Origin of the sequence: Streptomyces sp. NPDC006368, assembly GCF_040612535.1 — a bacterium.
In the GTDB taxonomy this organism is placed as follows: domain Bacteria; phylum Actinomycetota; class Actinomycetes; order Streptomycetales; family Streptomycetaceae; genus Streptomyces.
Window position 1 is genome coordinate 55,780 of sequence record NZ_JBEXQK010000017.1, and the last position, 55,758, is coordinate 111,537.

A 55,758-nucleotide genomic window follows, 5' to 3' on the forward strand; every position below is an offset into this window, starting at 1 on the left:
GTACGAGGTGGTCTTCAGGCCCGTCAGGGCGCCGCGTTCGTTGCGGGTCCAGGGGACCGTGATCACGGCGGTGGTGTCCGGGCGGTGCGTGGTCTCGCCGAGGGCGACGATCAGGGTGGGGCCGGTGTCGCCCCGGTCGGAGCCGAGCGGGGAGAGCCCGCCGGTGTAGGTGATGCGCAGCCGGCCCAGGGGCATCGGGTTGGCGTCCAGGACGGCGGCGCACGCGCGGCGCACCTCGTCGAGGTCCGGGTCGGGCAGGCCCAGGCCGCGGGCGGACCGGGTGAGCCGGTCGAGGTGGAGGTCGAGCGCGAAGGGGCGCCCGTGCTCGGCCTTGAGCGTCTCGAAGATCCCGTCACCCACGGTCAGGCCGTGGTCCAGTACGGAGACCCGGGCGGTGTCCGCGTCGTGCAGCCCGCCGTCGACCCACAGCTTCATTGTTCGGTGATCCTTCCGCTTGCCTCGTACGCTCCCGACGCTACCGCGAGGAGCCGGGATGCCTTGAGCTCGGTCTCCTCCCACTCCCGGACGGGGTCCGATCCCCAGGTGATGCCGGCGCCGGTGCCGAAGCGCAGCACGCCGTCGGCGCGGTCGATCCAGAAGGTGCGGATGCCGACGGCCAGCTCTCCGGTGCGGCGGTCGGCGTCGACCCAGCCGATGCCTCCGCAGTACGGGCCGCGCGGTGCCGTCTCCAGCGCCTCGATGATCCTCAGGGCGCTCGACTTGGGCGCGCCGGTGACCGAGCCGGGCGGGAAGGTGGCCTGGAGGAGCTCCTGCCAGCCGGCTCCGGGGGCCAGCTCGCCGCGCACGGTGGAGACCAGGTGGACCAGGCCCGGGTGCTGTTCCACGGCGCACAGGGCGGGCACGGTGACGGAGCCGGTGGCGCAGACGCGTCCGAGGTCGTTGCGGACGAGGTCCACGATCATGACGTTCTCGGCGTGGTCCTTGTCGAGCAGGTCGTCGGGGGTCCTGCCGGTGCCCTTGATCGGTCCGGATTCGACGGTGGCGCCGTCGCGCCGCAGGTAGAGCTCGGGGGACGCGGTGGCTGTCTCCACGCCGTGCGCGGGCAGGCGGATCGTGCCGGCATACGGGGCGGGGTTGCCGCGCGCGAGGAGCGCGGTGAGGGCGTCCACGTCGGCGGCCGGGTCGGGCAGGGGCGCGGAGAGCACCCGGCACAGGTTCGCCTGGTAGACCTCGCCGGCCGCGATGTGCTCGCGGATCGTGCGCACGGCGGAGATGTACGCGTCGCGGTCGAGCGAGGACGTCCAGTCACCGGCGGCCGGGCCGCGCCAGGCGCCCAGGGCGGGCGCGGGCACCGGGGCGGGACGGACGTCACCGAAGCGGGCGCAGGTCAGGCGGCCCTCGAAGTCCGCGCTGACCGCCCAGAAGCCGGTCGAGTCGAGGGCCTCGGGGTCACTGGTGACATCCCGCAGGTCGGTCGCGAGGAGGCCGCCGAAGCGGGCCAGAGGGGCGAGGTCGTACACGGTTGCGAGTCTATGGCCGGGGCCGGTGGGACGGTGCGGACCGAGGTCAGCGCAGCACGCTGGGCAAACGCGTTTTTGTACTGGCCCGGGAATCCGCTAGAGTTCAACACGTCGCCGGGACGCGAAAGCGGGCCGGAAACGACAAGCGGACGTGGCTCAGTTGGTAGAGCATCACCTTGCCAAGGTGAGGGTCGCGAGTTCGAATCTCGTCGTCCGCTCGACGTGGGGGCTCTTCCCGGACCCCCGCACTCCGGGTGGAGTGGCCGAGAGGCGAGGCAACGGCCTGCAAAGCCGTCTACACGGGTTCAAATCCCGTCTCCACCTCCAAGGACGATTAGCTCAGCGGGAGAGCGCTTCCCTGACACGGAAGAGGTCACTGGTTCAATCCCAGTATCGTCCACTGATCCTTCGGGATCCGGTCCGCAAGGATCCCGCGCGATTAGCTCAGCGGGAGAGCGCTTCCCTGACACGGAAGAGGTCACTGGTTCAATCCCAGTATCGCGCACGCAGTGCCCATGATCTTCGATCTTCTGATCCTCGATCGTGGTCCCGAGGACGATTAGCTCAGCGGGAGAGCGCTTCCCTGACACGGAAGAGGTCACTGGTTCAATCCCAGTATCGTCCACACAGTCCGGAGCCCCGGCCGCGTGATGCGGCCGGGGCTCCGTCGTCGTTCCGGCGGTTCCCCGCCTTTCCCCCTCAGGAGGAGAAGAGCATCCGCCCGAAGCTGCGGTTGTGCCCCTGGTGTCCGTGATGGCCGTGGTGCGGCGCGCCCCACGCGGGAGCCGGTGCGGCCGGGTACGCCTGCGGGGCCGGCGGCGCGGGCGGCGCCTGCTGCACCCACTGCGACTCCAGGCGGGTCAGGGCCTCCAGCTCGCCGTAGTCGAGGAAGATCCCCCGGCAGCCGCTGCACTGCTCGATCTGGACGCCATTGCGGTTGTACGTGTGCATGGGCGCATGGCACTTGGGACACTGCATGGTCGGCTCAACTCCTCGCCGTTCGTAGGTGCCCCTCACCCTACGCCGACGCCTCAGCGGCCAAGTCGGGCGGGAGGGAGGCGATTCGGGCACAGGCGTCGATCACGGACAGCTCGACCTCATCCGGTTCGCGGAGCTCGGCAGCGCTCTTCGCGAGGGCGAGGGCGGCGGTCTGGACGGTCAGGGCGCGGGCCGGGACGTCGAGTTGGGGCCACGGGTCGCCGTCGGGGGGAACGGCGGGGCCGCCCGCCGCGCGGTACGCGCCCAGGAACCGCGCCCACACCGCGGGCGCCAGCAACCCGGCCGCGTACCAGGCGGCGGGCCTGGCCAGGTCCCAGGCGGGGTCGCCGAGGCCGAGGTCGTCGACGTCGATGAGGTGCCAGCGTCCGGTGGAGGCGGGGTGGCGGACGAGCTGACCGAGGTGGAGGTCGCCGTGGCAGACCGTGCCGGCGCGCGGCGGGGGCGCCTCGCCCCGCGCCCACGCGGGCAGCCGCGCCCACGCCGCCAGCACCGGCGCCGCCCCCGGATGAGGCGGGGCGGCCCGCATGCGCTCGACGGCTCGCGCCGCCTTGGCGGGGCCCCGCATGGGCGGCAGCGGGCCGGGCAGCTCGGCGGGCGGTACGGAGTGGAGGCGGGCCAGCAGCGTCGCCGTCTCCTCCCACGGCGCGGCGTCCGGATCGTCCGGGTCGACGGGCGTGCCGTACGGCCACGCCGACACCGGGCGCCCGTGCGCCTCGGCGGGCGCCACCGGGAGCGGCGGCAACAGGATGCCGTCGAGACGCGGATGGGCGGCGACCGCGAGCCGGACCCGGTGCGCGTCGGCGTCGGTGTCCGGGGCGTGCGCCTTGGCGACGGCTCGCCCGTGCCGTACGACGGTTGCGTCCGCGCGATCGGCGAGTACGGGGCCGCCGGGGCGTCCGCACGCGGCGCACGAATCACGCGTGCCGGCCGGATGCGCGGCCCCGCGCGCGATGCCGGCCAGCGCGCGGACGAGCGGTGCGGTTTCCGTGACCATGGGCCCGACCCTACGGGGAGGCGGGGACGCGGGGGGAGGCGGTGCGGATGGGCGGGGTCCACACGGCCGGGGCCCCGGGGCCGCGCCTGCCGGCAGGGGCCGGGAAGCGGTGAGGGGCACCCGCGTCCCGACAGGGAGCGGGCGGTCACGGAACCGGCTCGGGGCGCTCGGTGCCGAGCAGCGGGTCCCGGCGGGCGGGCGAACCGGTGCGCGGTCTCGTACCGGAGCGCCCGGGGAAGGACGGGCGCGGCCCATGGGAGGCACCGGGGTCCGTACGGGCCCGGGGAAAAGCAGTGGCCGGCAGCTCCCCAGCTGCCGGCCACCGATAGCCGTCCGCCGCACCCCCGTCCCCACGGGGTTGTTGGCCGGATGTTCCCGGCCCGGGCCGCTCTCCCGGGCCCGGGGCGCCGCTCAGCGCCCCAGCATCACGCCCACGGACGACGCTTGTGTGACCACTGCGTCCCAGCCGCCGAAGGCGACCACCAGCAGTGCGGCCAGGGGAAGAACCATCGCGGTCGCCACCAGCGGATGGCGCCTGCCGGACGGGCGGTCGCCGTACGAGGCGTGGACCTTCGGTCCCCGCGCGCGGATCACCGTCCGCGATGCCGTGTCCGCCATGGTCTTCTCCTGTCAGGTCCGGCAGCGGCGAGTGTCCGGCCTCGGGGGACGAGAGCCGCACCCGCCGCTTGACCTCAACATTAGGCACGCGACGGGACCGGGGCGTCATGCCCGCGTACCGATGCCGGGCCTCCCCGAGGATGAGCCACCGGCCCGCGGCGTACTCCCCTGGGTGGAGACGCGACCACACGTCTAGGGGTGATCCCCGGGTCGGCCGGGAAAGATCGCCCGGAAGGGTAGCTTCCGCGTGACTTCCCTCACGTCACCCACCCCCCTGCGCGGCGCCGTCGCGGTCCCCCGCCCGGCACGGCCCGCCGCCCCTTCTCACGTACGTGTCGCGCCGTCCCCGCCCCCGGCCGTCACCGCCCGGCCGCCCGTGATGGATCCAACGCCCCTGCCTGGAAAGATCATTGGGAGCTCACACCCCCTCACCTGGCCTCATGCGGACGGCCCCTGACCGCTCCTCACCTCCCGGCCACCACACCGGCAATCGATCGCGGAGCAAGGGCGCGGCCTATGAGCACACCGGGGCGCGGGTACGTAAGCTGTGGCACGTCAAACGGATAACCGCGGCTGCGGGGGTGGGGTCTCCCCACCGTAGGTAGGGGACGGACATGGCGATGATGCGGCTCCGGCGCGAGGACCCGCGTGTCGTCGGCTCGTTCAGGCTTCATCGGCGGCTGGGCGCGGGCGGCATGGGGGTCGTGTACCTCGGTTCCGACCGGCGCGGGCAGCGGGTGGCCCTGAAGGTGATCCGGCCGGATCTCGCCGAGGACCAGGAGTTCAGGTCGCGGTTCGCCCGCGAGGTGTCCGCCGCGCGGCGTATCCGCGGCGGCTGCACGGCGCGGCTCGTGGCCGCCGACCTGGAGGCGGAGCGCCCCTGGTTCGCCACGCAGTACGTACCCGGGCCCTCCCTGCACGACAAGGTCGCCGAGGAGGGGCCGCTGTCGGCGGCGGACGTGGCCGCCATCGGCGCCGCGCTCTCCGAAGGGCTGGTCGCCGTCCACGAGGCCGGGGTCGTGCACCGGGACCTCAAGCCGTCGAACATCCTGCTCTCCCCCAAGGGCCCCCGGATCATCGACTTCGGCATCGCCTGGGCGACCGGCGCGTCCACGCTCACCCACGTCGGTACGGCGGTGGGCTCGCCCGGCTTCCTCGCGCCCGAGCAGGTGCGGGGCGCGGCCGTCACACCCGCCACCGACGTCTTCTCGCTGGGCGCGACTCTCGCGTACGCGGCGATGGCCGACTCGCCGTTCGGGCACGGGAGTTCCGAGGTCATGCTCTACCGGGTGGTGCACGAGGAACCGCAGCTGCGCGGCGTACCGGACGCGCTGGCCCCGCTCGTACGGGCCTGTCTGGCGAAGGACCCGGAGGAACGTCCCAGCACCCTGCAACTGTCCATGCGGCTCAAGGAGATCGCCGCCCGGGAGGCACAGGGGCTACCCGAAGGGCGTCCCCTCGCGCAGCGCCTGCCGCGCCAGGCCGACGACCGGCTCACCGAGCGGTACACGGAGCGCGGCACGGACCGGGGCACCGGGCGGACGACCCAGGGCCGGTCGCAGCGGACACCGGCGCCTCATGCGTCACGCCCGGGCGCGCGCACCGGTGGCGGCCGGCCCACTCCCCGGCCCGGTGTGCGGACCACCTCCGGAGGGCGCCGGCCCGCGAACCCGCGCCTGCTGCGCCAGCGGCTCGTGGTCTTCGTCGTCGTGACGCTGATCGTGCTGCTGGGGATCGCGGCGGCGCAGGGCCTCCAGGGTTAGGGTCTGTCGTCCGGATCAGGTCCCGGGGGGCCGTGGGGCCGCGGGTCAGGGCTGCGGGCGGCCCGTGGCGACCGCGTAGAACGCGACCGCTGCCGCCGCGCCCACGTTGAGCGAGTCCACGCCGTGCGCCATGGGGATACGGACCCACTCGTCCGCCGCCATCAGCGCCTTGGTGGTCAGGCCGTCGCCCTCCGCGCCCAGCATCAGGGCCACGCGCTCCAGGCGGTGCGGGGCCGCCGCGTCGATGCTCGTGGCCTTCTCGTCGGGCGTGAGCGCGAGCAGCCTGAAGCCCGCCTCCCGTACCGCCTCCAGGCCTTTGGGCCAGGTCTCCAGGCGCGCGTACGGGACGGAGAAGACCGCGCCCATGGACACCTTCACCGAGCGGCGGTAGAGCGGGTCCGCGCAGTCCGGTGACAGCAGGACCGCGTCCATGCCGAGGGCGGCGGCGCTGCGGAAGATCGCGCCGATGTTGGTGTGGTCGTTCACGCCCTCCATGACGACCACCCGGCGGGCGGCGTCCCGGAGGAGTTCGTCCGCCGCCGGCAGCGGCTCGCGCCGCATCGAGGCGAGCGCGCCGCGGTGCACGTGATAGCCGGTCACCCGCTCGGCGAGGTCCGGGCTCACCACGTACACGGGAGCCGGGATCCCGTCGATGACGTCGCGCATGACGTCGACCCACTTGGCGGTGAGCAGCATCGAGCGCATCTCGTAACCCGCCTGCCGGGCACGGCGGATGACCTTCTCGCCCTCCGCGATGAACAGCCCCTCGGCCGGCTCGCGCCTGCGCCGCAGTTCGACGTCGGTCAGGCCCGTGTAGTCGCGCAGGCGCGGGTCGTCGGGGTCGTCGACGGTGATGAGATCAGCCACAGGTGCTACTGCCTTGTCGTGCGTACGTGCGCCGGACGGGCCGGCGGGAGGGAGCTGTCAGAGGTTCTTGTGCGGACCCTCGGTGACCACGTCACCGATGACGATGACCGCCGGCGGACGGACGTCCTCCGCCTTGACCCTCTCCGCCACCGTCGCGAGGGTCGCGTCCACCCGGCGCTGGGTGGCCGTGGTGCCCTCCTGGATCAGCGCGAGCGGCGTGTCCGCGGCCTTGCCGTACGCGACGAGCGCCTCCGCGATCGCGCCGATCTTGTCCACGCCCATGAGGATGACGAGCGTGCCGCGCAGCTTGGCCAGCGACTCCCAGTCGGCCAGCGAACGCGGGTCGTCCGGCGCCACGTGGCCGCTGACCACGGTGAACTCGTGCGCCACCCCGCGGTGCGTGACGGGGATGCCCGCCGCTCCGGGGACGCTGATCGAGCTGGAGATGCCCGGCACGACGGTGCACGCGATGCCCGCCTCGGCCAGCGCCTGCGCCTCCTCCATGCCCCGGCCGAACACGAACGGGTCGCCACCCTTGAGCCGGACGACGGACTTGCCCGCCTTCGCGTGCTCGATCAGGGCGTTGTTGATGGCCTCCTGGGCCATGAAGCGGCCGTACGGGATCTTCGCCGCGTCGATCACCTCGACGTGCGGCGGCAGCTCGTCGAGCAGGTCGCGGGGCCCGAGGCGGTCGGCGATGACCACGTCCGCCTCCGCGAGCAGGCGACGGCCGCGCACCGTGATCAGGTCCGGGTCGCCGGGGCCGCCGCCGACGAGGGCGACGAACGGCGTACGGGCGCGGTGGTGCGGTGCGCCGATCGAACCGTCGCGCAGCCCCTCGACGATCGCGTCCCGCACGGCCGCGGACCTGCGCGGGTCATGGCCGGTCAGCACGGCGACGGTGACGCCCTCGCTGCGGCCCGTCGCCGGCGTCCAGGCGGTGGCCGCCTCGGCGTCGTCCGACCGTACGCACCAGGTGCGGTTGCGTTCGGCCTCCGCCGACGCGCGGGCGTTGGCCTCCGGGTCGGTGGAGGCGATCAGGGCGTACCAGGCGTCGGCGAGGTCACCGTCCTCGTAGCGCCGCTTGATCCACGCGATCTCGCCCGACTCCGCCATGGCTTCGACGGACGGCGTCGCAGACGGCGAGACGAGGGTGATGTCCGCGCCGGCCGCGATGAGGGCGGGGAGACGGCGCTGGGCGACCTGGCCGCCGCCGATGACGACGACACGGCGCCCGGAGAGGCGAAGTCCGACGGGGTAGGCGGGCTGCTCGGCGTACTCGACCATGGCGGTGCGGCTCCTCGGCGGGGCGGTGGTGCGGTGTGCGGGGCCGCTGCGACGGTGAAGCGGCTGGTGGAGCGGGGGGTGGCGCGGTGGGCCCGAGGTGGGGGCCACGGTGGGCGACGGCGGTGGGGGCGCTTTTGACCACGATACGGTGCCGCTCTTCGGCGCCGCCGCGGGGCGGGCGGTGGGGGGGGCGGGTGCCTGGAGGGGTTCCGCCGGTGGGGAGCGGGCGGGGCGGGGCCGGGGGCTTCGGCGGGGGGTGCGGACTCCCGTTCGCCGCGCTTCGCGCGCGTCCGGTCGTGTCCGTCCGTACCCCCCCCCGCTCGCCCCCCTCTCCCGCACGTGGGTGTGAGCCCCGGGCGGCGTTACTTCTCGGTGACGCCCGCCGAGTCGAACGTCGCCACCTCGTGCATCGCGCGCGCCGCGCTCTGCACCACCGGCAGGGCCAGCAGCGCGCCCGTACCCTCGCCGAGGCGGAGGTCCAGGTCCACGAGCGGGCGCAGGCCCAGCTTGTTGAGGGCCGCCACGTGCCCCGGCTCCGCGCTGCGGTGGCCCGCGATGCAGGCCGCCAGGGACTCGGGCGCGATCGCCCGGGCCACCAGCGCCGCGGCGCCCGCGCTGACGCCGTCCAGGATCACCGGCGTACGCAGGGACGCGCCGCCCAGGATGAAGCCGACCAGCGCCGCGTGCTCCAGGCCGCCCACCGCGGCGAGGACGCCGATGGGATCGGCCGGGTCGGGCTGGTGGAGCTCCAGGGCGCGCCGGACGACGTCCACCTTGCGGGCGTGCATCTCGTCGTTGATGCCCGTGCCGCGCCCGGTGACCTCCGCCGGGTCCACGTCCGTGTAGACGGAGATCAGCGCGGCGGACGCGGTGGTGTTCGCGATGCCCATTTCACCGGTGAGGAGCGCCTTGTTGCCGGCCGCCACCAGGTCGCGGGCCGTCTCGATGCCGACCTCGATCGCGGCGAGGGCCTCCTCGCGGGTGAGGGCGAGGCCGACGGTGAAGTCCGACGTGCCGGGGCGCACCTTGCGCGGCAGGAGGCCCGGCGTGGCGGGCAGGTCACCGGCGACGCCGACGTCCACGACGCAGACCTCCGCGCCGACCTGGTTGGCGAACGCGTTGCAGACCGCGCCGCCGCCGAGGAAGTTGGCGACCATCTGCGCCGTCACCTCCTGCGGCCAGGCGGTGACGCCCTGGGCGTGCACCCCGTGGTCACCCGCGAAGATCGCGACGGCCGCGGGCTCCGGGATCGGCGGCGGGCACATCCGGGACAGGCCCGAGAGCTGGGCGGAGATGATCTCCAGCATGCCGAGCGCACCGGCGGGCTTGGTCATCCGCTTCTGCCGCTCCCACGCCTCGCCGAGCGCCTTGGCGTCCAGCGGGCGGATGTTGGCGACGGTCTCCTGGAGCAGGTCGTGCGGCTCCTCGCCGGGCAGGGCGCGGCGTCCGTACGTCTCCTCGTGGACGACCCAGGACAGCGGACGGCGCTTGGACCAGCCCGCCTGCATCAGCTCGGGCTCCTCGGGGAACTCGTCAACGTACCCCACGCAGAGGTACGCCACCACTTCGAGGTGCTCCGGCAGGCCGAGGGCGCGGACCATCTCGCGCTCGTCGAAGAAGCTGACCCAGCCCACACCGAGGCCCTCGGCGCGGGCGGCGAGCCAGAGGTTCTCGACGGCCAGGGCGGAGGAGTACGGCGCCATCTGGGGCTGGGTGTGGCGGCCCAGGGTGTGACGGCCGCCCCGCGTGGGGTCGGCGGTGACGACGATGTTGACCGGGGTGTCGAGGATCGCCTCGATCTTCAGTTCCTTGAACTGCTTGGCCCGGCCCTTGGGCAGCGACTTGGCGTACGCCTCGCGCTGGCGCGTCGCCAGTTCGTGCATGGTGCGGCGGGTCTCGGCCGAGCGGATGACGACGAAGTCCCAGGGCTGGGAGTGGCCGACCGAGGGCGCGGTGTGCGCCGCTTCGAGGACGCGCAGGAGCACCTCGTGCGGGATCGGGTCGCTGCGGAAGCCGTTGCGGATGTCGCGGCGCTCCCGCATGACGCGCAGCACCGCTTCGCGCTCGGCGTCGTCGTAGCCGGGGGCGGGCGGGGCGACGGTGGTGTCCGCTTCCCCGGCCGGTTCCGCCTCCGTCGGGGCGGCCTCGGCCGCAACCTCGGCTTGGGCTTCGGTCTCGGCTTCGGCTTCGGTCTCGGTGTCGGTGTCGGTCTCGGCTGCGGGCTCAGCCTCGGTTTCGGCGGGCTCCGTGGCGGCCGCGGCCGGGGCGGGCTCCGTGGCGGCCGTGGCCGGTTCCGCTACGTCCGGGACGGTCGCGGGCTGGGCGGCGGCCGGCTCGGCGACCGCCACCGCGAGGTCCGCGACGTCGACGAGGGCCGTGGCCTGGGCGGCCGGCTGCTCGACCGGGGCGGGCTCGGCGACCGCGGCGGGCTCGGGGGCCGGTTCCGGCGCCGGTTCGACGACCGGGGCGGGCTCCGGAGCCGGTTCGGCGACCGCGGGGGCCTGCGGGGCCTCGGTCACCACGGCCACCTCGGGGGCCTCCACCGGGGCCTGCGGTTCCTGCGGGGCCGCTTCGACGGGCTGCGGAGCCTCGGCGGCGGGTTCCGCGACGGGCTGCGGTTCGCCCTCGCGCGGGGCCGGTACGGCCACGACGGCCTGGGGCTCCGGCTGGGGTCCGGGTTCGGCGACCGGGGTCGGGGCCAGGTGCGGGGTGGTCGGGACGGAGCCCTCGACCGGGACGAACCGGGCGGCCGGCTCCTCCGGAACGACCGTTTCTGCTGAGGCAGGAGCGTACGTCTGAGGCTGCTGTGATTCCGGCGACGGCTGCGGCTGCAGCTGCGGCGACCACGGCTCCGCGCCCTGCGGCGGAATCTCACCGAGCTGCGGTGCGGGCACCACGGGCGCGGGTTCCTCGCGCGGCACGTCGATGTACTCGGACCCCGTCGCCGGCGGGCCCGGGTGGCGTACCGGCATCGGGGCGGAGGGCGCGCCGGCCGGACCGCGGTCGGCGAGCGAACGCACCACGCCGGTCGACGCGTCGGGCACCGGCGGACCCATGTGCAGCGGGCGCCGCGCGGGCTGCGGGGTCTGAGCGGCCGGCGCGGGAGCGGGAGCCGGCGCGGACGCGGGCGGCGGCATGCGTACGGCGCTGAGGTCCACCGCCCCCGAGTCACGGCCGCCCGTCTCGTGCGTGCCCATCTCGTGCCCGCCCGCTTCGTGCACGGCGGGCTCATGGGCAACGGGCTCGTGGGCAACGGGCTCCTGGACAGCCGGCTCGTGCTCGGGCGCGACGGGCTGCTCCTGGGCGACCGGCTGCTCGTAGGCCTCGTAGGCCTCGTAGACCGGCTGCGGCTGCTCCGGGGACTGAGGCGGGACCGCGGCCTGCGGCATCGCCGCCGGCATCGGGGCGGGCGACGCGACCGGCGCGGCCTGCGGGTCGCTGCCCCAGGCGCCCTGCGCCCCCGGCATCAACAGCAGGTCGTCGTCCTCGGCGGCGTTCTCGGTGGGATCGCCCATGGCGAAGCCCTGGGGAGCCTCGAGGAAGGTGTACGTGCCCGGAGCGGGGATGCCCGGCTGCTCCACCATGCCCGCGCTCTCGGGCTGCCCCTCGCCCGGGACCTGGCCGGTGTCAGTCATGCGTACCCCTCGCCCATCGGTTGTGCTCCTTCAGACCGTCGCCCGCACCAACAAGAACGAGCGTGCGCGCCGCGCGGCACGAAGGGCCCCGCGGACACCACGTATTCTCGCGGGCTTCGGCCGGCATGGCAGCGGGATCCGCCACCCTCGGCTGTGGACTGCGCCACGTCGCGCACCCCCCACGTCCGCCGTACCGGGCGGGCGGCGGAAAGGCCCGGCCGCGGTACAACGATCGGCCAGCCTACCTGCCGCCCCGTAGTGGCATGGTCACGGGGCCGGGGCAGGCCTGACGCCGGAGAGCAGGAAGATCACCGAGCGGTCCCGCTCCGTCCAGGCGCCGGTGTCGAGCTCGACGGTCTGGAGCAGCGCGCACTCGACCGCGTACCCGCCCTCGGTGAGGGCGGCCCCGATCGCCTCGGCCTCGTCCCTGGTGGTGGCGTGGGCCACGATCCGCTCGGGTCGGCGGTCCGCGCAGGCCGTGACAACCGGCACTCCCCCGCCCCCGACGCGTACGACGTCGGGCTCGGGCAGCCGCTCCAGGGCGTGCGGGGCGCGGCCCGCCACCGTCTGGACCTGTACGCCGAAGTGACGTGCGGCGGCCTCGGTGCGGGCGGTGGCGGCCGGGTCCTCGTCGACGGCGATCACGGCGGCGCCGAAGCGGGCGGCCTCCACGGCCAGCGCACCGGAGCCGCAGCCGATGTCCCAGACGAGGTCGCCGGTGCGCGGGCCGAGGCGGGCCAGCTGGGCGGCGCGGAGGTCGGCCGACTCGCCGGCGCCGAGGTCGCCGCCGTACGCCTGCGAGGGGAGCCCCCAGCCGCGTACCCCTCCGGGGTCGCGGCCCATGAGCCATCCCCCGCCCTGGGCGGTCGCGGTGCCGCCGATGACGATGACGACGTTGGGGTCGCGCCAGGCGTGGTCGGCCACCTTGTCGGAGGTGAGGACCGTCACCTGCTCCCGCTCGGTGCCCAGTTCCTCGCAGATGACGAAGGTGCGGTGGACCCCTTCGAGGAGGAGGGAGAGCTCGGTGGGGCCGGCGCCCGGGGAGGTGAGGACGGCGACTTTGGGGTGCGCCCGGCACACGTTGACGGCGCGGCGCAGCGTACGGCTGTGGGCGACGACTGTCTCGGCGTCGTCCCACGGCATGCCGGCGCGGGCGAAGGCGGCGGCGACGGAGGAGACCGCGGGCACCACTTCGACCTCCAGCCCGTGCTGGGGGGCGCGCAGGGCGCGGACGACGCCGAAGAAGCCCGGGTCTCCGTCGGCGAGGACGACGGCGGTGCCGCGGTGGCCGGCGATGCGGCGGGCGGCGAGGTCGACGCTGCCGAGGCGGATGCGTTCGGCGGCCCGGGGGATCTCGGGAAGTGCCAGGTGGTGGGCGGCTCCGGCGACCAGGGTGGCGGCCGAGAGGGCGGACCTGGCGGCCGCGGTGAGGGGTGAGCCGTCCCAGCCGATCACCGTGACCCGGTCTGCCATCTTCGTCTGTCTCCTGGGGTGTTGGTGCAGGTCGGGGGCAGGGTGAGAGTACCTCGGGTACCCGTGGTCAGTTCCAGTCGGTGAACGAGGAGTAGCCGGGGTCGGCGAGTTGGTCGGCGACGCCTTCGAGGTCCTCGGGGAGCAGGCTCCAGACGATCAGGTCGGTGCGGATGTCGGTCCAGCCGCCGTCCTCGGTCCGGGTGCGCGCTATCCAGGCGTTGCGCAGGACGCCCTCGCTGATGCAGCCGATCTTCTGGGCGACCTGCTGGGAGGCGGTGTTGCCGGCGGCGATGCGCAGTTCGAGGCGCTCGAAGCGCTGGTCGCGGAAGAGCCACTGGGCGACGGCGAGGACGGATTCGGTGGCGTATCCCTCGCCCCGGGCCCAGGGCGCGGTGACGTAGGAGACCTCGGTGGCGCGGACGCGCCAGTCGGTGTTGCGGAGGTGGACGATGCCGACGAGCCGGTGGGTGAGGAACTCGGTGACGGCGAGGACGATGCCGTGGCCGTCGGTGCGCTCCGCGGGGGCGATCCCGCGGACCCAGTCCTCGGAGTGGTCCGTGGTGTAGGGGTGGGGTACGGAGGTCCAGGCGACGACCAGCTCGTCGTTCATCATCTCGGTGAGCGCGGGGATGTCCGCGTCGTCGAAGGGGCGCAGCACCAACCGCTCCGTGCTGATGGAGATGTCCGGGAAGGTGGTAGTCATGCGCTGCTCCATGCCGAAGACCGTCCGTAAAGCCATGAACGCACAGCATGCAGCATGGGGTGCGCGGGGCGCATGAGTGGGTCGGTACGGCCGCGTCGTTACGGCACCGTTGTGACGCCGAAGGCCCCGCGCGCCGGACGGGGCGAGCGGGGCCTGGGGCGTGGCGGGGCCGCGGTGGTTACTTGACCGCGCCGAAGGCGGGGACGATGGAGCCGTCCTTGTAGGTGTCCGCGATGTACTTCTTCACCTCGGGCGAGTTGAGGAGCTCGGCCAGCTTCCGCACGCGGGCGTCCTTCTCGTTGCCCTTCTTGACGGCGAGGAAGTTGGCGTACGGGTTGCCCTCGGCCTTCTCCAGCGCCAGGGCGTCCTTGGCGGGGCTGAGCTTGGCCTCGATGGCGTAGTTGCCGTTGATGACGGCGGCGTCGACGTCGTTCAGGGCGCGGGGCACCGTGGCGGCCTCCAGCTCCTTGAACTCCAGGCCCTTCTTGTCCGCGATGTCGGAGAGCTTGCCGTTGGCGCCGACGCCGTCCTTGAGGGTGATGACGCCGTTGTCGGCGAGCAGCTTGAGCGCGCGGCCGCCGTTGGTGGTGTCGTTGGGGACGGCGACGCTCTGGCCGGGCTTCAGGTCCTTGAGGGACTTCAGCTTCTTGGAGTAGAGGCCGAGCGGCTCCAGGTGGACGTTGACGACCGGGACGATGGTGGTCTTGTTCTTCTTGTTGAAGTCGTCCAGGTACGGCTTGTGCTGGAAGTAGTTGGCGTCGACCTGGCCCTGCTGGGTGGCGGTGTTCGGCAGGACGTAGTCCGTGAACTCCTTGATCTCCAGCTTGAGGCCGGCCTTCTCGGCCAGGTTGTCCTTGACGTAGGTCAGGATGTCGGCGTGCGGCGTCGGGGACGCGGCGACGACGAGCGCCTTGGACTCGTCGCCCTTGCCGCCGTCGGACTTGGCGGCCGGGTCGGAGGCCGTGCCGCAGGCGGTCAGACCGAGGGCCAGGGCGGTGATGGTGGCGAAGGCGCCGGTGAGCTTGATGTTGTTACGCACGAAAAGTGCCTCTTTCTGGTGATGCGGACAGCGCCCGGACAAGGAGTGCGGGCTGTTTCTCGGAGGGTCAGGAAGCGGTGCGGCCGCGGCGCGCGAGAAGGCGTACGGCCCCGTCACCGATGAGCTGGACGATCGTGACGATGACGATCAGCAGCACCACGGTGATGAGCATGAACTCGGTCTCGAAGCGCTGGTAGCCGTAGGTGATGACCTTGGAGCCGAGCCCCTCGCCACCGACCGCGCCGGCCAGCGCCGAGTAGCTGATCAGCGTGATCACCGTCGTGGTCAGCGCGGCGACCAGGGACGGCAGGGCCTGCGGGAGGAGGACCTTCCACACGATCGTCGGGATGGAGCCGCCCATGGACTGGACGGCTTCGACCAGACCGTGGTCGACCTCGCGGATCGCGGTCTCGACCAGTCGCGCGAAGAACGGGATGGCGCCGATGGACAGCGGCACGATCATCGCGCTCGGGCCGATGAAGGTGCCGACCACGAGGGTCGTGAAGGGGATCAGGGCGACGAGCAGGATGATGAAGGGCAGTGAGCGGCCGATGTTGACGACCGCCCCGATGACCTTGTTCACCGGGCGGTTCTGCAACAGGCCGCCCTTGTCGGTCAGGACGAGGAGGATGCCGAGCGGCAGACCGCCGATGACGGTGACGACGGTGGACCACAGCACCATGTAGAGCGTGTCGATGGTGCCCTGCTCCAGCAGGGGCCGCATCTCTTCCCAGGTCACTTCGCGGCCTCCTTGACCGGCTCTTCGGTGGCGTCGATGACCTCGACCTGCAGGCCCTGCTCGCGCAGGAAGCCGACCGGGACGACGTTCTCCTCGTAACGGCCGGGCAGCTCGATACGCATACGGCCGACCTGCCGGCCGGCGACGGTGTCCATGGCGGCGCCGAGGATCGAGATGTCGATGTTGTACGTACGGGAGAGCTGGGAGATCACCGGCTGGGTGGCGGCCTCGCCGTGGAAGGTGACGTCCAGGACCGTGCGGTCGGGGCCGGAGGCGTCACCGCTCACCGGGAACAGTTCGTGGGCGAGCTCGGAGCCGGGGGTGGCGAGCAGTTCGGAGACCGTGCCGGTCTCGACGATCCTGCCCTTCCTCATCAGGGCGGCCGAGTCGCAGATCTGCTTGACGACGTCCATCTCGTGCGTGATGAGCAGGACGGTCAGGCCGAGCTGCCGGTTGAGGTCGCGCAGCAGCTGGAGGATGGAGCGGGTGGTCTCCGGGTCGAGGGCGCTGGTGGCCTCGTCGGAGAGCAGCACCTTGGGGTTGCCGGCCAGCGCGCGGGCGATGCCGACGCGCTGCTTCTGGCCGCCGGAGAGCTGGCCGGGGTACGCCTTGGCCTTGTCGGCGAGGCCGACGAGGTCGAGGAGTTCCAGGGCGCGGCGGGAGCGCTCGGCGCCGGAGACGCCGAGGATCTCCAGGGGCAGCTCGACGTTGTCCTTGACGGTGCGTGAGGACAGCAGGTTGAAGTGCTGGAAGACCATGCCGATGCGGCTGCGCGCCCGGCGCAGGTCCTTGCCGGCGCGGCGGCCCCGCCCGGCGAGCGCGGTGAGGTCGGTGCCGTCGACCGTCACGGTGCCGGAGGTGGGGCGCTCCAGGAGGTTGACGCAGCGGATGAGTGAGGACTTGCCGGCGCCGCTCTGTCCGATGACGCCGAAGACCTCGCCTTCGCGGACGTGGAGGTCGACGCCGTCCAGGGCGGTGACCTGGCGGCCTCTCGACTCGTAGACCTTCGTCAGGCCCGAGGTGGTGATCACAGGGGTTTCCGTCACTGTCGAGTGCGCGGCGCGGTGTCCGCCGGCACGGGGCAATTCGTCAATCCGACGTGCGGCACGGCTGGTTCGGCGGGTGGCCGGGAGGTGGCTCGTGCGCGGGGCAGGCGTCGCGGTCCGACGGGTTCGTCCGGACGCGGCTCGCTCGCTGTCGGTCTCTCGCTTCGGGGCGCGAGGCTCGGGCAGGGACCCTCAGAAGGCGCACATTCGACACATACAACGAACACCGGGCGTTGCCATCGCCTCGGTCGCAAGGGTGCGGTCGCTCGTCGTGGTCATGCGGGCCAGTAAAACAGACGGGCCTCCGTTCCCAGGACGGTTGTCCGAATAGCGGACCGGTGCGGTACGCCATGCGGACGATCGTGGTCCGGTCAGCTGTCCGTCGTGATCTCCACTCCCCCGGGTGTGGCCTGCGCGGACACCGCCGACAGGTCGGGTACGAGGGCGTCGGCGACGAGCTGCGAGGGGTGGTGGGTTGTGGTCAAGGCCACGGTGGTCATGCCGGCCGCGCGGCCCGCCGCCAGTCCGGCGGGGGCGTCCTCGAAGACGACGCACGCGGACGGGTCGACGCCCAGTTTGCCGGCGGCGAGGAGGAAGGGTTCGGGGTCCGGCTTGCCCCGGGTGATGTCGTCGGCGGCGACCACGACCGGGGCGTCGATGCCGACGGCGCGCAGCCGCGCCTCGGCGAGCGGCCGGGTGGCGGAGGTGACGACGGCCCAGCGGTCGGAGGGCAGGGAGGCGAGCAGTTCCCGGGTGCCGGGCAGCAGCCGCACGCCGCCGCCGGGTACGTCCTCGACCTCGAGCTGTTCGATACGGGCCAGGGCCCGGGGTATCTCGTGTGCCCGGTCGGCCGGCAGCAGTTCGGCGATGATCTCGACGGCGGGGCGGCCGTGCAGTTCGACGCGGGCGAAGTCCTCCGGCGCGATGCCGTACTCCCGGGCCCACCTCGTCCAGCACCGGTGGACGGACTCCAGGGACGAGACGAGGGTTCCGTCGTTGTCGAACAGGAGCGCTTCGGCATGGATCTTCATGGTCATCGACCCTACGTTTCCGCTGCCGGGGGCGGTCGCACCGGGTCTTTTGGCCCGTATTAGTCTCGGGCGCATGCTTGACGCCCTGACGGTCGCGGTCTCCGTGGCCGCGCTCGCCCTCGCCGCCTGGTGCGGCTTCGCCGCGTACCGGGACCAGCCGACGAAGGACTGGCACTTCATCGGCATGGCGGTGGTGACCGTGCTGGCGCTGGCGCAGCTGGTCGTCGGGTTCGTGCAGCTGGCGCGCGGGGAGAAGGCCCACGAGGGCACGGTGATCTTCGTCGCGTATCTGCTGGGCGCGTTCTGCGCGGTGCCCGCGGCCGGGTTCATGTCGCTGGCGGAGCGCTCCCGGTGGGGGTCGGCGACCGTCGCGGCGGGCGCGATCGTGCTGGCGGTGCTGGAAGTGCGCCTCTTCGACATCTGGGAGGGCTGAGGGGTGGCGGAGCGCCGTTTGACCCGGGGCCCGGGCATCCTGCTGGTCTGGCTGTACGGGGTGATGTCGGTCGGCGCGGTGTCGCGGTCGGCGTACCAGGTCGCCACCGAGTTCGACCGGGCGCCACTGGCGTACACGCTGTCGGCGCTGGCGGCGGTGGTGTACGTCTTCATCACGTACACGCTGGTACGCGGCGGGGAGACGGCCCGCAGGGCGGCGCTGGTGTGCTGCGCCGCCGAGCTGGTGGGCGTCCTGACCGTGGGGACCTGGACCCTGGTGGACCCCGGTTCGTTCCCGGACGCCACGGTGTGGTCCAAGTACGGGTTCGGTTACGTCTTCATCCCGGTGCTGCTGCCGGTGACCGGGATCCTGTGGCTGCGGAAGGCCCGGACAGCCGCTAGGCGGCCTTCTCCAGCGTGACGAGGGTGAGGCGCGGGCCCACCTGCTGGGTGGCGACGGCCTCGTAGCCCTTCTTGCGGTAGAGGCGGAGGTTGCCCTCGCTGCGGTGGCCGGTGAAGAGCTGGTAGCGCTTGGCGGCGGGGGCGGCGGCGAAGTGCTGCTCGATGGCGTCGAGGAGGCGGCCCCCGAGGCCGTGGCGGCGCATCCGGGGGTGGACGATGAGCTTGGCGATCCTGGCCGTGCCGGTCTCGTCGATCTCACCGCGTACGGAGGCGACGACTTCCCCGCCGAGGCGGGCGACGAGGGCGTGGCCGCGGGCCAGTTCGGCCCTCAGGTCGTCGAGGGTCTGCGTGAGGGGCTCGATGGTGTAGTCGCCGTAGAGTTCGGCCTCGCTCTGGTAGCACAGGTACTGCAGCTTGAGGATGTGCTCGGCGTCCCGCTCGTCCGCCGCTGAGATGGTCACGCTCATGCCCATGTGTGCATGCCTCCGGCTCACCTGATACGCCCTGTCGGTCTACCGCACCTTTCCCCGATGTTCAGGCGCGGCAACCTCTGCCGCCAGCATTCTGCGCAAGCATCCCAGGCAGCGGGAACGCATCGGCCCAAGACTTCCCTGTGAGATACCCAACTCTCCTGCGATTTCACGGTACGTGGGGTCTTTGGGCGACAGCATCGCAGCCAGCAGCCGTCGGCAGCGGGTGGGGGTGCGCCGAATCGCGGCGCGCAGGGCGCGGCGCGATTCGGCGGCGAGCGCCACGCGCTCGGGCCCCGCGTCGAGGGCCGGTTCGTCACCGCCGTAGGGGCGTTCGCGCACGGAGGTGCGCCGGGCGCGGCGCGCCTCGGCCCGTACGGCGCGACGCAGCCAGTCGGCGGGGTGGTCGGGGACGCCGGGACCGCCGTCCAGCCGTTCCAGGAGCCGGAGCCAGACGGCCTGTTCCAGGTCGCCCGGCTCCACCCCGGCGGCCCCGGCCTCGGCCCGCGACTCGGCGGCGAGCAGCGGCGCGAGGGTGCCGAGCAGCTCCGGGACGGTGGCCGCCGCTGCGGCTTGTGCGGTGGTCCTGCCGGTGGGTGTCGTCATACCGCCCACGACAGGGGACGGCGCGTGCACGGTTTCGGTACGCCGCCGAAACCGCCCGTGCGGGCGGATATGACGGCGCCCGGCTGACGCGGGGCGCGGGGGCCGCGATGTGGGGACGGGAAGCGGGCGGGGCAACGCCGCGCGCCACCGCCGGCACGGCCACCGCAGTCGCGCCTGCGCGGGGCAGGCAGCGCGACCGAGGCGTCGCGCGCCCCGTCGTGACCCGTGCCGTGTGCGCCGGCCCCGGTGCGCCGGGGCGCGTCAGGTGCCTCCGGGCACTGGGCCCCGGCTCCGGGGCCGGCGTCGGGGCCCAGTGCCCCGAGCCGGCCGCGGGGGCCGGAGGTCAGCGGGCGCGGTGGTCCGCCGCCGCCAGGAGCGCCGTGTCCGGCTGGTCGGTGAAGATGCCGTCGATGCCCGTGGCGAAGTACGCCTCGTACGCGCCGAAGACGTCACCGAACGCCGAGGGGTCCGTGCCGCGCCGGAAGTCGGCCGGCAGGAAGGTGTTCTCGTTGCGCAGGGTGTACGGGTGGAGGATCAGGCCCTCTGCGTGCGCGTCGCGCACCAGCGTGGTGGGCGTGCCCAGCCTGCCGTCCTTGTCCTTCGGGATGACGAGGTCCAGCAGGGGGCCGATGCCCTGCGCGTACGACGCGATCCACTTCAGGCCCTCGGGCGTGATCAGGTCGGCGACCGTGCGCGGGTCGCCCGCCTCGCGGAAGTCCCAGGGGCGGTCGTCGGCCGTCCACAGCAGCACCACGCGCGGCGTGGAGACGAGCTTCGCCATCCGCCGCATGCTGGTCGGCTCGAACGACTGGAGGAACGTCGGCGAGTCGGCGCGGTGGCGCCCGTACCGGCGCAGCAGCCCGGCCAGCGGCTCCTCCAGGCCGAGGCCCAGCCTGCGGAAGTAGGTCGGGTGCTTGGTCTCGACGTACAGCCAGACCGGCCGGCCACGCCGGCGGCCCTCCTTCTCCGCCCAGCGCAGCACCTCCTCGAAGGTGGGTATCGTCCACCGCCCGTCGTACAGGGTGTTCTCCTGGCGCGTGCCCGGGATGCGTTCCTTGGCGCGCAGCGTCTTCAGCTCGGCGAGCGTGAAGTCCTCGGTGAACCACCCCGTCAGCGCGGTGCCGTCCACCGTCTTCGTGGTCCTGCGGGAGGCGAACTCAGGGTGGTCGGCGACGTCCGTCGTCGCCGTGATGTCGTTCTCGTGGCGGCAGACCAGGTGTCCGTCCTTCGTGGGGACGAGGTCCTGTTCGATGACGTCCGCGCCCATGTCGAGGCCGAGCTGGTAGGAGCCGAGGGTGTGTTCGGGCCGGTAGCCGCTGGCGCCGCGGTGCGCGATGACCGTCGGGACGGGCAACCGCCGGTACCCGCCCACCGGTGCCGCCTGTGCCGTACCGCCGCCTCCGCCCAGGGAGAGGGCGGCCGAGCCGAGCACCGCCGCTCCCAGCACGGTCCGCCGGCCCGGACTCCTGCGCGCACCCTGTGTCATGAAGGCTCCTTCGTGAGCGTCGTCGTGCGTCCTTTCGGACGATTGAGCGAGCCCGATCGTAGGGATTCCCCTCTTCTTTGCGGGAGACCCACGACGAACATGTGGAAAACACGGGTCAACACTGTGTATCGGCTCGGTGAACCCGATGTGCGGTCGAGGCGGACCCGCGAGTATCGTCCTCACCTGCACATACTTGGCTCCCTACTCGGTCGGCTACTTCGTCGGAGGACTCGTTGTCCCGCTTCGCGCTCATCAAGGCAGTGCTCGGCCCGGTCATGCGCCTGATGTTCCGCCCCCGGGTGGAGGGTGCCGACAACATCCCCGGTGACGGGCCGGTCATCCTCGCGGGCAACCACCTGACGTTCATCGACTCCATCGTCCTGCCGATCGTGTGCGACCGGCAGGTCTACTTCATCGGCAAGGACGAGTACGTCACCGGCAAGGGACTCAAGGGCCGTCTGATGGCCTGGTTCTTCACGGGTGTCGGCATGATCCCGGTGGACCGCGACGGCGCGAACGGCGGTGTGGCCGCGCTGATGACCGGCCGCCGGGTGCTGGAGGAGGGCAACGTCTTCGGCATCTACCCGGAGGGCACCCGCTCCCCCGACGGCCGCCTCTACCGGGGCCGTACGGGTATCGCGCGCCTCACGCTGATGACCGGCGCGCCGGTGGTGCCGTTCGCGATGATCGGCACGGACAAGCTCCAGCCGGGCGGCGCGGGCCTGCCGCGGCCGGGCCGGGTGACGGTGCGGTTCGGTGAGCCGATGGAGTTCTCGCGGTACGAGGGCATGGACCGCGACCGGTACGTCCTGCGGGCGGTGACGGACTCGGTGATGGCGGAGGTCATGCGGCTGTCCGGGCAGGAGTACGTCGACATGTACGCCACGAAGGCGAAGGCGGCGTAACCGACGGCGCGATGCGACGTGCGAAGGGCCGCACCCCAAGCGGGGTGCGGCCCTTTCGCGCGTGCGTCGTCGCGGGGTCGCGCCGGCGCGCCTCTTCGCTCGGCGCGTCCTCGCGTGCGTCACGGGTGCTCGACGCCCTCCGCCAGCTTCTGACCCCGCAGCAGGAACCACGCCGCGACCGCCGTCGCCAGGAGGACCGCCGCGCCGACGCCCGCCGCGATGCGCAGCCCCTCGACGAAGGCGTCCTGCGCGGCGGTGACCAGCGCAGTGGCCGTCGCGTCCGGCAGGTCGGCGGACACCTCCACGGCGCCGCCCAGCGACTGGTGCGCCGCCGCGGCCGTACCGGCGGGCACGCCCCGCGGGGTGACGAAGTCGCTGTAGACGCCGGTCACCACGGAGCCGAGGAGCGCGATGCCGAGCGCCGCGCCGAGTTCGTACGCCGTCTCCGACACGGCCGACGCGGCGCCCGCCTGCTCGCGGGGAACGCTGGACAGGATGACGTCGGCGGTCACCGTGAAGGCGAATCCCGCGCCCACGCCCACCACGAGCAGCGACGCCCCGAGCATCGGGTAGCCGGTGTTCCGGTCGAGGAGCGTCAGCGCGGCGAGTGCGACGCCGACCGCGGCGAGCCCGCCGGAGACCACCGACCGCACCGAGAAGCGGCGGGCGGTGACGCCCGCCATGAGACCGGCCGTCACCGCGCCGATGGCGGCGGGCAGTTCGGCGAGGCCCGCCTCCAGTGGGTGGCGGCCCTGGACGAGCTGGAGGAACTGGGAGAGGAAGAACACCAGTCCGGACAGGCCCAGGATGGTCAGCAGGTCGGCGAGGACGGCTCCGGAGAAGCCCCGGTGGTGGAAGAGCCGCATGTCCAGCAGGGGTGCGTCGAGCCGGAGCTGCCGCCGGACGAACCAGGTCAGCGCCCCCACACCGATGACGGCGGCGACGCCCATGTCGAGGCGCAGGCCGTGGGCCGCCGCCTCCTTGACGGCGTACACGACACCGATCATGCCGACGAGCGACAGCACGACGCTCGGCAGGTCCCAGGGGCCGGGTGAGGGGTTCTTCGACTCGGGGATGAACTTGGCACCCACGACGACGAGGACCACCATGACGGGCAGGTTGATCAGGAAGACCGAGCCCCACCAGAAGTGCTCCAGCAGGAAGCCGCCGACGACCGGTCCGACGGCCGCGCCGGCGGACGCCATGGCGCCCCAGATGCCGATGGCGAGACTGCGCTCGCGCGGGTCGTGGAAGAGGTTGCGGATCAGGGCGAGCGTGGACGGCATGAGCGTGGCGCCGGCGACGCCGAGCAGCGCCCGGGCGACGATCATCAGCTCGGGCGTGGTCGCGTACGCGTTGAGGACGGAGACCGCTCCGAACGCGGCGGCGCCGGTGAGCAGCAGCTTCTTGCGGCCGATGCGGTCGCCGAGGCTGCCCATGGAGACGAGGAGCCCGGCGATGACGAAGGAGTAGACGTCGCCGATCCACAGCAGCTGGGTGCCCGTCGGCCTGAGGTCCTCGCTGAGGAAGGGGGTCGCGAGACCGAGGACGGTGGCGTCCACCGCGACGAGCAGCACGGCCAGGACGAGCACGGCGAGTGCCAGCCACCGGCCGGGGCGACGCAGAACCTCCGCTTCCCTGCCGAGCTGATCAATACCGGTCATCTTTCCACGCTCCTGCGCGCTCCGCCGAGCAGCAACTCGACGATCATGTACTGGAAGTCCTTGGCGGCGACCCGCCCGTCCTGGACGGCCCAGGCGCCGGTGCCGATGAGGCCGTAGAGCGCCTCGGTGAGCCAGGCGGGCGTGAGGTCGATCCGGAACTCGCCCTGCTCCTGGCCGCGCCGGAAGAGCGCGGATACGCGGGCGTCGAGGCGGGCCCAGCCCTCGTTCACCCCGTCACCCTCGAAGAGCTGGTTCTCGGTGACGAGGAACGCGAGCAGTCCCGCGACCGGCTCCAGCCCGGCGACGAGCCGGCGCAGCGCCTTCTCGGCGGTGCCGTCGTCGAGCCGGGCCTGGTCGATGGCCGCCTCGAACTCCTGGATCCCGAGCGCCTCCAGCGCCCTGACCAGGGCGTCCCGCCCCGCGAAGTGGCGGTGGAGGGTGGCCCGGCCGATGCCCGCGGCGCGTGCGACCTCGTCCATGGTGGCGGTCGACTTACGGGAGAGGAGGGCGGCGGCGGTGCGCAGCACCTGCTCACGATCGACTGTCATGAGACAACCATAACCCAGCTGAGACATCGACGTCTCATTCGGTACGGTGGCGCCTCAGTCCTGGTGGTTCTCCGCCCTGGTGATTTCCCCGGCAGGACGACGGCGCCCCCGCCCGGCGAACCGGGACGGGGGCGCCGTGGAGCGCGCGTGCAGGGCTTACCGCTTCGCGGTGGCCCAGGCGTGCTGGATCACCAGGTCCGCCTTGACCTCGGACAGCTGGGTGGCGACGGCGGAGGGGGCGGTGCCGCCCCGTCCGCTGCGGGAGGCCAGGGCGCCGGGGACGTTGAGGACCGTCCGGACCTCGGGGGTGAGGTGCTCGGAGATCTTGGCGAACTGCTCGTCGGTGAGCTCGTCCAGCTCGATGCCCCCGGCCTCGCACTCCTTGACGCACTCGCCCGCGACCTCGTGCGCCACCCGGAACGGCACACCCTGCTTGACCAGCCACTCCGCGATGTCCGTCGCGAGGGAGAAGCCGGCCGGGGCGAGCTCCTCCATCCGCTCCCGGTTGACGGTGAGCGTGGCCATCATGCCGGTGAAGGCGGGCAGCAGGACCTCCAGCTGGTCGCAGGAGTCGAAGACCGGCTCCTTGTCCTCCTGGAGGTCGCGGTTGTACGCGAGCGGGAGCGCCTTCAGGGTCGCGAGCAGGCCCGTGAGGTTGCCGATCAGACGGCCGGACTTGCCGCGGGCGAGCTCGGCGATGTCGGGGTTCTTCTTCTGCGGCATGATCGACGAGCCGGTCGAGAAGGCGTCGTGCAGGGTCACGAAGGAGAACTCCTTCGTGTTCCAGATGATGACCTCCTCGGCGATCCGGGAGAGGTTGACGCCGATCATCGCGGTGATGAACGCGAACTCGGCGACGAAGTCGCGCGAGGCGGTGCCGTCGATCGAGTTGCCCGCGCTGCCGTTCTCGAAGCCCAGGTCCTTGGCGACCGCCTCCGGGTCGAGCCCCAGGGAGGACCCGGCGAGGGCGCCGGAGCCGTACGGGGAGACGGCCGTGCGCTTGTCCCACTGACGCAGCCGCTCCGCGTCCCGGGAGAGGGACTGCACATGGGCGAGCACATGGTGGGCGAAGAGCACGGGCTGGGCGTGCTGGAGGTGCGTACGTCCCGGCATGGCGACGTCCGGGTGGGCCTCGGCGAGGCCGACGAGGGCGTCCTGGAGGTCGGCGAGCAGGCCGCCGATGATCCGGGCGTGGTCGCGCAGGTACATCCGGAAGAGCGTGGCGACCTGGTCGTTGCGGGAGCGGCCGGCGCGCAGCTTGCCGCCGAGGTCGGGGCCGAGCCGCTCCAGCAGGCCTCGCTCCAGGGCGGTGTGGACGTCCTCGTCGGCGATGGTGCCCACGAAGTCGCCCGAGGCCACGTCCGCCTCCAGCTGGTCGAGCCCGGCCAGCATGCGCGTCAGCTCGTCCTCGGTGAGCAGCCCGGCCTTGTGGAGCACGCGCGCGTGGGCACGCGAACCGGCGATGTCGTACGGCGCGAGGCGCCAGTCGAAGTGCACGGACGCCGACAGCTTCGCCAGCGCCTCGGCGGGACCGTCGGCGAACCGGCCGCCCCAGAGCCGGACGTCACCGTTGTTGCTGCTCACTGCTGCTCCTCGGGAGGGTGGATGTGCCACCGCCTCCCCGCCGCGCTACGTACGGGGAGGCGGTTGTCGAACGAGCCGGGCCGGGCCGGGTCAGGTCAGGTCAGGTCAGGTCAGGTCAGGTCAGGTCACGCTTGGCGGCGATCTTCGCCGAGAGGGCGAAGATGTCGATGAATCCCTGTGCCTTGGACTGGTCGAAGGTGTCGCCCGTGTCGTATGTCGCCAGGTTGAAGTCGTACAGCGCCTCGTCGGACTTCCGGCCGGTGACGACGGCGCGGCCACCGTGCAGAATCATCCGGATGTCGCCGGAGACGTGCTGGTTGGCCTCGTTGATGAAGCCGTCCAGGGCCCGCTTGAGCGGGGAGAACCACAGGCCGTCGTAGACCAGCTCGCCCCAGCGCTGCTCGACCTGCCGCTTGTAGCGGGCCAGCTCGCGCTCGACGGTGACGTTCTCCAGCTCCTGGTGGGCGGTGATCAGGGCGATCGCGCCGGGGGCTTCGTAGACCTCACGGGACTTGATGCCCACGAGCCGGTCCTCGACCATGTCGATCCGGCCGATGCCCTGGGCGCCGGCCCGCTCGTTCAGCTGCTGGATGGCCTGCAGGACGGTGACGGGCTTGCCGTCGATCGCGACCGGCACGCCCTCCTTGAAGGTGATGACGACCTCGTCGGCCTCGCGGGGGGTGGCCGGGTTCGAGGTGTACTCGTAGATGTCCTCGATCGGCGCGTTCCAGATGTCCTCGAGGAAGCCGGTCTCGACGGCGCGGCCGAAGACGTTCTGGTCGATGGAGTACGGGGACTTCTTGGTGGTGGCGATCGGGAGGTTCGCCTTCTCGGCGAAGGCGATGGCCTTGTCCCGGGTCATGGCGTAGTCACGGACCGGGGCGATGCACTTCAGGTCGGGCCCGAGGGCCTGGATGCCGGCCTCGAACCGGACCTGGTCGTTGCCCTTGCCGGTGCAGCCGTGCGCCACGATGCCGGCGCCGTGCTTCTTCGCGGCGGCGACCAGGTGCTTGACGATCGCGGGGCGGGAGAGCGCCGAGACCAGCGGGTAACGGTCCATGTACAGCGCGTTCGCCTTGATGGCCGGGAGGCAGTACTCCTCGGCGAACTCGTCCCTGGCGTCCGCGACCTCCGCCTCGACCGCACCGCAGGCGAGCGCGCGCTTACGGATGACGTCCAGGTCCTCGCCGCCCTGGCCGACATCCACGGCGACGGCGATGACCTCGGCACCCGTCTCCTCGGCGATCCAGCCGATGGCGACGGAGGTGTCCAGTCCGCCCGAGTAGGCGAGTACGACGCGCTCGGTCACGGGTTTCTCCTTACGGTGCATTCACTGACAGGTATAACTATGCAGACCGCCGTATGTTTTGTCAACGCGCCGACGGGAGGCGGCGCGGTACGCCCGGAGCCGCGACGGCGGGCCCGCCACGCTCCTCCGGCGGCCCGGCCTGAATGGGTGCGCGCGGGCGGCGTACGGTGCGGGAGACGGGACCACTGGACGGGAGCGACCACCACCGCGCCCTGCCGGGCGGGCGGCACACCGGGGCGTGATCCGCCGACACCGGCCGTGCGGCGAGGTGATGGACGACAATCGCCGCCATGGGACAAAAATACGAACGCATCGAAGGCCGGATACGGGAGTTCATCGAGCGGCAACCGGTCTTCTTCACCGCCACCGCCCCGCTGACCGGTGACGGGCACGTCAACCTCTCCCCCAAGGGCCGCCGTGGCACGCTCGTCGTCATCGATGAACTGACCCTGGCCTACCTGGACTTCGGCGGCAGCGGCGCCGAGACGATCGCCCACCTGCGCGAGGAGGGCAACGGCCGCATCACGCTGATGTGGTGTGCGTTCAGCGGTCCCCCGAAGGTGCTGCGCGTACACGGGAAGGGGGAGGTGGTGTTCCGCGACGATCCGCGCTGGGCGGAGTACATCGCGCACTTCAAGGACGCTGACGGCCCGGCGGCCCGCGCGATCGTCGTGGTCCGCGCCACCCGGGTGAGTGACGCGTGCGGATTCGCCGTCCCCTTCATGGACTACCGCGAGGAGCGGACGCAGCACGCGGAGCACTTCGGCCGCAAGACGGACGAGGAGTTCGCGGCGTACTGCGAGAAGAAGGAGCACGTGGGCGTGAGCCTGGACGGGCTGCCGGCGCTCCCGCTGCCGCTTCCGCCGCGCACGGACGTCGCATAGCGCTGCAGGGCCGGCCATTCGGCCGCGCTCGGGGAGCGGGGGTCCGAGGGAGCGCATACGGTGCCGATCATGCGCCTCGGTCTCGCCCTCGCCGCCGTACTCCTGACGCTCGGCCCCACGGGCGGCGCACCCGTGTCCGGCGAACCGCTGCCCGCGCGGATGGCCGACACGGGTGGCGGTACGCAACTGATCACGGCCGAGGCGCCGCGCGCCGGAGCCACCACCGGGACGGTGACGTGGTGGGACCGGCGCGGCGGGCGGTGGGTGCGGGCGGGGTCGACGGGGGCGCGGTTCGGGGCGGGCGGGCTGGTGGAGGGCGACCGGCGCCGGCAGGGCACGTCCACCACACCCACGGGTCTGTACTCCCTCCCGTACGCCTTCGGCATCGAGGCCGCGCCGGCGGGGACGGCTGTCGCGTACCGCCGGGTGACCCGCGACTCCTGGTGGTGCCAGGACAACCGGTCGCGGGCGTACAACCGCTGGGTGGAGGGGCTGCCGGCCGACTGCCGGGCGGCCGAGGCCGAACACCTGATCACCTACGGGGAGCGGTACGCGCACGCGCTGGTGATCGGCTTCAACTACGACCGCCCGGTACGCGGCCGGGGCGCGGGCATCTTCCTGCACGTCAACGGGGATGGGGCGACCGCCGGTTGCGTATCGGTACCGGCCGGGGCGATGCGCCGGATCCTGGCCTGGGCGGAGCCGTGGCGCCGGCCGCACATCGCCATCGGCACGAGCGGTGGCGGCCCGACGGCGATCGTCCGGTACTGACCACCGCGACGCGTGTAGGGCCATATATCGAGACGGTGCCGGTCGCCGGTCACGGCCCACTTCAGCCTGCTGGCCGCGCTGCCGTCGGCGGTGGTCTCGGGGTGGCACAACGTCCCGGGTGCGCCGGTCGCCGCCTGGATGGAGGTGGCCGGCCCGGACCGGAGCACCGCTTCGGAGGTGGAGCACCGTTCCGAGCTCGGAGCACCGCTCACGACAAGGCGCACGGCCCCGGCCCGAGCACCGCACAGGACAAGGCGCACCGCTCCCGGCCCCGAGCACCGCTCACGACGAAGCACACCGCCCCCGGCCCCGAGCACCGCTCACGACGAAGCACACCCGCCGCATCAGCAGCGCGCCGCTCCGCGCCGTGGCTATCCCTCCTTCTGGGCCAGCCGCAGCAAGTGGTCCGCCAAGGGCTGGCCGCCCGCCGGGTCGCGGGAGATGAGCAGCAGCGTGTCGTCACCCGCGATGGTGCCCAGGATCGCGTGCAGTTGCGCCTGGTCGATGGCCGAGGCGAGGAACTGGGCCGCGCCCGGCGGGGTGCGCAGCACCACCAGGTTCGCCGAGGCCTCGGCGGAGATCAGCAGTTCGCCGGAGAGGCGCCGCATGCGCTCCTCCTTGGCCGACTCGCCCAGCGGGGCCTGCGGGGTGCGGAAGCCGCCTTCGCTGGGGACCGCGTAGATCAGTTCGCCGCCCGTGTTGCGGATCTTCACCGCGCCGAGCTCGTCGAGGTCGCGGGAGAGGGTCGCCTGAGTGACGCTCAGCCCGTCGTCCGCGAGCAGTTTCGCCAACTGGCTCTGGGAGCGCACCGGCTGGCGGTTGAGGATGTCCACGATCCGGCGGTGCCGTGCGGTGCGGGTCTGCGGAACGGACGGCCCGCCGTGCTCGTTGTCCTGGGCCTCGGTCATCGTCGTCTCATTCTCCGGATCGTCCTTCCCCGTTCACGCTGCCGAGGACGCCGGGCAGGGCCCGGAGGAAGGCGTCCACTTCGTCGTCACCGATGATCAGCGGCGGCATGAGCCGTACGACATCGGGGGCGGGCGCGTTCACCAGGAGGCCGGCGTCCTGAGCCGCCTGCTGCACCTGAGGTGCGAGGGGCTCGGTGAGCACGATACCCAGCAGGAGGCCCGCGCCACGGACGTGGGAGACCAGTGGGTGGCCCAGGGCCTCGATTCCCGCGCGCAGTTTCTCGCCGAGCCGCTTGACCTGGTCGAGCGTCGAATCGGCGGCGAGCGTGTCGAGTACGGCGAGCCCGGCGGCGCACGCGATGGGGTTGCCGCCGAAGGTGGTGCCGTGCTGGCCGGGAGTCAGGAGGTCGGCGGCCGGGCCGAAGGCGACGGTGGCACCGATGGGCAGTCCGCCGCCGAGGCCCTTGGCGAGGGTGACGATGTCCGGCTCGACGCCGTGCGCCTGGTGTTCGAACCAGTGGCCGCACCGGCCGATGCCCGTCTGCACCTCGTCGAGGACGAGGAGCGTGCCGGTGGCGCGGGTGATCTCGCGGGCGGCTTTCAGGTACCCGGCCGGGGGAACGACCACGCCGTTCTCGCCCTGGATGGGCTCGATGACGACAAGCGCGGTGCTCTCCGTGACGGCTGAGCGGAGCGCGTCGACGTCTCCGTACGGCACATGGGTGACGTCGCCGGGCAGCGGCAGGAACGGCTCCTGCTTGGCGGGCTGGCCGGTGAGTGACAGCGCGCCCATGGTGCGGCCGTGGAAGCCGCCGTCGGTGGCGACCATGTGGGTGCGGCCGGTGAGCCGGCCGATCTTGAAAGCGGCTTCGTTGGCCTCGGCGCCGGAGTTGCAGAAGAAGACGCGGCCGGGGCGGCCGAAGAGCTGGAGGAGCCGTTCGGCGAGCGCGACGGGCGGTTCGGCGACGAAGAGGTTGGAAACGTGGCCGAGGGAGACGACCTGCCGGGAGACCGCCTCGACGACGGCGGGGTGGGCGTGGCCGAGGGCGTTGACCGCGATGCCGCCGACGAAGTCGAGGTACTCGGTGCCGTCCGCGTCCCACACCTTCGCGCCCTCGCCGCGCACGAGCGAGAGCCGGGGAGTGCCGTAGTTGTTCATCAGCGCGCCCTGCCAGCGCCGCCGCAGCGCGTCGTCGGAGCTCATCCGGTTCCCCCTTCGTCCGGCACGACCATCGTGCCGATGCCCTCGTCGGTGAAGATCTCCAGGAGGATCGAGTGCTGCACGCGGCCGTCGATCACCCGGGCGGTGGTGACGCCGTTGCGTACGGCGTGCAGGCAGCCCTCCATTTTCGGGACCATGCCGCTGGAGAGGTCCGGCAGCAGTTTCTCCAGCTCGGTGGCGGTGAGCCGGCTGATGACCTCGTCACTGTGGGGCCAGTCCTCGTAGAGGCCCTCGACGTCGGTGAGGACCATCAGGGTCTCGGCACCCAGCGCCGCAGCGAGTGCCGCAGCCGCCGTATCAGCATTGACGTTGTAGACATGTCCGTCGTCCTGGGAACGGGCGATCGACGAGACGACCGGGATACGGCCGTCGGCGAGCAGGGCCTCGATGGCACCGGTGTCGATCCGGGTGATCTCGCCGACCCGGCCGATGTCCACGAGCTCACCGTCGATGCGCGGCTGGTGCTTGGTGGCGGTGATGGTGTGCGCGTCCTCGCCGGTCATACCGACGGCGAGCGGGCCGTGCTGGTTGAGCAGCCCGACGAGCTCGCGCTGGACCTGTCCGGCGAGGACCATCCGTACGACGTCCATCGCCTCCGACGTGGTGACCCTGAGGCCCGCCTTGAACTCGCTGACCAGGCCGTGCCGGTCCAGCTGGGCGCTGATCTGCGGCCCGCCGCCGTGCACGACGACCGGCTTGAGGCCGGCGTGGTGCAGGAAGACGACGTCCTGGGCGAAGGCCCCCTTCAGGTCCTCGTCGATCATGGCGTTGCCGCCGAACTTGATCACGACGGTCTTGCCGCGGTGGCGGGTCAGCCACGGCAGCGCCTCGATGAGGATCTGCGCTTTGGGAAGGGCGGTGTGCTTGCGAGTGCTCATGAGGAGTAGGCGCTGTTCTCGTGGACGTAGTCGGCGGTGAGGTCGTTGGTCCAGATGACGGCGGACGTGGACCCTGCCGAGAGGTCGGCGGTGATCGTCACTTCGCGGTAGCGCATGTCGACGAGGTCCCGGTCCTCGCCGACGGAGCCGTTCTTGCAGACCCAGACACCGTTGATGGCCACGTTCAGCCGGTCGGGCTCGAAGGCGGCCTTCGTGGTGCCGATGGCGGACAGGACACGGCCCCAGTTGGGGTCCTCGCCGTGGATGGCGCACTTCAGCAGGTTGTTGCGGGCGATGGAACGGCCCACCTCGACGGCGTCGTCCTCGGTCGCCGCGTTGATCACCTCGACGCGGATCTCCTTGGAGGCGCCCTCGGCGTCGCCGATGAGCTGGCGGCCGAGGTCGTCGCACACCTGGCGTACGGCCTCGGCGAAGTCGGCGTACGCGGGCGTGGTGCCGGAAGCGCCGGAGGCGAGCAGCAGGACGGTGTCGTTGGTCGACATGCAGCCGTCGGAGTCGACCCGGTCGAAGGTGACCCGGGTGGCGTCGCGCAGCGCCTTGTCGAGCGTCGCGGCCTCGACGTCGGCGTCGGTGGTGAGGACGACGAGCATGGTGGCGAGGCCGGGAGCGAGCATGCCCGCGCCCTTGGCCATACCGCCGACGGTCCAGCCGTCCTTGGTGACCACGGACGTCTTGTGGACGGTGTCGGTGGTCTTGATGGCGATGGCGGCCTTCTCGCCGCCGTGCTCGCTGAGCGCCGCGGCGGCCTTCTCGACGCCGGGCAGGAGCTTGTCCATGGGGAGCAGGACGCCGATGAGGCCCGTGGACGCGACGGCGACCTCACCCGCGCCGATACCGAGGACCTCGGCCGCCTTCTCGGCGGTGGCGTGGGCGTCCTGGAAGCCCTGGGGACCGGTGCAGGCGTTGGCCCCGCCGGAGTTCAGGACGACCGCGGTCAGCTCGCCGGTCTTCAGGACCTGCTCCGACCACAGGACGGGCGCGGCCTTGACGCGGTTGGAGGTGAACACACCCGCGGCGGCCCGGCGGGGCCCGGTGTTGACCACGAGGGCCAGGTCCGGATTGCCGTTCTCCTTGATCCCGGCGGCGATGCCCGCCGCCGTGAATCCCTTGGCTGCCGTCACACTCACGGTGTATCTCCATTCGCTTCTCCGCCCGCGCAGCACACAGGCGCGGGCTTCGTCATCGTCCGCGGCCCGGCGGCTGCGCGCGCGTCGCTCACGGTGCCACTCCGACCGTCGAGAGTCCGGTGTCCTCGGGAAGTCCGAGGGCGATGTTCATGCTCTGCACCGCGCCGCCGGCGGTGCCCTTGGTGAGGTTGTCGATGGCGCTGATCGCGATGACCCGGCCGGCCGTCCCGTCGTACGCGACCTGGACCTGGACGGCGTTGGAGCCGTACACGGAGGCGGTGGCGGGCCACTGCCCCTCCGGGAGGAGGTGGACGAACGGCTCGTCGGCGTACGCCTTCTCGTAGGCGGCCCGTACGTCCTCGGCCGCCGTGCCCGGCCTGGCCTTGGCGCTGCAGGTGGCGAGGATGCCGCGGGCCATGGGGGCGAGGGTGGGGGTGAACGAGACGGTGACCGGCTCGCCGGCGACGGCACCGAGGTTCTGCATCATCTCGGGGGTGTGCCGGTGGCCGCCTCCCACGCCGTACGGGGACATGGACCCCATGACCTCGGAACCCAGCAGGTGCGGCTTGAGCGCCTTGCCCGCGCCGGAGGTGCCGGTGGCGGCCACGATGACCGCCTCGGGCTCGACCAGCGCGCTCGCGTACGCCGGGAAGAGCGCGAGCGACACGGCGGTGGGATAACAACCGGGCACCGCGATGCGCTTGGACCCCTCCAGCACGGCGCGGGCACCCGGCAGCTCGGGGAGGCCGTAGGGCCACGTCCCGGCGTGGGGGGAGCCGTAGAACTTCTCCCAGTCCGCCGGGTCCCGGAGCCGGAAGTCGGCGCCCATGTCGACGACGAGGACGTCGTCCCCGAGCTGTTCGGCGACGGCGGCCGACTGGCCGTGCGGGAGGGCGAGGAAGACGACGTCATGGCCGGCGAGAACCTCGGCGGTGGTCGGCTCCAGGACGCGGCCGGCGAGCGGCACCAGGTGCGGCTGCAGCGCGCCGAACCTCTGGCCGGCGTTGGAGTTGCCGGTCAGGGCGCCGATCTCGACCTCGGGGTGGGCCAGGAGCAGCCGGAGAACCTCTCCGCCCGCGTACCCGCTCGCGCCCGCCACTGCTGCTCGCACTGCCATGGAACCCTCCTCCGTGATGGCATGACTATACGCACCTACGCAGCTTTATGCAACGAAGGGCGGGGCTCCCACCCGGAATGCGGCACCCGGGCCGCGCTCCGCGTGCGGTTCGCGACGCCATCCGGGGATCCATAGGAACGGGTGCGAAGGCGGGGCGGGTGCGAGGTGGGACGCCCGGGCCGGGTGGCGCCGATCCCCGGACTCCGCGAGACATAATGAGTAGAGACGAGACGCACCGTCTTGTTATGGTGCGCGCATGGCCTTCTTCTACTTTCCCTGAGTCCGGGCACGGCCGACGCCGCCGTTTCTGCTGTCCGCGAACCCTTCGCATCCCCAGGGAAAGTCACATGCGCGCACGCGCCCATACCTCCATGCCCGCTGCCGTGGCGCAGCTGTCCGTCAAGGACGTCACCAAGTCCTACGGCACCCGGACCGTCCTCGATAGCGTCTCCTTCACCATCCGCCCGGGCGAGAAGGCCGCCGTCATCGGCGAGAACGGCTCCGGCAAGTCCACCCTGCTGCGGCTGCTCGCCGCGTCCGAGGTGCCGGACGCCGGGGAGATCACCGTCGGCTTCCCCGGTGGCATGGGCCACCTCGCCCAGACCCTCGGCCTCGACCCGGACCGCACCGTGCGGGACGCCGTCGACCTCGCCCTCGCCGAACTGCGCGACATGGAGCGCCGGCTGCGCACGGCGGAGGAGCACCTCGGCGGGGCGTCGCAGGAGGAGCTCGCCGCGTACGGCGAGCTGCTGACCGCGTACGAGGAACGCGGCGGATACGAGGCGGACGCCCGCGTCGACGCCGCCATGTACGGGCTCGGGCTCGCCGGGATCACCCGCGACCGCGTGCTCGGCTCGCTCTCCGGCGGCGAGCAGTCGCGGCTCGCGCTCGCCTGCGTGCTGGCCGCCGCCCCCGAGCTGCTGCTTCTCGACGAGCCGACGAACCACCTCGACGCGGCGGCCGTGCGCTGGCTCGAGGAGCACCTGCGCGCGCACCGCGGCACCGTCGTCGCCGTCACCCACGACCGCGGCTTCCTGGAGCGCGTCGCCACCACGATCCTCGAGGTCGACCGGGATGCGCGCACGGTGCACCGGTACGGCGACGGCTGGTCCGGGTACCGCGCAGCGAAGGCCGCCGCCCGCCGCCGCGCGGCGCAGCGATACGCGGACTGGCTTCAGGAGGTGACCCGTACCGAGCAGCTGCTCGAAGGCGCCGGGAAGCGGCTCGCCACCACCGGCAGGGACCCGCGACAGGGCTTCGGCAAACACCGCCGCTCGCACGAGGCGAAGCTGGGCGGGCAAGTGCGGGCGGTCCGGGAGCGGCTGGCCCACCTGCGGCGCAACCCGGTGGCGGCGCCGCCGGAGCCGCTGCGGTTCACAGCGGCGCTGTCGGCGGCGGGCGGCGGGGGTCCTGCCGACCGCCCCCTCGCCGAGCTCGACGGCGTAGCGGTCGGCGGGCGGCTGCGTCTGGACGGGCCGCTGGCGATCGCGCCCGGACAGCGGCTGCTGGTCACGGGAGGGAACGGGGCGGGCAAGACGACGCTGCTGCGCGTCCTGGCGGGCGACCTGGAGCCGGACGCGGGGGCGGTGCGCCGCCCTGCTCGGATCGGGTACCTGGCGCAGGAGCTGCCCGCGCGCTCCACACGGCTCCCGCTGCTCGCCGCCTTCGCGGCCGGGCGGCCCGGGCCGCCGGCGGAGTACGCCGAACAGCTGCTGGCGCTGGGGCTGTTCCGTGAGGAGGACGTGCACGTCCCGGTCGCGGCGCTGTCCGCGGGGCAGCAGCGGCGGCTGCAGATCGCGCGCCTGGTGACCCGGCCTGCGGACCTTCTCGTACTCGACGAGCCGACGAACCACGTCGTCCTCGACCTGGTCGAGGACCTGGAGGCGGCGCTCGCGGCGTATCCGGGAGCGGTGGTCGCGGTCTCGCACGACCGCGGCTTCCGTGAGCGGTTCCCGGGGGACCGGCTGGAGCTGCGCGGCGGCCGGAGGTGCTGACCCTCCCGGGCGAGGGCCCGGACCGGCAGGACCGGCACGACCGGCAGGGCCGGACCACCCGGCCCGGTGGGGCTTGCGGACTTCGCCTCAAGCGCCGGGCGGGTTCGGTTTCAAGCACCGGGCGGGTTCGGCTCGCCCCGCCGGGTCATCCGGCGCGAGAGCTCGGGCAGGGCCACGTCGTCTTCCGGGGCGGCTGCTACGAGGGCTGAGCCCGAGGGCCCGGCGGAAGGGATCCGCCGGGCCCTCGGGGCGTACCCGCGCCCACTCATGGGGAGGGGCACCGGGAGACGTGGGTCAGGCGATGGACGCCCAGCTCTTCCACTCCGTGGCCTCTCCGGCCGCGACGCGGTTGGCGAAGGTGCCCGTGCCGGTGCCCGCGTTGAGCCAGAGGCGGTTGGAGGTGTCGCGGGAGACGAGGTCGTGCTTGCCGTCGCCGTTGAAGTCCCCGGTGCCGATGACGTCCTTGTAGGAGCCGCCCCAGTCCTTGAAGACCAGCGCGCGGGCGGCGAACGTACCGCCGCGGGTGCCGTTGTAGCGCCAGAGCTCACCGAACTTGTCCAGGGCGAGCACCTCGCCGATGCCGTCGCCGTTGAGGTCACCGGCCCCGATGACGCGCTTGTAGCCGGTCCAGTTGGATCCGATCTTCACGCGCGGGAGGAAACCGCTGGTGCCGTTGTGGGCGTAGAGGTAGAGGTGACCGGTGGCCGCGTCGCGGGCCACCAGGTCCGGGCGGCCGTCGCCCGTGTGGTCACCGCTGGAGAGCAGGGTGTCGTAGGCGCTCCAGTTGGAGGAGAGGCGCCGGTACGCCGAGTCGGTCGTGGGCAGGCCGCCGCAGACGGGGGTGTACAGGCGGGCCTCCCCGCCGGGCATCCTGGCGATCAGGTCGTTGCAGCGGTCACCGTCGAAGTCGCCGAAGGGCACGACCCGCGTGCCTTCCGGCCAGGTACGGATCTGGAACTTCCCCGTCGGGTTGGTGGTGTCCCGCGTGGCCAGGCCCATCCCCTGGGTGGTGGTGAGACCCAGGATGTCGCCACGCGTGTCGTCGGCGTGGTCGTGCCACTTGGGCAGGGAGCGGGTGCCCGTCGTCGCCGTGAAGGCCGCGTGCGTGCTGCCGTCCTCGGCGGACTGCGCCCAGACCGCCACCGGGCGTCCCTTGTCGTCGGTGGTCACCCGCCCCTCGCTGGAGGTGCTGTTGATCCGGCTGTTGAGGGTGAGCGGCTTGGAGATGCTGCCGACCGCGACGTTCTGGGTGACGAAGTCACGGCGGATGGTCCTGCTCGCCTCGTAACGCTTCCGCGTGTACGTGACGACGATCGAACCGGTCACCGTGCGCGTGCTGCTGAGCGAGTCGACGTCGGCGTCGGGAGCCAGCTGCTGGGGAGCACCCCAGGTGCCCTTGGCGGCCTGGAACGTGGCGACGGCCGGGTCGCTGCCGTACTGCCAGCCGACCGCCGTGACGTCGCCGTTCGGGGCGGTCAGCAACTCGGCCTGCGTGTAGGTGCCCGCGCCGATTCCGATACTCCTGGCCGGGCCCCAGTCCGCCGCTCCGGCGGGCTTGCGCGCGTAGTTGCCGAGGGAGAGCAGGTGGAACCCGCCCTGCGGGTGGGCGGCGAGTGTGACCTGCCCGGGCTGAACGCCGAGCTGGGGCAGAGCGCGCGGCGCGGTCCAGGCGTCGGTGCCGGCGGGCTTCTCCAGGTACGTGTAGTGCCACTGGTGCGCGCTCGGGTCGGGATCGACACCGTCGCCCGTGTAGCGGCTGTTGCCGCCCCACGCCACCGCCAGGGTGCCGTCGGTGGCGACGGCGAGGCGCAGGTCCCAGAGCGTGTAGGTGTAGGTGTGGTCGTCGCGGACGATCGGGTCCGGGAGCCGGTCGAGGCTCACCGGGGCGGACCAGGCAGCCTGGGGGCCGGACCGCTCGACGACCGTCAGCCGGCGGTCCTGGTCCATCCAGGCGACGGCCTGCCGACCCGCCGCGTTCCCCGCGATCGTGGTGACGCGGGTCCGCCAGTGGTACGAGTGGGTCGCGGGCGTGCCCGTCGTAACCTCCTCGGCGAGGCCGAAGGCGGTGCCGTCGGGAGCGAGCCGGGACATGCGCAGCGTGCTCCGCGCCCCGTCCTCCGCCTTCACCCACCACAGGAGGGTGAGGGCGCCGTCGTCGGTCCGCTGGAGCGTGGCCCCCGGTGCGGGCTTGGTCGACTGCCAGCTGCTGCTGCCCGCGGGGCGGACGGAGAGCACCGTCTCGCCGCCCTGGGTGAACAGTCCGGCCACGGTGCCGCCGCGGGTCGACTGCAGGTCGATGACCCGGGTGACGCCGGGCAGTTCCTTGGGCGCGGTCCAGGGTCCGAGACCGACCGGGACGGCGCCCGCGGTGGTGACGGCGGCCGGTGCGGCCTGGGCGCTCGGCGTGGCTACTGCCAGCGCGAGCACGGGAACGAGCGCGCTCCCCAGGAGCGCGCGGGACTGCAGGGTCATGTGGAAGGCCCCCCCGGGCTTGATGTCATGAAGTAGTCGCAGCGTATATCAGTCAAGATCACCACAAGACACAAGATCGGTGCACCGCGCACTTTCCCGGCCGCTGTACGAACCCCCGGGGCGAAGCCGGGACGACGGCCCGGGCCGGGTCCCGCCGCGCGGACGCCTCACTCCGAAGGGCTGCGAGCGGAGGGCCGGGAGCGCGGGAAACTGTGAGGAGTACATAAATTTCACGCACCGGACTCCATGGAAAAGCGCACCTGACCCTTCCTCACATGGCTGGCAGAGTGGCTGCTGGTGGATCTTTCCGCGCGAGGAGGGAGTGCGGGGAGCTGTGTTGTTCCTACAAGGAGGTTCGGTCCGTGAACAATGACATCGGTGACGTCGTGGTGACGGGTCTCGGGGCCACCACCCCGCTCGGCGGGGATGCCGCGTCGACCTGGGCGGGGATGCTGGCCGGGCGGTCCGGGATCGGCGCGATCGAGGAGGAGTGGGCGGCCGGCCTGCCCGTGCGGATCGCCGGCAGGCTCGCGGTCGAGCCGGCCGAGGTGCTGGACCGGGTGCAGGCGCGGCGCCTGGACCGCTGCGAGCAGGTCGCGCTGATCGCGGCCCGCGAGGCATGGGCCGACGCGGGCGCCCCCGGCGTCGAGCCGGAGCGCCTGGCGGTGGTGATCGGTACGGGGACGGGCGGCGCGCTGACCATGCTCGGCCAGGACGACGTGCTCGAAACCTCCGGGGTACGGCGGGTGTCCCCGCACACGGTGCCGATGCTGATGGCGAACGGCGCCGCGGCCTGGGTGAGCATCGAGCTCGGGGCCCGCGGCGGTGCGCACACGCCGGTCAGCGCCTGCGCGTCGGGGGCGGAGGCCATCGCGACGGGGCTGGACCTGATCCGGCTCGGCCGGGCCGACGTGGTCGTGGCGGGCGGCGCGGAGGCGTGCATCTGCCCGCTGCCGCTGGCCGGTTTCGCTCAGGCCAGGGCCCACTCGACGCGCAACGACGCGCCCGACCGGGCGTCGCGGCCCTTCGATGTCGACCGCGACGGCTTCGTGATCGGCGAGGGCGCCGCCGTGGTGGTCCTGGAGCGGGCCGAGTTCGCCGCCGCGCGGGCGGCCCGTACTCACGCTGCGCTGGCCGGGGCCGGGGTGACCTCGGACGCGTACCACATCACGGCCGCGCATCCGGAGGGCCAGATACGGGCGATGCGCCGGGCGCTGGAGGCCGCGGGGCTGTCGCCGCTCGACATCGCGCACGTCCACGCCCACGCGACGTCCACGCCGAAGGGTGACCTGGCCGAGGCCCGGTCGGTGGCCGAGGCCATCGGTGTCCATCCGGCCGTCACGGCGACGAAGTCGATGACGGGGCACCTGTTCGGCGCGGCGGGCGCGGTCGGCGCCCTGGCCGCGATCCTCGCGGTGCGGGACGGTGTCATCCCCGCGACGCGGAACCTCGACGCGCTGGACCCGGAGGTCGAACTGGACGTCGTCACGGGCGCGCCCCGGCGGGGTCCGGTGCGGGCGGCGCTGACGAACGCGTTCGGGTTCGGGGGTCACAACGCGTCGCTCGTGTTCACCTCGGCAGCCTGAGGGGCGGCACACGAAGCGGGTTGACGGGGAGTCGGGTCGCCGCCGACGTCCCCGGGCCGGCGCCGCGGCGGGCCGCTGCGGTCAGCGCTTCGCCGCGCGCAGCACCACGAACTTCGGGTCGCTCGCGACCACCTCGCAGTTGCCGAAGATCCGGCGCAGCGTCGCGTGGTAGCCCAGGTGACGGTTGCCGATGACCCAGAGCTCGCCGCCGGGCCGCAGGGCGCGGCGCGCGCCGGTGAACATGCGGCGGGCGGTGCGGTCGGTGGTGGCCTGGTGGCTGTGGAAGGGCGGGTTGTTGAGGACGAGGTCCACGGAGTCGGCCGGTACGCCCGTGAGTCCGTCCCCCACCAGGAACTCCGCCTTGGTGCCGGGCGCGGCGCTCTCCCGGAAGGTCTCCTCCGCCGACGCCACCGCCTGGTACGACTCATCGACCAGGAGCAGCTCCGCGTCGGGGTCGGCGAGCGCGACCGCGAGGCCGATGACGCCGTTGCCGCACCCCAGGTCGACGACGCGGGAGCGGCCGAGGCCGCTCGGCAGGTGTCGGAGGAGGAAACGGGTGCCGATGTCGAGGCGGTCGCCGCAGAAGATCCCGGCGTGGTTGACGACGGTCCGCCCGGCGACGGCGGTCGCGGCGTCGCCGGGCAGGGCGTACCGGTGCGGCCAGGGGTTGGGTGTCCTGGGGAGGGCCGGGTCGGGCGTGGCGAAGATGAGCCGGGCCTTCTTGACGGCCAGCGAGGTGCGGGTGGGCCCGATCAGGCGCTCGAAGAGCTTGAGCGTGGAGGTGTGGATCTCCTTGACCATGCCGGTGCCGACGACGACCGTCCCGGCGTGCACGGCGGGGGCGAGGCGGTGCAGCTGGTCCTCCAGGAGCGCGAGGCTCTTGGGGACGCGCACGAGCAGGACGTCGATGCGCTCGGGCGGCGCGTCCCGTGTGGTCAGGAGCCGTACGGACGCCTCGTCGACGCCGTTGCGGGCGAGGTTGGCGCGGGTGGCCTCGCGGGTGAGGAAGGAGTCGGTGATCTGTACGGGGCGGAGCGCGGCGAGCGAGGTGACCACGGCGCCCCACCGGTCGCCGACCACGGCCACGGTGCCGCCGGGCGCGGCTTCGAGCCCTTCGCGGTGCTCCTCGGCCAGGTGGCGCAGGAGGTACTCGTCGGCGGCGTCCCAGGCGCGCAGCGGGTCGCGCGGGTCCTCGGGGAAGCGGGCGAGTTCGGCATCGGCCCATGACGTGGTCAAACGGTTCATCGTGCCTTCAGGCTAGCCGCTCGCGGGCACCCCGCTGACCGCCGGCCGCCCGTGCGCCACCGGGTCACTCCCCCGTGGGCCGGCTCGGCGGCGGTCCGTCGGGCTGCGGGAACGGGAGCGCCATCCAGTGTTCGGGGGCGGCCAGCGCCTGGAAGCCGATCTTCTCGTACACGCCGTGCGCGTCCTCGGTGGCGAGCACGATCCGCTTGATGCCCAGCGGGGCGAAGTGGTCGCGGACCGCCTCGACGAGGGCGGTGCCCAGGCCCTGGCCGCGGGCTGAGCGGTCGACGTAGACGTCGCAGAGCCAGGCGAAGGTCGCGTGGTCGGTGACGACCCGGGCGTACGCGACGAGCTCGCCCGTGGCCGTCTCGTACGCGCCGAAGTTCAGGGACCCGTCGATGGCGCGGTCCTGCTTGTCGCGGCTGCGGCCGATCGCCCAGTACGCGTCGGTCGACAGCCAGTGGTGGATGCGCGCCCGGTCCAGGCGGGCGGGGTCGGTGGAGAGCTCGTACGCGTCCAGGGCTGTCGCGGTCGTGTCCATGATCAAACTCTGTCAGGGCGGGGGCCTGTTGTCAGTGGCGCGTGCCACGCCCTTCTCACGGCCGCAGAGCGTCGTGGGCCGTGCGGAGCCTGCGCACGCCCTCCGCGATCTCGGCCGGGCCGGCGACGCCCGCGAAGCTCAACCGCACATGGCCGGCAGGTGGTTCGGCACAGAAGTAGGGGCGGCCGGGGGCGATCGCGACGCCCGCGCGCAGGGCGGCGGCGAGCAGGGCGGACTCGTCGGTGGTATCCGGCAGGCGGAGCCAGAGGTGGTTGCCGCCGGAGGGGACGCGGGGCAGGGCGAATTCCGGCAGGTGCTGCGCGAGGGCGGCCGTCATGGCGGTGCGGCGGGCGGTCAACTCGGCAGCCACGGCCCGGAGGTGGCGGCCCCAGGCCGGTGAGCCGACGAGCTCCAGCGCGGCCTCCTGGAGCGGGCGCGGTACGAAGAAGTTCTCGACGACGTGGATGGCGCGCAGCCGCTCCAGCACGGGGCCGCGGGCGGCCAGCGCGCCGACCCGCAGGCTGGGCGAGGCGATCTTGGTGAGCGAGCGGACGTGGACGACGACGCCGTCCGGGTCGTCGGCGACGAGCGGCGCGGGAAGCGGGCCCGCGTCCTCGTGGCCGAGGCGGCGGGCGAAGTCGTCCTCCACGACGAAGGCGCCGGCCTCGCGGGCGATGCGCACGACCTCGCGGCGCCGGCCGGCGGGGAGGACCGCGCCCGTGGGGTTCTGGAAGAGCGGCTGGGCGACGAAGACGCGGGCGCCGGTGGCACGGAAGGCGGTGGCCAGCAGTTCGGGGCGGACGCCGTCGCCGTCGACCGGTACGGGCACGGGGCGCAGCCCGGTGGCGCGGGCGACGGCCAGCATGCCCGGGTAGGTGGGTGACTCGACGAGGACGGGGGCGCCGGGCGGGGCGAGCGCCCGCAGCGCGGTGGTGATCGCGGACTGGCCGCCCGCGGTGATCAGGACGTCGGCGGCGGTGACGGTGCCGCCGATCTCGCGGGCGAACCAGTCGCGCAGTTCGGGCAGGCCGTCGATGGGGGGTCGGCCCCAGGCCCCCGGCCGGCGGCCGGCGCGGGCCAGTGCGGCGGCGAGGGCGCGTTCGGGCTGGAGCGAGGGGTGCAGATAGCCACCGTTGCACTCGATGACGCCCGCCGGTGGCGCGGCGAGGGTGACGAGGACGCCCGACGCGTCGACGGAGCGCGGCACCAGCTCGGTCGCGGAGTCGGCGCTGAGGGTGACCTCCTGCCAGGAGGTGTCCCCGGGGGCCGGTGTGCCGGTACGGGGCAGGGCCCGGAAGGCGCCCGCGCCGGGGCGGGTGACGACCAGGCCCTCGGCGGCGAGCTGGGCGAGGGCGCGGGAGACGGTCACCGGGGAGACCCGGAAGCGCTCGACGAGCGCCCGACTGGACGGCAGCTTTCCACCAGGTGAGTAGCGGTCCAGCTCCCGCTTCAGGATCCCCGCCAATTCCGCGACGCTGCTACGCTCATGCATGACACCAGAGAATAGCGCTACTCCACTCAGGTCGATAGCAGTGGATGAGAGCCCCCGCCCGGACAGCCGCGTGCCGGACAGCCCCGGGCCGGGCGGCCGGCCGCCCGGCGGCGGCGCGCTGGAGGGCCTGCCCGGCCCCCGTGTCCGCGGCGGAACGGCGCTCGCCTCCCTCGGCGTCCTCGCGTTCTCGCTCACCTTCCCGTCGACCGTCTGGGGGCTGGAGAGCTTCGGCCCCTGGTCGTTCGTCGCCCTGCGCTGCGCCCTGGCCGCGCTGATCGCAGGAGCCTTCCTGCTCGCGCTGCGCGTACCGGTCCCTGAGCGCCGCCACTGGCCGGGGCTCGCGGTGGTCGCCGGCGGGGTCGTGGTGGGCTTCCCGCTGCTCACCACGCTGGCGCTGCGGACGTCGACCTCGTCACACGCCGCGGTGGTGGTGGGGCTGCTGCCGCTGACGACCGCCGCGCTCGCCGCCGTGCGCACCGGCAGGCGGCCGTCCAGGGGGTTCTGGCTGGCCGCGCTGGCCGGGGCGGCGGTGGTGATCGTGTTCACCGTGCAGCAGAGCGGCGGAGCGCTGTCGGGCGCCGACCTGTACCTGTTCGGCGCCCTGCTGGTGTGCGCCGCCGGATACACCGAGGGTGGCCGGTTGGCCCGGGCGATGCCGGGCTGGCAGGTCATCGGCTGGGCGCTGATCCTGTGCCTGCCGGCGGCCGTGGTGGGGGCGCTCCTCGCCCTGGCCGCCGAGCCGGTGCGGCTGACCGCCCACGGCGTGGCGGGCCTGGCCTGGGCGGCGGCCGGGTCCATGTTCCTCGGCCTGTACGTCTGGTACCGGGGCATGGCGGCGATCGGCATCGCCCGGGCCAGCCAGTTGCAGCTGGCCCAGCCACTCCTCACCCTGGTCTGGTCGGTGCTCCTGCTGGGCGAGCCGATGTCGGCCGCCGCGCCGCTGGCGGCCGGTGCGGTCCTGGTGTGCATCGCGGCCACCCAGCGGGCGCGGGCCTGAGCCCGCTCCCGAAGTGACGCGGACCACACCTGCGGACGTAGACTCCCCATACGGGACGGCTCCGAGACACGGAACCACTCACGGAACAGACGGCGCGAGGAGGTCACGCGATGCACGCGAGCGTGGGCGACAAGCTGACGGTGCACGGCAGGACCGTCGGCCAGCACGACCGGACCGCCGAAGTCGTCGAGGTGCTGGGGCCGAACGGCGACCCCCCGTACCGCGTCCGCTTCGACGACGGGCACGAGACGCTGATGGCACCCGGCCCCGACACCGTCGTACGCCACAAGGAGCCCGGCTAGCCCGTCCGGCCGGGACCGGCCCCGGCCTGACAGGCCGCTACGGCCCCTGGCTCCAGGGGCGGGCCGCCCGCGGGTAGTGATCGGCCACCACTCTGGCCATCGCCCCGATGCGGTCCGTCCTCACCTCCTTGGCCGCGAAGAAGACATGGCCGCGCACGCGGACGTACTCCTCGGCCAGGGTGAGGTGGCGGGACAGTTCGGCCGGATCCTGCCAGGGTTCCGGCTGGGCCGGGTCACCCGCCTTGTACAGCGCCTCCCCCGCGTAGAGGTCGACGTCCGTGCCCCGGACGACCTCGTCCCACCAGGGGAGCAGCTTCGCGTAGTCGGCCGCGGCGAAGCCGATGTGCCAGTAGAGCTGCGGCACGACGTAGTCGATCCAGCGCTCCCGCACCCATCTGCGGGTGTCGGCGTGCAGGTCGTCGTACGTCTGCACACCGGCCCGGGTGTCGGAGCCGAGCGGATCGGTGGCGGCGTTGCGCCACACCGCGAACGGGCTGACCCCGAACCGGACGTGCCCCTTGGTCTCCTTGATCCGGTACGCCATCTCGGATACGAGCCGGTCGATGTTGTCGCGCCGCCAGGCGGCCCGGTCCGGGAAGCCCGCGCCGTACCGCGCGTACGCGTCGTCGTCGGCGAAGACCTGCCCGGCGACCGGATACGGATAGAAGTAGTCGTCGAAGTGCACGGCGTCGACGTCGTACCGGCGGACGGCGTCGAGCATGGCGTCCTGCACGAAGTGCCGCACCTCCGGCAGCCCCGGGTTGTAGTACAGCTTCCCGCCGTACGGCAGGACCCACTCCGGGTGGACCCGGGCCGGGTGCCCCTCGGCCAGTCTCGCCGGGTCGGTGTGGTTGGCCACGCGGTACGGGTTGAACCAGGCGTGCAGCTCCAGGCCGCGCCGGTGCGCCTCCTCGACGGCGGTGCCCAGCGGGTCCCAGCCGGGGTCCTTCCCCGGTACGCCGGTGAGGTACTGCGACCAGGGTTCGTACGGCGACGGCCACAGCGCGTCCGCGGTGGGCCGCACCTGGAAGATCACCGCGTTCAGGCGCCGCTCGACGGCGGTGTCCAGGTGGGCCAGCAGCTCGGCGCGCTGCTGGTCGACCGGCAGGCCGGGCCGCGAGGGCCAGTCGCGGTTGGAGACCGTGGCCAGCCACACCCCGCGGAAGTCCTTGTTGCCCGCCCGGCGGCGTGCCGCCCGCCCGGCGGGGAGCCGCCCGGGCGCCGCACCCGCCTCGCCGGGCATCAGCAGGGACGCCAGCGCCACCGCCGCGCCCGCCACGAGCCCCCTTCGACCGATGCGCCCCGTCCTCTCTGCCCCGAGGCCCCCTCCGCTGCCTCCTCCGTTGCTCTCCCCGCCGCTCTCTCCGGTACGTCTTCCGACGTTCCGTCCGCTATGCCGCATTCGTTGCCCCTAACCGGTTGGTGTCCGGACGTACCGCAGAGCATGCCCGCCCCGGCCCGCCCTCCACCGGGGCGAACGGAGTAACGTCGGGGGGTCGAGGCGGCGCCGGAATCACACGGGGGACCGCCACCGGGAAGAACAGCGAAAGGCACGATGTGACCGACATCGAACGCGTCGGAGTGGTCGGCTGCGGCCAGATGGGCGCGGGCATCGCGGAGGTGTGCGCCCGCAGCGGCCTGGAGGTCAAGGTCGCCGAGACCACCGGCGAGGCTTTGGAGATCGGCCGTACCCGGCTGTACAACTCGCTCTCCAAGGCCGCCGACCGCGGCAAGATCACCCAGGAGGAGCACGACGCGACGCTGGCCCGGCTCAGCTTCACCACCGACCTCGGCGAGTTCGCCGACCGTGACCTGGTGATCGAGGCGGTCGTCGAGAACGAGCAGGTCAAGACCGAGATCTTCCAGGTCCTGGATCAGGTGGTGACCCGCCAGGACGCGATCCTCGCCTCCAACACCTCCTCCATCCCGCTGGTGAAGCTGGCCGTGGCGACGTCCCGCCCCGACCAGGTCATCGGCATCCACTTCTTCAACCCGGCCCCGGTGCAGCAGCTCGTCGAGCTGATCCCGGCGCTGACCACCTCCGAGGGCACGATCAGCCGCGCCCAGGCCGTGGTCGAGAAGGTGCTGGGCAAGCACGCGATCCGCGCCCAGGACCGCTCCGGTTTCGTGGTGAACGCGCTGCTGATCCCGTACCTGCTCTCCGCGATCCGGATGTTCGAGTCGGGCATCGCCAGCCGTGAGGACATCGACAACGGCATGGAGATGGGCTGCGCCCACCCGATGGGCCCGCTCAAGCTCGCGGACCTGATCGGCCTGGACACCGTCGCCTCGGTCGCCGACTCGATGTACGCGGAGTACAAGGAGCCGCTGTACGCCGCTCCCCCGCTGCTCCAGCGGATGGTGGACGCGGGCCGGCTCGGCCGCAAGACGGGCTCCGGCTTCTACCCGTACGGGTGACGCAGGGCGACTGACATTCGCACGGGGTGTGCGGAGCGTGTTCGCATATGCCGTGCGCACACGCTCCCAGCGCTCGATCCGGAAGAGTTGACTCGGAGCCGCTCAGTCAACGAAGAGGAGCGGAAACCGTGACCACCGGACCCGATCACTTAACGGCCGTCGAGGAGTTCGCCGAGCTGCGCCGCTGTCTCGACGTCGGCCTCGCCCGGATCGACGGGCAACTGGCGCTGCTCGCCCAGCGACACGGCCAGATCGACCGAGATCTGACCGATCTGGCCGCGCGCGTCTCGGCGCTGGAGCACGCCAAGTGGCCCCTGCCCGCCGTCTCCGTGCTCACCGCGGTGGGCGCCCTGGTGGTGGCGGCCTGGCAGGCGCTCGGCAACTGAGCGGGGCTCAGCCCAGCCGCAGATGGTGCAGCATCAGCAGCCCGGCCGCCATGTTGGCGGCCGGGACCTCGCCACGGGCGATCATGTCGGGCACCAGCTTGAGCGGGATCCACTCCCGGCGCGACGACTCGAAATCGTCCTCGGGATGGCCGGTGTACGTCGCCTCCTCCGACCAGTACAGGTGATGGCGGGCGTCGGTGAGACCGTTGGACGGTTCGACGGTCAGGAGGTGGCGCAGCGGGCCCGGGCGCCAGCCCGTCTCCTCCTCCATCTCGCGCGCCGCCGCCGCCGCGATGTCCTCGCCGTCCTCGACGACGCCCGCGGCCAGCTCCCAGCCCCAGCTGTCGGTGATGAAGCGATGGCGCCACAGCATCAGCACCTCGTTGGCCTCGTTGACGACGGTCGCGACGGCGACCGGGCGGAGCCGGATGAGGAAGTGGTCGAGGTGGCGGCCGTCGGGGAGTGCGACGTCCGCGAGGTTCACCTTGAACCAGCGATTCTCATACACAGTTTGTTCGTTTAATTTCGTCCACTGCACGGTTCTGCCACCTTCCGACAAGTAGATGGCAATATCGCAGGAGGACTACCCCGGCGGGCAAGCTCAGAGCGGTACGCGCAGCGCGCCGTCGATGAGTTCGGCGGCCTCGCGCGCGTCGCCGCAGCCGCTCGCCGCCAACCGCTCGCGCATCGCACGCAGCCGGTCCCGCAGCCGCTGTGACTCCATCCCCCGGGCCCGCTCGGCCATTTCGACGGCGGTGCGCGCCGCCCGGTCGGGCTCCCCCTGCAGCAACTCGATCTGGCTGAGCATCGCCAGCCGGTGGACCCGGCCCCGGTCGTGCGCCGGCGTGCGGACGGCCGCCGCGGCGTTCTCCCGGGCGGCGTCCAGGTCGCCCAGACTCAACAGCGCCTCGGCCACCTGCACGTTGACCAGCCCGGGCTGGACGTAGCCGGTCTCGTCCGGCTCACGGCCGGGCCGGATCCGCTCCGCCTCCGCCTCCGCGTGCCGGATGCACCGCAGGGCACCGGAGCCGTCGCCGAGGTGCGCGTACGCCTTCCCCTGCATCGCGAACAGATCGGCGGCGAGCGCGGGGGTGATGTGACTGCCCGCCGTGCGCAGTGCCGCCTCCGCGAACGCCACCGACTGCCGGTACTCCCCCATGAACAGCGACTGGTTGACCAGCAGCGCGATCACATAGGCGCCGAGCCCGCGGTCCCCGCTCGCCTTCGCCAGCCGCAGCGCCTGGTGGAAGTAGCGCTGGGCCAGTCCGTGCGCGTCGGAGTCGTACGCGCAGATCCCGGCGACCGCCACCAGTCCGCCGGTCGCCCGGTGCAACTGGCGGCCGAGCGCGTCGCTGTAGGCGCCGCGCAGCAGCGGCGCGGTCTCCGCGTTCAGGAACCCCACGATCCGGGCGCGCGTCGCGATTCCGCCCGCCCTGCGATACATCAGCTCGTAGTGCGCCCGGGCGGCGCGCAGCATCTCGATGTCGGACGGGGCGACCCGCGTCTGACCGTCGCGCGAGACATCGGCGTCCTCGGGCGGGTTCTCCCACTCCCACACGGGCATCACGGCGGGCGTGCCGGTCACCGCCTGGGCGCCCAGTATGTGCGGCCGTTGCTGCTCGTCGGAGCGCCACAGGGCGGTGGCCCGCTCGACGAAGCCGGAGAGCGGCGAACCGTGCGGGGCATCGGCCCCGCCCGGCACCCCGAGGCCGATGTCGTCGAGGGTGACGGAGCGGTGCAGCCGGGCGCTCAGCACCTCGCAGATCAGGTCCGGCACCTGGCCGCGCGGGCGCTGGCCCTTCAGCCAGCGGGCCACCGCCGTGTGTTCGTACCGCAGGGCCAGGCCTCTCACCCGGCCCGCCTGGTTGACGTGCGCCGCCAGGCCGGCATGGGAGACGCCCGCTTCGTCGAGCAGGGCGTCGAGCAGGGTGTTGGGCTGCATGGGTGCCCCTCCGGTGACTCCGTGCGCCCAGCGTAGTGGAGTCGCTTTCGCACGGGTTGTGAACGCAATGCCCGTATCCGCGCACCGCGTGCTCTGCCGCCGTGCGCCGGGCGCGGGTTGACTGAGCGTCTCTCACAGAGGCGGCAGGGTCACCGCCCCCCCACACACACACCAGTGCGGTGGCCCGTTCCGCGTCGTCCGCTCCGCCTGATCTGCCCGGCGCTCCGGGGCGGGGCGGACGGCGCCGGCCGCCCCGTCGGCGGCGTCTAGCGAGGGGAGGGCGCGGTGCGCGTCCGGCACGGTCCTGGGTCCGGGGAGTGCGCCGGTGCCCGGCAGCGGTCGTTGCGGACGACCAGCAGCGCCACGTCGTCGGTGAGCCGCCCGCCGGTGTGGCGCAGCAGCGCGGAGTGCACCTGATGGACGACGGCGCCGGGAGCCGCGCCCGTCCGCGCGGCCCGGGTCAGGACCTCCTCCAGCGGGAAGTACCGGCCGGCGGCGTCGCGCGCGTCCTCCGCCCCGTCCGTGTGCAGGACCAGCGCCTGGCCCGGCAGCAGCCGCGTGCACCGGTGTACGGGCAGTTCCTCCGGGAGCGGGAAGGCCCCGAGCGGGGGCAACGGGTCGCCCGCCGCCAGCGGTTTTGCGCCGCGCGGTCCCAGCCGGTACGGCCGGGGATGCCCGCAGTTGAGGGCCAGTACGTCGCCGTCGCGGTCGATCTCCAGGAGCAGTACGGTGACGAATTCCTCCGCCGCCGGGCTGTACGGGTCGAAGCCACCGGAGGCCGGGTGCTCGTCGCGCGCCCGCTCGCACAGGTGCCGTCCGAGGGCCCGGTCCAGCCGCCGCAGTACGCCGCCGAGTCCGGGCTCGTCGTGCGCCGCCTCCCGGAAGCTGCCGAGCACGGCGGCGACGGCCCCGAGCGCCCCCAGCCCGTGGCCGCGTACGTCACCGATGACGATCCGCACCCCGTGCGGGGTGCTGACCGCCTCGTACAGATCGCCGCCCACGGCGGCGCCCCGGGCCACGGAGAGCTGGGCCGCGGCCACGGCCAGACCGTCCAGCCGGGGCGGCAGCGGGCGCAGCAGGACCTGCTGGGTGGCCTGGGCGATGGCCCGGATCTGCTTCAACTCCCGAGTCAGGCCGCGCCGGATGCCGAGGACGAGCCCGGCGCCCACCGTCAGGAAGACGGCGCTCGTGGCGATCCGGGTGGGCAGCCCCTCCTGCCGGGCGAGCGGGCAGGTCAGCTTCCAGAGGACGGCGACGCCGCCCCAGAGGGCGGGCAGCGCGAGGGGGGTGAGGCGACGAAGTCTGGATCTCGTACGGATCATGCGGACCGCCCTTCTCGTGGCCCCTCACGCGGTCGGGACGATTCTGTCGATCGTCCATCTCCCGGGGGAAAATCCACCAGACCCCCCACTCGAATGAGTGAGGGGCATGCCGGGTGTTCCGGCCATGCCCCTCATCCCCTCGCTGTGAGCCGTCAGGCGCCGCGCAGCACCGCCCCGGTGCGCTCGGCGGCCAGCGCCACCGCGGCGTCGCGGGCGGCCGAGGCCTCCTCGACGGTCAGGGTGCGGTCGGCGGCACGGAAGCGCAGCGCGTAGGCCAGGGACTTCCTGCCCTCGCCGATCTGCTCACCGGTGAAGACGTCGAACAGCCGGATGGACTCCAGCAGTTCACCTGCGCCCTCGCGGAGCACGGCCTCGACCTCGGTGGCCGGCACGTCCTGGGCGACGACCAGCGCGACGTCCTGCGTGGCGACCGGGAAGGTGGAGATCCGCGGCGCGCGCGGGGCACCGGCCGAGGCCCGCTCGACGGCGTCGAGGTTGAGCTCCATCGCGCACGTGCGGGCGGGCAGGTGCAGAGCCTTGACGACCCGCGGGTGCAGCTCACCCGCGTACCCGACGACCTGCTCCTCGCCGTCCACGACGACGGCCAGCTCGGCGCAGCGGCCCGGGTGCCACGGACCGTACTGGCCCTGACGCACGATCAGCTCGGCACCGGCCTCGCGGGCGACGGTCCGGGCGGCCTCGACCGCGTCGGCCCAGTCGGACGGGCGGCCCTTGCCCCACCAGCCGGCCTGCTCACGCGCCCCGGCGAGCACGACCGCGACGTGCCGCGGCTGCTCGGGCAGCGGCGCGTTGAGCTTCGCGATCTCCTCGTCCGTGGGGCGGCGGTCGACGGGGAGGGCCACCGCGGCACCGGTCTCGTCGACGGGGTGGAAGACCAGCCCGGTCTCGAAGAGCGCCAGGTCGTGGCTGCCGCGCCCGTCGTTGCGGCGCAGCGCGCCGAGCAGCCCCGGCAGCAGCGCGGTGCGCATCGCCGGCTCCTCGTCGGAGAGCGGGTTGACGAGCGTGACCACCTTGCGGCAGGGGTCGTCCGCCGCCAGACCGAGCTGGTCGAAGACCTGCTCCGAGACGAACGGGTAGTTCGGCGCCTCGACGTACCCGGCGCCGGCCAGCGCCCGGCCGACGCGGCGGTGGAGCCGCTGCCGCCCGGTGAGCCCACGGCCGGACGGCGGCTTCGGCAGGGTGGACGGCAGGTTCTCGTACCCCTCCAGCCGGATGACCTCTTCGGCGAGGTCGTTCGGGTGGGCGAGGTCGGGGCGCCACGACGGGACGGTGACGGTCAGCTCGTCCTGCCCGTACACGTCGCAGCCGACCTCCTGGAGGCGGCGTACGACGGTCTCGCGGCCGTAGACGACACCGGCGACCCGGTCGGGGTGGTCCGCGCGCATCGTGATCGTGCGCGGCGCGGACGGCGCGATGATCTCGGTGACGCCGGCCTCGGCGGTGCCGCCCGCGAGGAGCACCAGCAGGTCGACGGTGCGCTGCGCGGCGGCGGCCGCGGCCTGCGGGTCGACGCCGCGCTCGAAGCGCCGGGACGCCTCGGACGACAGCTTGTGGCGGCGGGCGGTGCGGGCGACGGCGACCGGGTTGAAGTGGGCGGCCTCGATGACGACCTCGGTCGTCCCGCGGACCTCGCCCGTCTCCGGGTCGGTCACGGAGTCGGCGATCTCGGTGTTGGCGCCGCCCATCACGCCCGCGAGGCCGATCGGCCCGCGGTCGTCCGTGATCACCAGGTCCTCGGCGTCGAGGACCCGCTTGACGCCGTCCAGGGTGGTGAACTTCTCGCCCTGCTCGGCACGGCGCACACCGATCGCGCCCTGGACCCGGCCGCGGTCGTACGCGTGCAGCGGCTGGCCGAGCTCCAGCATCACGTAGTTCGTGACGTCGACGGCGAGCGAGATCGGGCGCATGCCGGCCTTCTGGAGGCGGCGGCGCAGCCAGATCGGGGAGCGCGCCTCGGGGTCGAGCCCGACGACCGTGCGCGCGGTGAAGCGGTCGCAGCCGATCGGGTCGGAGACCTTGACCGGGTAGCCGTACGAGTTCGGCGCGGGCACGTCGAGCAGCGCCGGGTCGCGCAGGGGCAGGCCGTAGGCGGTGGCGGCCTCGCGGGCGACGCCGCGCAGCGACAGGCAGTAGCCGCGGTCGGGGGTGACGGCGATGTCGAGGACCTCGTCGTACAGCTCCAGCAGCTCGGCGGCGTCGACGCCGACCTCGATCTCGGGCGGCAGCACGATGATGCCGTGCGTGCCGTCGTCGCCCATGCCGAGCTCGTCGCCGGAGCAGATCATGCCGCGGGAGATCCGGCCGTACGTCTTGCGCTCGGCGATCTCGAAGTCGCCGGGCAGCACGGCGCCGGGCAGGGCCACGACGACCTTGTCGCCCTCGGTGAAGTTCCGGGCGCCGCAGATGATCTCCTGCGGCTCGCCGGTCCCCCCGGCCCGGCCGACGTCGACGGTGCAGAAGCGGATCGGCTTCTTGAACTCGGTCAGCTCCTCGATGGTGAGGACCTGGCCGACGACCAGCGGGCCCTTGAGGCCGGCGCCGAGCCGCTCGACGGTCTCGACCTCGAGACCCGCCGCGATGAGCTTGGTCTGTACGTCACGGCCGGTCTCGGTCGCCGGCAGGTCGACGTACTCCCGCAGCCAGGAAAGCGGGACCCGCATCAGATCTCCATCCCGAACGGCCGGGTGAACCGGACGTCACCCTCGACCATGTCTCGCATGTCTTCGACGTTGTGGCGGAACATCAGCATCCGCTCGATGCCGAACCCGAAGGCGAATCCGCTGTACTTCTCGGGGTCCACGCCGCAGGCGGTCAGCACCTTCGGGTTGACCATGCCGCAGCCGCCGAGCTCGATCCAGCCCTCGCTGGAGCAGGTGCGGCAAGGACGGTCCGGGTTGCCGACGGACTCACCGCGGCACACGTAGCAGACCATGTCCATCTCGGCGGACGGCTCGGTGAAGGGGAAGAAGTTCGGCCGCAGCCGGGTCTTCATGCCCTCGCCGCCGAAGAGCGCCTGGACCATGTGGTCGAGGGTGCCCTTGAGGTCGGCCATGGTGAGGCCCTCGTCGACGGCGAGCAGCTCGACCTGGTGGAAGACCGGGGTGTGCGTGGCGTCCAGCTCGTCCGTGCGGTACACGCGGCCGGGGCAGATCACGTACACCGGGGGCTCGCGGTCCAGCATGGAGCGGACCTGGACGGGCGAGGTGTGCGTGCGCAGCACGACACCGGAGCCGGAGGTGCCCTCGGCGTCGGCCACGAAGAAGGTGTCCTGCTCCCCGCGCGCGGGGTGGTCGACGGCGATGTTGAGCGCGTCGAAGTTGAGCCACTCGGACTCGACCTCGGGGCCCTCGGCGACCTCGTAGCCCATGGCGACGAAGACGTCCTCGATCCGCTCCATGAGGGTGGTCAGCGGGTGACGGGCGCCGGCCGGGGTGCGGTCGTGGGGCAGGGTGACGTCCACCGCCTCCTCGACCAGCACACGGGCGTCGCGCTCGGCTTCGAGCTCCGCCTGCCGCGCGGCGAGTGCCTTGTTCACGGCACCGCGGGCCTGGCCGACGCGCTTGCCGGCCTCGGCCTTGGCGTGCGGCGGCAGGGCGCCGATCTCCCGGTTGGCGAGCGCGAGCGGCGAGGTGGGGCCGGTCTGCGCGACCTTCGCCTCGTGGAGCGCGTCGAGGTCACCGGCGGCGGCGAAGGCGGCGAGCGCCTCGTCCCGCATGCGCTCGATCTCTTCCGGTTTCAGTACTTCGACCTCGACTGGGTCGTACGACTTGTTCGGTGCCGACATCTCTTCCCGTACTTCCGATGGGCTGGCTGGGGCCCCCGCTCGACGACCGAGGACGCAAAGGTGCCAAAGGACGAGTCTAACGGGGTATGGGCATGCGGATGAGCCGCGGATCAGCCCGTGGACGGCGCCGGCGTCCGTCAGGACAGATAGGCCGGGGCGCCCACGGGCAGCGTGAATCGGAACTGGGCGCCACCGGCGGGCCCGCGGCCGACGGTGATCGTCCCGCCGTGCGCCTCGACGATGCCCTTGACGATGTACAGGCCGAGACCCGTCCCGCCGCGCTTGCTCCCCCGCCAGAAACGGGTGAAGACACGGCCCATCGACTCCTCGGGGATGCCGGGGCCTTCGTCGCTCACGGTGACGGCCGTTCCCTTCTCGTCGTCGGTGGCGCCGGTGGGCGCCACCTCGATGGTGACGGTTCCCTCGCCGTGCCGCACCGCATTTTCGAGCAGGTTGCCGAGGATCTGGTCGATCTTGTCCGGGTCGGCCCACAGATCCGGCAGCGGACTCCGTACCCGGAGGAAGAACCGGTCCGGGGACTGGCCGCGCGCGGTGTGGGCCTGGATGTGCCGTCCCACGGCGGCGGCGATGTCGACGGGCTGGCGGCGCACCTCGAGGCGCCCGGAGTCTATTCGGGAGATGTCCAGCAGTTCGGCGATGAGCCGGGTGACGCGGTTGGCGTCGGCGTCCACGGTCTCCAGCATCAGCCGCTTCTGGTCGTCGGTGAACCGCTCCCACTTGGCGAGCAGGGTGGCGGTGAACCCCTTGACGGAGGTGAGCGGGGAGCGCAGCTCGTGGGCGACGGTGGCGATCAGCTCGGCGTGGCTGCGCTCGGTGCGGCGGCGGGCCTCGGTGCCGCGCAGGGTGACGACGACCTTGCGCACGGGTCCGGTGGGGTGCTCGCGGACGTACCGGGCGGCGACGAGCACCTCCCGTCCGCCGGGCAGCAGCAGGTTGCGCTCGGGCTGGCCGACGCGGATGGCGAGACCGCCGTACGGGTCGGTCAGCGCCCACCAGCGGCGGCCCTTGAGGTCCTCCAGCGGCAGGGCCTCCTCCAGCGGCCGGCCGAGGGCCTGGTCGCGGGGTACGGCGGTGATGCGTACGGCGGCGGTGTTGAAGCACACCACGGTGCCGTGCTCATCGGCGACGACCAGACCGTCGGGCAGGTCGTCGGGGTCGTAGGTGTGCGCGTACGCGCCCGGCCCGCCGGACCGGTTCAGTAAAGCGGCCCGCGCCTCCGCCGGCCT

49 protein-coding genes and 5 tRNA genes (2 of these 54 cut by a window edge) are annotated in these 55,758 nt (G+C 72.9%); 17 read left to right on the plus strand and 37 right to left on the minus strand.

Going from position 1 to position 55,758, the window contains the following annotated elements:
- Both ABZZ38_RS15570 and ABZZ38_RS15575 read right to left on the minus strand, forming a co-directional pair.
- On the minus strand, positions 1-435 hold the 5' portion of the coding sequence (locus ABZZ38_RS15570; RefSeq protein WP_356739757.1) for an aminodeoxychorismate lyase. 378 nt of this gene lie to the left of the window's left edge; only the first 435 of its 813 coding nucleotides appear in the window; its start codon is at positions 433-435; the stop codon falls past the left edge of the window.
- Positions 432-1,481, minus strand: a complete 1,050-nt coding sequence (locus ABZZ38_RS15575; protein WP_356739759.1) for a chorismate-binding protein — start codon at positions 1,479-1,481, stop codon at positions 432-434. Before ABZZ38_RS15575 ends, ABZZ38_RS15570 begins: the two co-directional genes overlap by 4 nt.
- A 145-nt stretch (positions 1,482-1,626) precedes the next feature.
- Here ABZZ38_RS15575 and ABZZ38_RS15580 point away from each other — a divergent pair.
- From ABZZ38_RS15580 to ABZZ38_RS15600, 5 genes are all read left to right on the plus strand, one after another.
- Positions 1,627-1,699 (plus strand) — tRNA-Gly (locus ABZZ38_RS15580).
- Positions 1,700-1,734: 35 nt separating this feature from the next.
- Positions 1,735-1,808, plus strand: a tRNA-Cys gene (locus ABZZ38_RS15585).
- Between the two features lies 1 nt (position 1,809).
- A tRNA-Val gene (locus ABZZ38_RS15590) sits at positions 1,810-1,881 on the plus strand.
- A 33-nt stretch (positions 1,882-1,914) separates the two neighbouring features.
- A tRNA-Val gene (locus ABZZ38_RS15595) sits at positions 1,915-1,986 on the plus strand.
- Between the two features lie 48 nt (positions 1,987-2,034).
- Positions 2,035-2,106 (plus strand) — tRNA-Val (locus tag ABZZ38_RS15600).
- 74 nt (positions 2,107-2,180) lie between these two features.
- Here ABZZ38_RS15600 and ABZZ38_RS15605 read toward each other — a convergent pair.
- From ABZZ38_RS15605 to ABZZ38_RS15615, 3 genes are all read right to left on the minus strand, one after another.
- Positions 2,181-2,459 (minus strand): zf-TFIIB domain-containing protein, encoded by a 279-nt coding sequence (locus ABZZ38_RS15605; RefSeq protein ID WP_356739761.1) that lies wholly within the window; start codon positions 2,457-2,459, stop codon positions 2,181-2,183.
- 40 nt (positions 2,460-2,499) lie between these two features.
- Positions 2,500-3,474 (minus strand): aminoglycoside phosphotransferase family protein, encoded by a 975-nt coding sequence (locus ABZZ38_RS15610; RefSeq protein WP_356739763.1) that lies wholly within the window; start codon positions 3,472-3,474, stop codon positions 2,500-2,502.
- A gap of 411 nt (positions 3,475-3,885) precedes the next feature.
- Positions 3,886-4,092 carry a hypothetical protein gene (locus ABZZ38_RS15615; RefSeq protein ID WP_356739765.1) on the minus strand — a complete coding sequence of 69 codons (207 nt, stop codon included), beginning with the start codon at positions 4,090-4,092 and terminating at the stop codon, positions 3,886-3,888.
- A 614-nt stretch (positions 4,093-4,706) separates the two neighbouring features.
- Here ABZZ38_RS15615 and ABZZ38_RS15620 point away from each other — a divergent pair.
- Positions 4,707-5,855 (plus strand): serine/threonine-protein kinase, encoded by a 1,149-nt coding sequence (locus tag ABZZ38_RS15620; protein WP_356739767.1) that lies wholly within the window; start codon positions 4,707-4,709, stop codon positions 5,853-5,855.
- A gap of 45 nt (positions 5,856-5,900) precedes the next feature.
- Here ABZZ38_RS15620 and ABZZ38_RS15625 read toward each other — a convergent pair whose 3' ends face one another.
- The 9 genes from ABZZ38_RS15625 to ABZZ38_RS15665 form a co-directional block, all read right to left on the minus strand.
- Positions 5,901-6,722, minus strand: a complete 822-nt coding sequence (locus tag ABZZ38_RS15625; RefSeq protein WP_356739769.1) for an RNA methyltransferase — start codon at positions 6,720-6,722, stop codon at positions 5,901-5,903.
- 57 nt (positions 6,723-6,779) lie between these two features.
- A complete protein-coding gene (gene cobA / locus ABZZ38_RS15630) occupies positions 6,780-8,009 on the minus strand; it encodes a uroporphyrinogen-III C-methyltransferase (protein ID WP_356739771.1) in 1,230 nt (409 codons plus the stop codon).
- A gap of 362 nt (positions 8,010-8,371) precedes the next feature.
- A complete protein-coding gene (cobT, locus tag ABZZ38_RS15635) occupies positions 8,372-11,644 on the minus strand; it encodes a nicotinate-nucleotide--dimethylbenzimidazole phosphoribosyltransferase (protein WP_356739773.1) in 3,273 nt (1,090 codons plus the stop codon).
- Between the two features lie 267 nt (positions 11,645-11,911).
- Positions 11,912-13,117, minus strand: coding sequence for a precorrin-6y C5,15-methyltransferase (decarboxylating) subunit CbiE (gene cbiE, locus ABZZ38_RS15640; protein ID WP_356739775.1), 1,206 nt, complete (start codon positions 13,115-13,117; stop codon positions 11,912-11,914).
- 67 nt (positions 13,118-13,184) lie between these two features.
- Entirely contained in the window at positions 13,185-13,832 is a 648-nt protein-coding gene (locus ABZZ38_RS15645) for a GNAT family N-acetyltransferase (protein ID WP_356739862.1), read from the minus strand.
- 166 nt (positions 13,833-13,998) lie between these two features.
- Positions 13,999-14,859, minus strand: coding sequence for a MetQ/NlpA family ABC transporter substrate-binding protein (locus ABZZ38_RS15650; RefSeq protein ID WP_356739777.1), 861 nt, complete (start codon positions 14,857-14,859; stop codon positions 13,999-14,001).
- Between the two features lie 67 nt (positions 14,860-14,926).
- Entirely contained in the window at positions 14,927-15,598 is a 672-nt protein-coding gene (locus ABZZ38_RS15655; RefSeq protein WP_356739779.1) for a methionine ABC transporter permease, read from the minus strand.
- A complete protein-coding gene (locus ABZZ38_RS15660; RefSeq protein ID WP_356739781.1) occupies positions 15,595-16,629 on the minus strand; it encodes an ATP-binding cassette domain-containing protein in 1,035 nt (344 codons plus the stop codon). Before ABZZ38_RS15660 ends, ABZZ38_RS15655 begins: the two co-directional genes overlap by 4 nt.
- A 386-nt stretch (positions 16,630-17,015) precedes the next feature.
- Positions 17,016-17,675 carry an HAD-IA family hydrolase gene (locus ABZZ38_RS15665; RefSeq protein WP_356739783.1) on the minus strand — a complete coding sequence of 220 codons (660 nt, stop codon included), beginning with the start codon at positions 17,673-17,675 and terminating at the stop codon, positions 17,016-17,018.
- Positions 17,676-17,748: 73 nt separating this feature from the next.
- Here ABZZ38_RS15665 and ABZZ38_RS15670 point away from each other — a divergent pair, with 73 nt between their 5' ends.
- Complete coding sequence (locus tag ABZZ38_RS15670) at positions 17,749-18,108, plus strand: hypothetical protein (protein ID WP_356739785.1); 360 nt, start codon at positions 17,749-17,751, stop codon at positions 18,106-18,108.
- 63 nt (positions 18,109-18,171) lie between these two features.
- Positions 18,172-18,528 (plus strand): hypothetical protein, encoded by a 357-nt coding sequence (locus ABZZ38_RS15675; RefSeq protein WP_356739864.1) that lies wholly within the window; start codon positions 18,172-18,174, stop codon positions 18,526-18,528.
- On the opposite strand, the gene ABZZ38_RS15680 is transcribed toward ABZZ38_RS15675, so the two are convergent.
- The 3 genes from ABZZ38_RS15680 to ABZZ38_RS15690 all read right to left on the minus strand — a co-directional run bounded on the left by ABZZ38_RS15680 (position 18,506) and on the right by ABZZ38_RS15690 (position 21,071).
- Positions 18,506-18,982 (minus strand): GNAT family N-acetyltransferase, encoded by a 477-nt coding sequence (locus tag ABZZ38_RS15680; RefSeq protein ID WP_356739787.1) that lies wholly within the window; start codon positions 18,980-18,982, stop codon positions 18,506-18,508. The two genes, ABZZ38_RS15675 and ABZZ38_RS15680, sit on opposite strands and share 23 nt — an antisense overlap.
- Before the next feature lie 39 nt (positions 18,983-19,021).
- Positions 19,022-19,585: a sigma-70 family RNA polymerase sigma factor gene (locus ABZZ38_RS15685; protein ID WP_356739789.1), complete on the minus strand. Its 564-nt coding sequence runs from the start codon at positions 19,583-19,585 to the stop codon at positions 19,022-19,024.
- A 343-nt stretch (positions 19,586-19,928) separates the two neighbouring features.
- Positions 19,929-21,071 carry a glycerophosphodiester phosphodiesterase gene (locus tag ABZZ38_RS15690; RefSeq protein ID WP_356739791.1) on the minus strand — a complete coding sequence of 381 codons (1,143 nt, stop codon included), beginning with the start codon at positions 21,069-21,071 and terminating at the stop codon, positions 19,929-19,931.
- 275 nt (positions 21,072-21,346) lie between these two features.
- On the opposite strand from ABZZ38_RS15690, the gene ABZZ38_RS15695 reads away from it, so the two are divergent.
- Entirely contained in the window at positions 21,347-21,976 is a 630-nt protein-coding gene (locus ABZZ38_RS15695; protein ID WP_356739865.1) for a lysophospholipid acyltransferase family protein, read from the plus strand.
- Positions 21,977-22,095: 119 nt separating this feature from the next.
- Here ABZZ38_RS15695 and ABZZ38_RS15700 read toward each other — a convergent pair whose 3' ends face one another.
- The 4 genes from ABZZ38_RS15700 to ABZZ38_RS15715 all read right to left on the minus strand — a co-directional run bounded on the left by ABZZ38_RS15700 (position 22,096) and on the right by ABZZ38_RS15715 (position 27,081).
- On the minus strand, positions 22,096-23,640 hold the full coding sequence (locus ABZZ38_RS15700) for an MFS transporter (RefSeq protein ID WP_356739793.1): 1,545 nt from the start codon (positions 23,638-23,640) through the stop codon (positions 22,096-22,098).
- Positions 23,637-24,188 (minus strand): helix-turn-helix domain-containing protein, encoded by a 552-nt coding sequence (locus ABZZ38_RS15705; RefSeq protein ID WP_356739795.1) that lies wholly within the window; start codon positions 24,186-24,188, stop codon positions 23,637-23,639. Before ABZZ38_RS15705 ends, ABZZ38_RS15700 begins: the two co-directional genes overlap by 4 nt.
- Before the next feature lie 156 nt (positions 24,189-24,344).
- Entirely contained in the window at positions 24,345-25,772 is a 1,428-nt protein-coding gene (gene argH / locus ABZZ38_RS15710) for an argininosuccinate lyase (protein WP_356739797.1), read from the minus strand.
- Between the two features lie 115 nt (positions 25,773-25,887).
- On the minus strand, positions 25,888-27,081 hold the full coding sequence (locus ABZZ38_RS15715) for an argininosuccinate synthase (RefSeq protein WP_356739799.1): 1,194 nt from the start codon (positions 27,079-27,081) through the stop codon (positions 25,888-25,890).
- A gap of 290 nt (positions 27,082-27,371) precedes the next feature.
- Between ABZZ38_RS15715 and ABZZ38_RS15720 the strand changes: the two genes are divergently transcribed.
- Together ABZZ38_RS15720 and ABZZ38_RS15725 are read left to right on the plus strand one after the other, a co-directional pair.
- Positions 27,372-27,965, plus strand: coding sequence for a pyridoxamine 5'-phosphate oxidase family protein (locus ABZZ38_RS15720; RefSeq protein ID WP_356739801.1), 594 nt, complete (start codon positions 27,372-27,374; stop codon positions 27,963-27,965).
- Between the two features lie 69 nt (positions 27,966-28,034).
- Positions 28,035-28,736, plus strand: a complete 702-nt coding sequence (locus tag ABZZ38_RS15725; protein ID WP_356739803.1) for a L,D-transpeptidase family protein — start codon at positions 28,035-28,037, stop codon at positions 28,734-28,736.
- Between the two features lie 371 nt (positions 28,737-29,107).
- On the opposite strand, the gene ABZZ38_RS15730 is transcribed toward ABZZ38_RS15725, so the two are convergent.
- The 5 genes from ABZZ38_RS15730 to argC form a co-directional block, all read right to left on the minus strand.
- Positions 29,108-29,644 carry an arginine repressor gene (locus ABZZ38_RS15730; RefSeq protein ID WP_356739805.1) on the minus strand — a complete coding sequence of 179 codons (537 nt, stop codon included), beginning with the start codon at positions 29,642-29,644 and terminating at the stop codon, positions 29,108-29,110.
- A gap of 7 nt (positions 29,645-29,651) precedes the next feature.
- Complete coding sequence (locus ABZZ38_RS15735; RefSeq protein WP_356739806.1) at positions 29,652-30,848, minus strand: acetylornithine transaminase; 1,197 nt, start codon at positions 30,846-30,848, stop codon at positions 29,652-29,654.
- Positions 30,845-31,744 carry an acetylglutamate kinase gene (gene argB, locus ABZZ38_RS15740; protein WP_356739808.1) on the minus strand — a complete coding sequence of 300 codons (900 nt, stop codon included), beginning with the start codon at positions 31,742-31,744 and terminating at the stop codon, positions 30,845-30,847. Before argB ends, ABZZ38_RS15735 begins: the two co-directional genes overlap by 4 nt.
- On the minus strand, positions 31,741-32,892 hold the full coding sequence (argJ, locus tag ABZZ38_RS15745) for a bifunctional glutamate N-acetyltransferase/amino-acid acetyltransferase ArgJ (RefSeq protein WP_356739810.1): 1,152 nt from the start codon (positions 32,890-32,892) through the stop codon (positions 31,741-31,743). The genes argB and argJ overlap by 4 nt, the downstream gene beginning before the upstream one ends.
- Before the next feature lie 88 nt (positions 32,893-32,980).
- Positions 32,981-34,009, minus strand: coding sequence for an N-acetyl-gamma-glutamyl-phosphate reductase (argC, locus tag ABZZ38_RS15750; RefSeq protein ID WP_356739812.1), 1,029 nt, complete (start codon positions 34,007-34,009; stop codon positions 32,981-32,983).
- A 347-nt stretch (positions 34,010-34,356) separates the two neighbouring features.
- On the opposite strand from argC, the gene abc-f reads away from it, so the two are divergent.
- Positions 34,357-36,003 (plus strand): ribosomal protection-like ABC-F family protein, encoded by a 1,647-nt coding sequence (abc-f, locus tag ABZZ38_RS15755; protein ID WP_356739814.1) that lies wholly within the window; start codon positions 34,357-34,359, stop codon positions 36,001-36,003.
- A gap of 294 nt (positions 36,004-36,297) precedes the next feature.
- On the opposite strand, the gene ABZZ38_RS15760 is transcribed toward abc-f, so the two are convergent.
- A complete protein-coding gene (locus tag ABZZ38_RS15760) occupies positions 36,298-38,475 on the minus strand; it encodes a VCBS repeat-containing protein (RefSeq protein ID WP_356739816.1) in 2,178 nt (725 codons plus the stop codon).
- A gap of 362 nt (positions 38,476-38,837) precedes the next feature.
- Between ABZZ38_RS15760 and ABZZ38_RS15765 the strand changes: the two genes are divergently transcribed.
- Positions 38,838-40,061: a beta-ketoacyl-ACP synthase II gene (locus tag ABZZ38_RS15765; RefSeq protein ID WP_356739818.1), complete on the plus strand. Its 1,224-nt coding sequence runs from the start codon at positions 38,838-38,840 to the stop codon at positions 40,059-40,061.
- 81 nt (positions 40,062-40,142) lie between these two features.
- Here ABZZ38_RS15765 and ABZZ38_RS15770 read toward each other — a convergent pair whose 3' ends face one another.
- From ABZZ38_RS15770 to ABZZ38_RS15780, 3 genes are all read right to left on the minus strand, one after another.
- Positions 40,143-41,306, minus strand: coding sequence for a methyltransferase (locus ABZZ38_RS15770; protein ID WP_356739820.1), 1,164 nt, complete (start codon positions 41,304-41,306; stop codon positions 40,143-40,145).
- 64 nt (positions 41,307-41,370) lie between these two features.
- On the minus strand, positions 41,371-41,847 hold the full coding sequence (locus ABZZ38_RS15775; protein ID WP_356739822.1) for a GNAT family N-acetyltransferase: 477 nt from the start codon (positions 41,845-41,847) through the stop codon (positions 41,371-41,373).
- A gap of 55 nt (positions 41,848-41,902) precedes the next feature.
- Positions 41,903-43,339 (minus strand): PLP-dependent aminotransferase family protein, encoded by a 1,437-nt coding sequence (locus tag ABZZ38_RS15780; RefSeq protein WP_356739824.1) that lies wholly within the window; start codon positions 43,337-43,339, stop codon positions 41,903-41,905.
- Between ABZZ38_RS15780 and ABZZ38_RS15785 the strand changes: the two genes are divergently transcribed.
- Together ABZZ38_RS15785 and ABZZ38_RS15790 are read left to right on the plus strand one after the other, a co-directional pair.
- Positions 43,338-44,336, plus strand: a complete 999-nt coding sequence (locus tag ABZZ38_RS15785; RefSeq protein ID WP_356739826.1) for a DMT family transporter — start codon at positions 43,338-43,340, stop codon at positions 44,334-44,336. The genes ABZZ38_RS15780 and ABZZ38_RS15785 overlap by 2 nt on opposite strands.
- 110 nt (positions 44,337-44,446) lie before the next feature.
- On the plus strand, positions 44,447-44,638 hold the full coding sequence (locus tag ABZZ38_RS15790; protein WP_356739828.1) for a DUF1918 domain-containing protein: 192 nt from the start codon (positions 44,447-44,449) through the stop codon (positions 44,636-44,638).
- A 37-nt stretch (positions 44,639-44,675) separates the two neighbouring features.
- Here ABZZ38_RS15790 and ABZZ38_RS15795 read toward each other — a convergent pair whose 3' ends face one another.
- Complete coding sequence (locus ABZZ38_RS15795; RefSeq protein WP_356739867.1) at positions 44,676-45,881, minus strand: family 10 glycosylhydrolase; 1,206 nt, start codon at positions 45,879-45,881, stop codon at positions 44,676-44,678.
- A gap of 314 nt (positions 45,882-46,195) precedes the next feature.
- On the opposite strand from ABZZ38_RS15795, the gene ABZZ38_RS15800 reads away from it, so the two are divergent.
- Positions 46,196-47,056: a 3-hydroxybutyryl-CoA dehydrogenase gene (locus ABZZ38_RS15800; protein ID WP_356739829.1), complete on the plus strand. Its 861-nt coding sequence runs from the start codon at positions 46,196-46,198 to the stop codon at positions 47,054-47,056.
- 128 nt (positions 47,057-47,184) lie between these two features.
- Positions 47,185-47,442: a hypothetical protein gene (locus ABZZ38_RS15805; protein ID WP_356739831.1), complete on the plus strand. Its 258-nt coding sequence runs from the start codon at positions 47,185-47,187 to the stop codon at positions 47,440-47,442.
- A 7-nt stretch (positions 47,443-47,449) separates the two neighbouring features.
- Here the strand turns inward: ABZZ38_RS15805 and ABZZ38_RS15810 are convergent, their stop codons facing one another.
- The 6 genes from ABZZ38_RS15810 to ABZZ38_RS15835 all read right to left on the minus strand — a co-directional run.
- On the minus strand, positions 47,450-47,980 hold the full coding sequence (locus tag ABZZ38_RS15810) for an NUDIX domain-containing protein (RefSeq protein WP_356739833.1): 531 nt from the start codon (positions 47,978-47,980) through the stop codon (positions 47,450-47,452).
- A gap of 63 nt (positions 47,981-48,043) precedes the next feature.
- Positions 48,044-49,384 (minus strand): transcriptional regulator, encoded by a 1,341-nt coding sequence (locus ABZZ38_RS15815; protein WP_356739835.1) that lies wholly within the window; start codon positions 49,382-49,384, stop codon positions 48,044-48,046.
- A gap of 266 nt (positions 49,385-49,650) precedes the next feature.
- Positions 49,651-50,706 (minus strand): PP2C family protein-serine/threonine phosphatase, encoded by a 1,056-nt coding sequence (locus ABZZ38_RS15820; protein ID WP_356739837.1) that lies wholly within the window; start codon positions 50,704-50,706, stop codon positions 49,651-49,653.
- Between the two features lie 152 nt (positions 50,707-50,858).
- On the minus strand, positions 50,859-53,387 hold the full coding sequence (gene pheT, locus ABZZ38_RS15825; protein ID WP_356739839.1) for a phenylalanine--tRNA ligase subunit beta: 2,529 nt from the start codon (positions 53,385-53,387) through the stop codon (positions 50,859-50,861).
- Positions 53,387-54,511 carry a phenylalanine--tRNA ligase subunit alpha gene (gene pheS / locus ABZZ38_RS15830; RefSeq protein WP_356739841.1) on the minus strand — a complete coding sequence of 375 codons (1,125 nt, stop codon included), beginning with the start codon at positions 54,509-54,511 and terminating at the stop codon, positions 53,387-53,389. Before pheS ends, pheT begins: the two co-directional genes overlap by 1 nt.
- A 137-nt stretch (positions 54,512-54,648) precedes the next feature.
- Positions 54,649-55,758, minus strand: the 3' portion of a protein-coding gene (locus tag ABZZ38_RS15835) for an ATP-binding protein (protein WP_356739843.1). Its footprint extends 18 nt past the window's final position; the window shows 1,110 of its 1,128 coding nt (coding positions 19-1,128); the start codon falls outside the window, past its right edge; its stop codon occupies positions 54,649-54,651.

Excerpts from the sequence above, each read along its gene's own strand:
- ABZZ38_RS15620 (WP_356739767.1), top strand. The coding sequence starts at position 4,707 with ATGGCGATGATGCGGCTCCGGCGCGAGGACCCGCGTGTCGTCGGCTCG.
- ABZZ38_RS15680 (WP_356739787.1), bottom strand. The coding sequence starts at position 18,982 with ATGGGCATGAGCGTGACCATCTCAGCGGCGGACGAGCGGGACGCCGAG.
- abc-f (WP_356739814.1), top strand. The coding sequence starts at position 34,357 with ATGCGCGCACGCGCCCATACCTCCATGCCCGCTGCCGTGGCGCAGCTG.
- ABZZ38_RS15610 (WP_356739763.1), bottom strand. The coding sequence starts at position 3,474 with ATGGTCACGGAAACCGCACCGCTCGTCCGCGCGCTGGCCGGCATCGCG.
- ABZZ38_RS15730 (WP_356739805.1), bottom strand. The coding sequence starts at position 29,644 with ATGACCGAGGCCCAGGACAACGAGCACGGCGGGCCGTCCGTTCCGCAG.
- ABZZ38_RS15815 (WP_356739835.1), bottom strand. The coding sequence starts at position 49,384 with ATGCAGCCCAACACCCTGCTCGACGCCCTGCTCGACGAAGCGGGCGTC.
- ABZZ38_RS15780 (WP_356739824.1), bottom strand. The coding sequence starts at position 43,339 with ATGCATGAGCGTAGCAGCGTCGCGGAATTGGCGGGGATCCTGAAGCGG.
- ABZZ38_RS15775 (WP_356739822.1), bottom strand. The coding sequence starts at position 41,847 with ATGGACACGACCGCGACAGCCCTGGACGCGTACGAGCTCTCCACCGAC.
- ABZZ38_RS15700 (WP_356739793.1), bottom strand. The coding sequence starts at position 23,640 with ATGACCGGTATTGATCAGCTCGGCAGGGAAGCGGAGGTTCTGCGTCGC.
- ABZZ38_RS15770 (WP_356739820.1), bottom strand. The coding sequence starts at position 41,306 with ATGAACCGTTTGACCACGTCATGGGCCGATGCCGAACTCGCCCGCTTC.
- argC (WP_356739812.1), bottom strand. The coding sequence starts at position 34,009 with ATGGCAGTGCGAGCAGCAGTGGCGGGCGCGAGCGGGTACGCGGGCGGA.
- cbiE (WP_356739775.1), bottom strand. The coding sequence starts at position 13,117 with ATGGCAGACCGGGTCACGGTGATCGGCTGGGACGGCTCACCCCTCACC.
- ABZZ38_RS15735 (WP_356739806.1), bottom strand. The coding sequence starts at position 30,848 with ATGAGCTCCGACGACGCGCTGCGGCGGCGCTGGCAGGGCGCGCTGATG.
- ABZZ38_RS15615 (WP_356739765.1), bottom strand. The coding sequence starts at position 4,092 with ATGGCGGACACGGCATCGCGGACGGTGATCCGCGCGCGGGGACCGAAG.
- cobA (WP_356739771.1), bottom strand. The coding sequence starts at position 8,009 with ATGGTCGAGTACGCCGAGCAGCCCGCCTACCCCGTCGGACTTCGCCTC.
- ABZZ38_RS15705 (WP_356739795.1), bottom strand. The coding sequence starts at position 24,188 with ATGACAGTCGATCGTGAGCAGGTGCTGCGCACCGCCGCCGCCCTCCTC.
- ABZZ38_RS15785 (WP_356739826.1), top strand. The coding sequence starts at position 43,338 with ATGACACCAGAGAATAGCGCTACTCCACTCAGGTCGATAGCAGTGGAT.
- ABZZ38_RS15790 (WP_356739828.1), top strand. The coding sequence starts at position 44,447 with ATGCACGCGAGCGTGGGCGACAAGCTGACGGTGCACGGCAGGACCGTC.
- ABZZ38_RS15675 (WP_356739864.1), top strand. The coding sequence starts at position 18,172 with ATGTCGGTCGGCGCGGTGTCGCGGTCGGCGTACCAGGTCGCCACCGAG.
- ABZZ38_RS15760 (WP_356739816.1), bottom strand. The coding sequence starts at position 38,475 with ATGACCCTGCAGTCCCGCGCGCTCCTGGGGAGCGCGCTCGTTCCCGTG.
- ABZZ38_RS15665 (WP_356739783.1), bottom strand. The coding sequence starts at position 17,675 with ATGAAGATCCATGCCGAAGCGCTCCTGTTCGACAACGACGGAACCCTC.
- ABZZ38_RS15725 (WP_356739803.1), top strand. The coding sequence starts at position 28,035 with ATGCGCCTCGGTCTCGCCCTCGCCGCCGTACTCCTGACGCTCGGCCCC.
- ABZZ38_RS15820 (WP_356739837.1), bottom strand. The coding sequence starts at position 50,706 with ATGATCCGTACGAGATCCAGACTTCGTCGCCTCACCCCCCTCGCGCTG.
- pheS (WP_356739841.1), bottom strand. The coding sequence starts at position 54,511 with ATGTCGGCACCGAACAAGTCGTACGACCCAGTCGAGGTCGAAGTACTG.
- cobT (WP_356739773.1), bottom strand. The coding sequence starts at position 11,644 with ATGACTGACACCGGCCAGGTCCCGGGCGAGGGGCAGCCCGAGAGCGCG.
- argB (WP_356739808.1), bottom strand. The coding sequence starts at position 31,744 with ATGAGCACTCGCAAGCACACCGCCCTTCCCAAAGCGCAGATCCTCATC.
- ABZZ38_RS15645 (WP_356739862.1), bottom strand. The coding sequence starts at position 13,832 with ATGGAGCAGCGCATGACTACCACCTTCCCGGACATCTCCATCAGCACG.
- ABZZ38_RS15720 (WP_356739801.1), top strand. The coding sequence starts at position 27,372 with ATGGGACAAAAATACGAACGCATCGAAGGCCGGATACGGGAGTTCATC.
- ABZZ38_RS15795 (WP_356739867.1), bottom strand. The coding sequence starts at position 45,881 with ATGCCCGGCGAGGCGGGTGCGGCGCCCGGGCGGCTCCCCGCCGGGCGG.
- pheT (WP_356739839.1), bottom strand. The coding sequence starts at position 53,387 with ATGCGGGTCCCGCTTTCCTGGCTGCGGGAGTACGTCGACCTGCCGGCG.
- ABZZ38_RS15605 (WP_356739761.1), bottom strand. The coding sequence starts at position 2,459 with ATGCAGTGTCCCAAGTGCCATGCGCCCATGCACACGTACAACCGCAAT.
- ABZZ38_RS15695 (WP_356739865.1), top strand. The coding sequence starts at position 21,347 with ATGCGCCTGATGTTCCGCCCCCGGGTGGAGGGTGCCGACAACATCCCC.
- ABZZ38_RS15670 (WP_356739785.1), top strand. The coding sequence starts at position 17,749 with ATGCTTGACGCCCTGACGGTCGCGGTCTCCGTGGCCGCGCTCGCCCTC.
- ABZZ38_RS15685 (WP_356739789.1), bottom strand. The coding sequence starts at position 19,585 with ATGACGACACCCACCGGCAGGACCACCGCACAAGCCGCAGCGGCGGCC.
- ABZZ38_RS15690 (WP_356739791.1), bottom strand. The coding sequence starts at position 21,071 with ATGACACAGGGTGCGCGCAGGAGTCCGGGCCGGCGGACCGTGCTGGGA.